At 73.5% G+C, this 57503-nt stretch carries 52 protein-coding genes, 3 pseudogenes and 1 riboswitch (1 of these 56 running past the window's edge); of the genes and pseudogenes, 33 read left to right on the top strand and 22 right to left on the bottom strand.

Going from position 1 to position 57503, the window contains the following annotated elements; translation table 11 throughout:
• On the top strand, positions 1-1541 hold the 3' portion of the coding sequence (locus tag RM572_RS26065; protein ID WP_394813708.1) for a flavin monoamine oxidase family protein. 178 nt of this gene lie to the left of the window's left edge; the window shows 1541 of its 1719 coding nt (coding positions 179-1719); its start codon lies beyond the left edge, outside the window; the stop codon is at positions 1539-1541.
• A gap of 265 nt (positions 1542-1806) precedes the next feature.
• Here the strand turns inward: RM572_RS26065 and RM572_RS26060 are convergent, their stop codons facing one another.
• Complete coding sequence (locus RM572_RS26060; RefSeq protein WP_311675829.1) at positions 1807-2850, bottom strand: LacI family DNA-binding transcriptional regulator; 1044 nt, start codon at positions 2848-2850, stop codon at positions 1807-1809.
• 157 nt (positions 2851-3007) lie between these two features.
• Here RM572_RS26060 and arfA point away from each other — a divergent pair, with 157 nt between their 5' ends.
• From arfA to RM572_RS26040, 4 genes are read left to right on the top strand one after another with little or no spacing between them, the layout of a single operon-like run.
• Complete coding sequence (gene arfA, locus RM572_RS26055) at positions 3008-4513, top strand: arabinosylfuranosidase ArfA (RefSeq protein WP_311675828.1); 1506 nt, start codon at positions 3008-3010, stop codon at positions 4511-4513.
• A gap of 19 nt (positions 4514-4532) precedes the next feature.
• Positions 4533-5888 (top strand): ABC transporter substrate-binding protein, encoded by a 1356-nt coding sequence (locus tag RM572_RS26050; protein WP_311675827.1) that lies wholly within the window; start codon positions 4533-4535, stop codon positions 5886-5888.
• 10 nt (positions 5889-5898) lie between these two features.
• Positions 5899-6873, top strand: coding sequence for a carbohydrate ABC transporter permease (locus RM572_RS26045; protein WP_311675826.1), 975 nt, complete (start codon positions 5899-5901; stop codon positions 6871-6873).
• The gene (locus RM572_RS26040; protein ID WP_311675825.1) at positions 6870-7721 is read left to right on the top strand and encodes a carbohydrate ABC transporter permease; all 852 of its coding nucleotides are present in this window, start codon (positions 6870-6872) and stop codon (positions 7719-7721) included. The genes RM572_RS26045 and RM572_RS26040 overlap by 4 nt, the downstream gene beginning before the upstream one ends.
• 48 nt (positions 7722-7769) lie before the next feature.
• Here RM572_RS26040 and RM572_RS26035 read toward each other — a convergent pair whose 3' ends face one another.
• Positions 7770-8486, bottom strand: coding sequence for a DUF5995 family protein (locus RM572_RS26035; RefSeq protein WP_311675824.1), 717 nt, complete (start codon positions 8484-8486; stop codon positions 7770-7772).
• Positions 8487-8558: 72 nt separating this feature from the next.
• Positions 8559-9848: an MFS transporter gene (locus RM572_RS26030; protein WP_311675823.1), complete on the bottom strand. Its 1290-nt coding sequence runs from the start codon at positions 9846-9848 to the stop codon at positions 8559-8561.
• A 194-nt stretch (positions 9849-10042) separates the two neighbouring features.
• A riboswitch (FMN riboswitch) is annotated at positions 10043-10173 on the top strand.
• Between the two features lie 188 nt (positions 10174-10361).
• Here RM572_RS26030 and ribD point away from each other — a divergent pair.
• From ribD to RM572_RS25990, 8 genes are all read left to right on the top strand, one after another.
• Positions 10362-11441, top strand: coding sequence for a bifunctional diaminohydroxyphosphoribosylaminopyrimidine deaminase/5-amino-6-(5-phosphoribosylamino)uracil reductase RibD (ribD, locus tag RM572_RS26025; protein WP_311675838.1), 1080 nt, complete (start codon positions 10362-10364; stop codon positions 11439-11441).
• A gap of 14 nt (positions 11442-11455) precedes the next feature.
• Entirely contained in the window at positions 11456-12085 is a 630-nt protein-coding gene (locus RM572_RS26020; RefSeq protein WP_027762600.1) for a riboflavin synthase, read from the top strand.
• Positions 12082-12741, top strand: coding sequence for a nicotinamide mononucleotide transporter family protein (locus RM572_RS26015; protein WP_311675822.1), 660 nt, complete (start codon positions 12082-12084; stop codon positions 12739-12741). Before RM572_RS26020 ends, RM572_RS26015 begins: the two co-directional genes overlap by 4 nt.
• Positions 12738-14045: a bifunctional 3,4-dihydroxy-2-butanone-4-phosphate synthase/GTP cyclohydrolase II gene (locus RM572_RS26010; RefSeq protein ID WP_311675821.1), complete on the top strand. Its 1308-nt coding sequence runs from the start codon at positions 12738-12740 to the stop codon at positions 14043-14045. The genes RM572_RS26015 and RM572_RS26010 overlap by 4 nt, the downstream gene beginning before the upstream one ends.
• 111 nt (positions 14046-14156) lie before the next feature.
• A complete protein-coding gene (gene ribH / locus RM572_RS26005) occupies positions 14157-14642 on the top strand; it encodes a 6,7-dimethyl-8-ribityllumazine synthase (RefSeq protein WP_311675820.1) in 486 nt (161 codons plus the stop codon).
• A 77-nt stretch (positions 14643-14719) separates the two neighbouring features.
• Positions 14720-14992 (top strand): phosphoribosyl-ATP diphosphatase, encoded by a 273-nt coding sequence (locus RM572_RS26000; protein WP_136185061.1) that lies wholly within the window; start codon positions 14720-14722, stop codon positions 14990-14992.
• A gap of 66 nt (positions 14993-15058) precedes the next feature.
• Positions 15059-15922, top strand: a complete 864-nt coding sequence (gene hisG, locus RM572_RS25995; protein ID WP_027764997.1) for an ATP phosphoribosyltransferase — start codon at positions 15059-15061, stop codon at positions 15920-15922.
• A gap of 86 nt (positions 15923-16008) precedes the next feature.
• Positions 16009-16470, top strand: coding sequence for a PH domain-containing protein (locus tag RM572_RS25990; RefSeq protein ID WP_311675819.1), 462 nt, complete (start codon positions 16009-16011; stop codon positions 16468-16470).
• 72 nt (positions 16471-16542) lie between these two features.
• On the opposite strand, the gene RM572_RS25985 is transcribed toward RM572_RS25990, so the two are convergent.
• Both RM572_RS25985 and RM572_RS25980 read right to left on the bottom strand, forming a co-directional pair.
• Positions 16543-18522 (bottom strand): AAA family ATPase, encoded by a 1980-nt coding sequence (locus tag RM572_RS25985; protein ID WP_311675818.1) that lies wholly within the window; start codon positions 18520-18522, stop codon positions 16543-16545.
• 372 nt (positions 18523-18894) lie between these two features.
• Positions 18895-19566, bottom strand: coding sequence for a uridine kinase family protein (locus RM572_RS25980; protein WP_311675817.1), 672 nt, complete (start codon positions 19564-19566; stop codon positions 18895-18897).
• Positions 19567-19929: 363 nt separating this feature from the next.
• Between RM572_RS25980 and RM572_RS25975 the strand changes: the two genes are divergently transcribed.
• A complete protein-coding gene (locus RM572_RS25975) occupies positions 19930-21321 on the top strand; it encodes a C39 family peptidase (protein ID WP_311675816.1) in 1392 nt (463 codons plus the stop codon).
• A 268-nt stretch (positions 21322-21589) separates the two neighbouring features.
• Here RM572_RS25975 and RM572_RS25970 read toward each other — a convergent pair whose 3' ends face one another.
• Complete coding sequence (locus RM572_RS25970) at positions 21590-23311, bottom strand: bifunctional 3'-5' exonuclease/DNA polymerase (protein WP_311675815.1); 1722 nt, start codon at positions 23309-23311, stop codon at positions 21590-21592.
• Between the two features lie 231 nt (positions 23312-23542).
• Between RM572_RS25970 and RM572_RS25965 the strand changes: the two genes are divergently transcribed.
• Positions 23543-24715, top strand: coding sequence for an acyl-CoA dehydrogenase family protein (locus tag RM572_RS25965; RefSeq protein WP_311675814.1), 1173 nt, complete (start codon positions 23543-23545; stop codon positions 24713-24715).
• A gap of 172 nt (positions 24716-24887) precedes the next feature.
• Here the strand turns inward: RM572_RS25965 and RM572_RS25960 are convergent, their stop codons facing one another.
• Positions 24888-25277 carry a hypothetical protein gene (locus RM572_RS25960; protein WP_311675813.1) on the bottom strand — a complete coding sequence of 130 codons (390 nt, stop codon included), beginning with the start codon at positions 25275-25277 and terminating at the stop codon, positions 24888-24890.
• A 201-nt stretch (positions 25278-25478) separates the two neighbouring features.
• Here RM572_RS25960 and RM572_RS25955 point away from each other — a divergent pair, with 201 nt between their 5' ends.
• The 5 genes from RM572_RS25955 to fxsA all read left to right on the top strand — a co-directional run bounded on the left by RM572_RS25955 (position 25479) and on the right by fxsA (position 31434).
• Positions 25479-25919, top strand: coding sequence for an Lrp/AsnC family transcriptional regulator (locus tag RM572_RS25955; protein ID WP_027765005.1), 441 nt, complete (start codon positions 25479-25481; stop codon positions 25917-25919).
• Between the two features lie 238 nt (positions 25920-26157).
• On the top strand, positions 26158-27708 hold the full coding sequence (locus RM572_RS25950; protein ID WP_311675837.1) for an amidohydrolase: 1551 nt from the start codon (positions 26158-26160) through the stop codon (positions 27706-27708).
• 499 nt (positions 27709-28207) lie between these two features.
• Positions 28208-30034, top strand: a complete 1827-nt coding sequence (gene lnt, locus RM572_RS25945) for an apolipoprotein N-acyltransferase (protein ID WP_311675812.1) — start codon at positions 28208-28210, stop codon at positions 30032-30034.
• Entirely contained in the window at positions 30031-30798 is a 768-nt protein-coding gene (locus RM572_RS25940; RefSeq protein ID WP_311675811.1) for a polyprenol monophosphomannose synthase, read from the top strand. The genes lnt and RM572_RS25940 overlap by 4 nt, the downstream gene beginning before the upstream one ends.
• A gap of 3 nt (positions 30799-30801) precedes the next feature.
• Positions 30802-31434 carry an FxsA family membrane protein gene (gene fxsA / locus RM572_RS25935; protein ID WP_311675810.1) on the top strand — a complete coding sequence of 211 codons (633 nt, stop codon included), beginning with the start codon at positions 30802-30804 and terminating at the stop codon, positions 31432-31434.
• A 150-nt stretch (positions 31435-31584) separates the two neighbouring features.
• Here the strand turns inward: fxsA and RM572_RS25930 are convergent, their stop codons facing one another.
• The 4 genes from RM572_RS25930 to yczE all read right to left on the bottom strand — a co-directional run bounded on the left by RM572_RS25930 (position 31585) and on the right by yczE (position 35137).
• Complete coding sequence (locus tag RM572_RS25930; RefSeq protein ID WP_027765009.1) at positions 31585-31962, bottom strand: RNA polymerase-binding protein RbpA; 378 nt, start codon at positions 31960-31962, stop codon at positions 31585-31587.
• A gap of 261 nt (positions 31963-32223) precedes the next feature.
• Entirely contained in the window at positions 32224-33582 is a 1359-nt protein-coding gene (locus RM572_RS25925; protein ID WP_311675809.1) for an MFS transporter, read from the bottom strand.
• Between the two features lie 74 nt (positions 33583-33656).
• The gene (locus tag RM572_RS25920) at positions 33657-34424 is read right to left on the bottom strand and encodes a glycerophosphodiester phosphodiesterase (protein WP_311675808.1); all 768 of its coding nucleotides are present in this window, start codon (positions 34422-34424) and stop codon (positions 33657-33659) included.
• Positions 34421-35137 carry a membrane protein YczE gene (yczE, locus tag RM572_RS25915; protein ID WP_311675807.1) on the bottom strand — a complete coding sequence of 239 codons (717 nt, stop codon included), beginning with the start codon at positions 35135-35137 and terminating at the stop codon, positions 34421-34423. Before yczE ends, RM572_RS25920 begins: the two co-directional genes overlap by 4 nt.
• A 77-nt stretch (positions 35138-35214) precedes the next feature.
• On the opposite strand from yczE, the gene yczR reads away from it, so the two are divergent.
• Positions 35215-36708, top strand: coding sequence for a MocR-like transcription factor YczR (yczR, locus tag RM572_RS25910; RefSeq protein ID WP_311675806.1), 1494 nt, complete (start codon positions 35215-35217; stop codon positions 36706-36708).
• Between the two features lie 22 nt (positions 36709-36730).
• On the opposite strand, the gene RM572_RS25905 is transcribed toward yczR, so the two are convergent.
• The gene (locus tag RM572_RS25905; protein ID WP_394813707.1) at positions 36731-38338 is read right to left on the bottom strand and encodes a P-loop NTPase family protein; all 1608 of its coding nucleotides are present in this window, start codon (positions 38336-38338) and stop codon (positions 36731-36733) included.
• Between the two features lie 54 nt (positions 38339-38392).
• On the bottom strand, positions 38393-38587 hold the full coding sequence (locus RM572_RS25900; RefSeq protein WP_023531621.1) for a hypothetical protein: 195 nt from the start codon (positions 38585-38587) through the stop codon (positions 38393-38395).
• A gap of 78 nt (positions 38588-38665) precedes the next feature.
• On the opposite strand from RM572_RS25900, the gene RM572_RS25895 reads away from it, so the two are divergent.
• The 5 genes and pseudogenes from RM572_RS25895 to RM572_RS25875 all read left to right on the top strand — a co-directional run bounded on the left by RM572_RS25895 (position 38666) and on the right by RM572_RS25875 (position 44346).
• Positions 38666-39127, top strand: a complete 462-nt coding sequence (locus RM572_RS25895; protein WP_311675804.1) for an HIT family protein — start codon at positions 38666-38668, stop codon at positions 39125-39127.
• Between the two features lie 87 nt (positions 39128-39214).
• A pseudogene (locus RM572_RS25890) lies at positions 39215-39838 on the top strand (phosphoribosyltransferase); the annotation flags it as partial.
• Between the two features lie 72 nt (positions 39839-39910).
• Positions 39911-41641, top strand: a complete 1731-nt coding sequence (gene polX, locus RM572_RS25885) for a DNA polymerase/3'-5' exonuclease PolX (RefSeq protein ID WP_311675802.1) — start codon at positions 39911-39913, stop codon at positions 41639-41641.
• 23 nt (positions 41642-41664) lie between these two features.
• On the top strand, positions 41665-42837 hold the full coding sequence (locus tag RM572_RS25880) for a baeRF2 domain-containing protein (protein WP_311675801.1): 1173 nt from the start codon (positions 41665-41667) through the stop codon (positions 42835-42837).
• A 111-nt stretch (positions 42838-42948) separates the two neighbouring features.
• Entirely contained in the window at positions 42949-44346 is a 1398-nt protein-coding gene (locus RM572_RS25875) for an NADP-dependent succinic semialdehyde dehydrogenase (protein ID WP_311675800.1), read from the top strand.
• A 40-nt stretch (positions 44347-44386) separates the two neighbouring features.
• Here RM572_RS25875 and RM572_RS25870 read toward each other — a convergent pair whose 3' ends face one another.
• From RM572_RS25870 to RM572_RS25860, 3 genes are all read right to left on the bottom strand, one after another.
• On the bottom strand, positions 44387-45121 hold the full coding sequence (locus tag RM572_RS25870; protein ID WP_311675799.1) for a VOC family protein: 735 nt from the start codon (positions 45119-45121) through the stop codon (positions 44387-44389).
• Positions 45122-45268: 147 nt separating this feature from the next.
• Complete coding sequence (locus RM572_RS25865) at positions 45269-45502, bottom strand: hypothetical protein (RefSeq protein WP_311675798.1); 234 nt, start codon at positions 45500-45502, stop codon at positions 45269-45271.
• Positions 45499-46776, bottom strand: coding sequence for a cytochrome P450 (locus RM572_RS25860; protein ID WP_311675797.1), 1278 nt, complete (start codon positions 46774-46776; stop codon positions 45499-45501). The genes RM572_RS25865 and RM572_RS25860 overlap by 4 nt, the downstream gene beginning before the upstream one ends.
• A gap of 118 nt (positions 46777-46894) precedes the next feature.
• On the opposite strand from RM572_RS25860, the pseudogene RM572_RS25855 reads away from it, so the two are divergent.
• A pseudogene (locus RM572_RS25855) lies at positions 46895-47498 on the top strand (AAA family ATPase).
• 16 nt (positions 47499-47514) lie between these two features.
• On the opposite strand, the gene RM572_RS25850 reads toward RM572_RS25855, so the two are convergent.
• The 4 genes from RM572_RS25850 to RM572_RS25835 form a co-directional block, all read right to left on the bottom strand.
• Positions 47515-48093, bottom strand: coding sequence for a GNAT family N-acetyltransferase (locus RM572_RS25850; protein WP_311675796.1), 579 nt, complete (start codon positions 48091-48093; stop codon positions 47515-47517).
• 445 nt (positions 48094-48538) lie between these two features.
• Positions 48539-48751, bottom strand: a complete 213-nt coding sequence (locus RM572_RS25845) for a ferredoxin (protein ID WP_394813706.1) — start codon at positions 48749-48751, stop codon at positions 48539-48541.
• Positions 48752-48771: 20 nt separating this feature from the next.
• Positions 48772-49965: a cytochrome P450 gene (locus RM572_RS25840; RefSeq protein ID WP_311675795.1), complete on the bottom strand. Its 1194-nt coding sequence runs from the start codon at positions 49963-49965 to the stop codon at positions 48772-48774.
• Positions 49966-50491: 526 nt separating this feature from the next.
• The gene (locus RM572_RS25835) at positions 50492-50722 is read right to left on the bottom strand and encodes a hypothetical protein (protein ID WP_311675794.1); all 231 of its coding nucleotides are present in this window, start codon (positions 50720-50722) and stop codon (positions 50492-50494) included.
• Between the two features lie 151 nt (positions 50723-50873).
• On the opposite strand from RM572_RS25835, the gene RM572_RS25830 reads away from it, so the two are divergent.
• The 5 genes and pseudogenes from RM572_RS25830 to RM572_RS25810 all read left to right on the top strand — a co-directional run bounded on the left by RM572_RS25830 (position 50874) and on the right by RM572_RS25810 (position 53989).
• Positions 50874-51758, top strand: a complete 885-nt coding sequence (locus tag RM572_RS25830) for an oxygenase MpaB family protein (protein WP_311675793.1) — start codon at positions 50874-50876, stop codon at positions 51756-51758.
• A gap of 591 nt (positions 51759-52349) precedes the next feature.
• A pseudogene (locus RM572_RS25825) lies at positions 52350-52585 on the top strand (NADPH-dependent oxidoreductase); the annotation flags it as partial.
• Between the two features lie 68 nt (positions 52586-52653).
• Positions 52654-53136, top strand: a complete 483-nt coding sequence (locus RM572_RS25820; RefSeq protein WP_311675792.1) for a hypothetical protein — start codon at positions 52654-52656, stop codon at positions 53134-53136.
• Between the two features lie 278 nt (positions 53137-53414).
• Positions 53415-53639 carry a hypervirulence associated TUDOR domain-containing protein gene (locus RM572_RS25815; protein WP_311675791.1) on the top strand — a complete coding sequence of 75 codons (225 nt, stop codon included), beginning with the start codon at positions 53415-53417 and terminating at the stop codon, positions 53637-53639.
• A gap of 2 nt (positions 53640-53641) precedes the next feature.
• Positions 53642-53989: a DUF3140 domain-containing protein gene (locus RM572_RS25810; RefSeq protein ID WP_311675790.1), complete on the top strand. Its 348-nt coding sequence runs from the start codon at positions 53642-53644 to the stop codon at positions 53987-53989.
• A gap of 434 nt (positions 53990-54423) precedes the next feature.
• On the opposite strand, the gene RM572_RS25805 is transcribed toward RM572_RS25810, so the two are convergent.
• Positions 54424-55236, bottom strand: a complete 813-nt coding sequence (locus tag RM572_RS25805) for an SDR family NAD(P)-dependent oxidoreductase (RefSeq protein ID WP_311675789.1) — start codon at positions 55234-55236, stop codon at positions 54424-54426.
• 186 nt (positions 55237-55422) lie between these two features.
• Here RM572_RS25805 and ku point away from each other — a divergent pair, with 186 nt between their 5' ends.
• Positions 55423-56466: a non-homologous end joining protein Ku gene (gene ku, locus RM572_RS25800; protein ID WP_311675788.1), complete on the top strand. Its 1044-nt coding sequence runs from the start codon at positions 55423-55425 to the stop codon at positions 56464-56466.
• Positions 56467-56969: 503 nt separating this feature from the next.
• On the opposite strand, the gene RM572_RS25795 is transcribed toward ku, so the two are convergent.
• Positions 56970-57374, bottom strand: a complete 405-nt coding sequence (locus RM572_RS25795; protein ID WP_311675787.1) for a DUF2795 domain-containing protein — start codon at positions 57372-57374, stop codon at positions 56970-56972.
• Between the last annotated feature and the right edge of the window lie 129 nt (positions 57375-57503).

The raw sequence follows: 57503 nt of genomic DNA, 5'->3' as shown, positions 1-57503 counted from the left end.
CTGTGGTCGGCGGCGGCCTGTCCGGCCTCGTCGCCGCCTACGAGCTGATGAAGATGGGCCTGCGGCCCGTCGTGTACGAGGCCGACCGGCTCGGCGGACGGCTGCGCACCGACCGCTTCGAGGGCTGCGAGGGCGACCTCACGGCGGAGATGGGCGCCATGCGCTTCCCGCCGTCCTCCACCGCCTTCCGCCACTACGTCGACCTGGCCGGCCTGGAGACCACGCCGTTCCCGAACCCCCTCGCGCCGGACACCCCGTCCACGGTCGTCGACCTCAAGGGCGAGTCCCACTACGCCCGCACCCTCGACGACCTGCCCGAGGTCTACCACCAGGTCATGGACGCCTGGAACGCCTGCCTGGAGGAGGGCGCCGACTTCTCCGACATGCAGCACGCCATCCGCGAGCGCGACGTTCCGCGCATCCGCGAGATCTGGGCGCGGCTGGTCGAGAAGCTCGACAATCAGACCTTCTACGGCTTCCTGTGCGACGCGAAGGCCTTCTCCTCCTTCCGGCACCGGGAGATCTTCGGCCAGGTCGGCTTCGGCACCGGCGGCTGGGACACCGACTTCCCGAACTCCATCCTGGAGATCCTCCGGGTCGTCTACACCGGCGCCGACGACGACCACCGCGGCATCGTCGGCGGCTCCCAGCAGCTCCCGGAGCGGCTGTGGGAGCGGGAGCCCGCGAAGATCGTGCACTGGCAGCACGGCACCTCGCTGGCCTCGCTGCACGACGGCGGCCGCCCGCGCCCCGCGGTTACCCGGATGCACCGCACGGCCGGCAACCGCGTCACGATCACCGACGCCGACGGCCGCATCCGCACCTACCGGGCGGCGGTCTTCACCGCGCAGTCCTGGATGATGCTCGCCAAGATCGACTGCGACGACGCGCTGCTGCCCATCGACCACTGGACCGCCGTCGAGCGCACCCACTACATGGAGTCCTCCAAGCTGTTCGTCCCCGTCGACCGGCCGTTCTGGCTCGACACCGACGAGGAGACCGGCCGGGACGTGATGTCGATGACGCTCACCGACCGCATGACCCGCGGCACCTACCTGCTCGACGACGGCCCGGACCGGCCCGCGGTCATCTGTCTCTCCTACACCTGGTGCGACGACAGCCTCAAGTGGCTGCCGCTCAGCCCCGAGGAGCGCCTCGAGGTGATGCTGAAGTCGCTGCGGGAGATCTATCCCAAGGTCGACATCCGCAGGCACATCATCGGCGACCCGGTGACCGTCTCCTGGGAGAACGAGCCCTATTTCATGGGGGCGTTCAAGGCCAACCTGCCCGGCCACTACCGCTACCAGCGCCGCCTTTTCACGCACTTCATGCAGGACCGGCTGCCCGAGGACAAGCGCGGCCTGTTCCTTGCCGGAGACGACATCTCCTGGACCGCCGGCTGGGCGGAGGGCGCCGTGCACACCGCGCTGAACGCCGTCTGGGGCGTGATGGACCAGTTCGGCGGCTCCACCGACCCGTCGAACCCGGGACCGGGCGACGTCTACGACGAGATCGCCCCGGTGGAACTGCCCGAAGACTGACCGCCCCGGAGGGGGCGCCCGCACCCGGCGCCCCCTCCGGGGCGCACCACGCTCGGGGCCTCCTGCCGCCTCCCGGCGCGGCGCTCCCGCCGTGCGCGACGGCCCGGCAACGTCGGTACCGCGTATGGACCATGCCGGCGGGCACCGACCCGCGAATCGGCCTGGTCGCGCACGGCGGGGCGGGCGCCACCGCGGAGTTCGACCACTACCGCGTGCACCGGCGCCGAGAGCGCCACGTGAGCGCCGGTGCGCGGCCGCCGGCGCGCTACCCGCCGGTGCTCTCCCGGACGATCAGCCGGTAGTCGGCCTCCACCTCCAGCACCGCGTCGTCCGCGTCCCGGTGCCCGCCCGCCCGCCGGGCGCCGCGACCGCCGCCCTCGATCAGCGACTCCAGCAACTCCACCGCCACCCGCGCGATGTACGCCTTGTCAGGGGAGACCGTGGTCAGCGACGGCGTGCTGTAGCGGCCGTCCTCGATGTCGTCGAAGCCGGCGATCGCCACGTCCTGCGGCACCCGCAGCCCGGAGGTCAGCGCGGTGCGCAGCGCGCCCAGCGCCAGCAGGTCGTTGAAGCAGAACACCGCCTGCGGCGGCTCGGGCAGCGCGAGCAGGTGCCGCATCACCTCCGCGCCGTCGGACCGGTGGTAGAAGGCCGTGGGCGGTGTCAGCTCCCCCTCGCACGGCAGCCCCGCCGCCCGCAGCGCCTGCCGGTAACCGGCCAGCCGCAGGTGGGCGGTGTTGGCGCTCGGGTGGCGCTGCGCGCCGATCGCGGCGATGCGGGTGTGGCCGAGGGACATCAGGTGCTCGGTCACCTCGCGCGCCGCCCGCAGGTTGTCGATCGCCACGTGGTGCGTCGGGCCGTCCTGCACCCGTTCGCCGAGCAGCACCATCGGCGTACGGTCGGTGCGCTGCGCCAGTTCCTCCCGCCCCACGGTGATCGGGCTGAAGACCAGCCCGTCGATCAGCTGCTCCCGGATGCCCTGGAGCACCTGGCGCTCGCGGTCCGCCCGGCCGTCGGTCTGGTCGATCAGCACCGTCCAGCCGCGCTCCGCGGCCGCGTCGATCACGAACCGCGACAGCTCGGCGAAGTAGGGGGCGTCCAGCTCCGGCAGCGCCAGGGCGATCACCCCGATGCGGCCGCGCCGCAGGTTCCGCGCGGAGAGGTTGGGCCGGTAGTCCAGCTCGGCGAGGGCCCGCTCGACCTTCTCCCGGGTGGGAGGCGAGACGTAGGTGGTGCCGCTGACCACGTTGGAGACCGTCTTGACCGACACCCCGGCACGGGCGGCCACGTCCTTCAGGCCGACACCCACACCATCACCTCCACCGGCACCTGCGGGCGCCCCCTCCCGAAGCGGTGCGGCCACCCTCGCACACCGCCGCCGGGAAGCGCCGCCGACCCTATTTACAACGCTGTTTCAACGATGTAATCGTAGCAGCCCCACCTTCACCACAGGGAGTTCCACGCCTATGGCCCCGGCCCGTCTCACTCTCGAACCCGGCTTCCGTATCGGCGCCGTGGACCGGCGCCTGTTCGGGTCCTTTGTCGAGCACATGGGCAGATCCGTCTACACCGGAGTGTTCGAGCCCGGCCACCCGCTCGCCGACGCCGACGGCTTCCGCACCGACGTCCTGGACCTGGTCCGCGAGATGGGCGTCACCATGGTCCGCTACCCCGGCGGAAACTTCGTCTCGAACTACCGCTGGGAGGACGGCGTCGGCCCGGCCGAGGACCGCCCCACCCGCCTGGACCTGGCCTGGCGCAGCATCGAGTCCAACGCCTTCGGGCTGGGCGAGTTCATGGCCTGGGCCCAGAAGGCCGGCGTCGAGCCCATGATGGCGCTCAACCTCGGCACCCGCGGCACCGCCGAGGCCCTCGACCTGCTGGAGTACGCCAACCACCCCGGCGGGACCGCCCGTTCCGAGCAGCGCCGCGCGCACGGGGCCGAGGACCCGTACGGCGTCCGCCTGTGGTGCCTGGGCAACGAACTCGACGGGCCCTGGCAGATGGGCCACAAGACCGCGCACGAGTACGGCCGCCTCGCCGCCGAGACCGCTCGCGCCATGAAGCGCTTCGACCCCGGCCTCCAACTCGTCGCCTGCGGCAGCTCCAACGCCTACATCGACACCTTCGCCTCCTGGGAGGCGACCGTTCTCGAACACACCTACCCGTTCGTCGACTACATCTCGCTGCACGCCTACTACGACCCGTCGGGCACCGACGAGGACTCCTTCCTCGCCAGCGCAACCGAGATGGACCGCATGATCGACGACGTGGTGGCCACCGCCGACCACGTCGGCGCCAGACTCCGCGACCGGCGCCGCATCAAGCTCTCGTTCGACGAGTGGAACGTGTGGTACCAGAGCCGCTTCGGCGGCGAGCACTCCCTGGACTGGGAGGCCGCGCCCCGGCTCATCGAGGACGTCTACGACGTCAAGGACGCCGTCGTCGTCGGCAGCCTGCTGATCACCCTGCTGCGCCACGCCGACCGGGTCGGCGCCGCCTGCCAGGCCCAGCTCGCCAACGTCATCGGTCCGATCCTGACCGAGCCCGGCGGCCGCGCCTGGCGCCAGACGACCTTCCACCCCTTCGCCCAGACCGCCCGGTACGCCCGTGGCACCGTCCTCCGCGTCGAACCTGACTCGCCCGTCCTCGAGACCGAGAAGTACGGCGAGGTGCCCGCCCTGTGGGCCACCGCCACCCACGACGAGGCCCGCGGCGAGATCGCCCTGTTCGCCGTCAACCGGGACCGCACCGCCCCGCTCACCCTGAGCGTGGACCTGGCGGCCTTCCCCGGCGCCCGCGTCGTCGAGCACCTGCTGCTCGCCGACGACGACCCCCGTGCGACCAACACCGCCGAGCAGCCCGACCGGGTACGCCCCCGGGCCGTCGACGGCACCAAGACCGACGACCGCCGGCTCACCGTCGAACTCCCGCCGGTGTCCTGGTCGATGATCCGCCTCACCACCGCCTGACCCCTCCGAGGAGAACGACATGAGCAGCAGAAACCCCCTGCCCGGCAGCTGGCACCGTCGGTCCTTCCTCGGCGCCGCGGGCGGCCTGGCCGGAGCCGGCCTGCTCACCGCCTGCGGCGGCGGCACCAAGGTCGGCGCCGACGGCGACACCCCCGACGACGCGCCGAGCTTCAAGGGCGGTGAGTACAAGGGCCCGAAGGTCACCCTGCAGTACTGGAACGGCTTCACCGGCGGCGACGGCCCGCACATGCGCTCCATGGTCGCCGCGTTCAACAAGGAGTACGACGGCAGGATCACGGTGGAGAACACCACCCGCCGGTGGCAGGACCTCTACCCCGCGCTCCCGACCGCCATCACCGCCGGCAAGGGCCCGGACGTCGCGGTCATCCACAACGACTGGGTGGGCACCTTCGCCGCCCGCAACACCATCGTCCCCCTCGACGACGTGGTCTCCGCGGTGGGCATGAGCGAGTCCGAGTTCATCCCCGCCGTCTGGCAGGCCGGCGTCTACGAGGGCAAGCGCTACAGCGTGCCGCTCGACGTGCACTGCCTCGCCGGCTACTCCAACACCAAGCACCTGCACAAGGCCGGCCTGGACGCCGCCCCACAGGACCGTTCCGCCTTCGAGGACTCCCTCGCCGAGCTGAAGAGCGCCGGCGTCAAGCACCCCTTCTGGATGCCCAACAAGTGGCCCGGACACCTGATGTTCATGTCCCTGCTCTGGCAGTTCGGCGGCGAGCTGTACAGCGAGGACGGCACCCGCACCCTGTGGGGCTCGGACGCCGGCGTCCAGGCGCTGACCTGGATGCGGGAACAGATCGACAGGGGCTACAGCCCCGAGCAGGTCGCCCAGGACTCCCAGTACACCGCCTTCAAGAACGGCGACGTCAGCTACACCTGGGACGGCATCTGGCAGATCAACGACCTGAAGAACAACACCAAGGACCTCCAGTGGGGCATGGACCCGGTGCCCGTCGTCGGCGACACCCCCGCCGTGTGGTCCGCCAGCCACAACTTCGTGCTCACCTCGCAGGCCACCAAGGACAAGAACAAGGCCGAGGCGGCGAAGTTCTTCATCGACTACATGAGCAAGCAGTCCACCGAATGGGCCAAGGCCGGCATGATCCCGGCCCGCAACTCGGTGCGCGAGGAGCCCGAGGTGGCGAAGCTGCCGCAGATCGCCCTCGCGAAGAACGTCGACGTCTTCCACTTCGTGCCCGCCGTCGCCGGCGTGGGCGACGTCCAGGTGCAGGCTCTCGAACTCGCCGTGCAGAAGGGCGTGCTCGGCCGCCAGTCGCCCGAGAAGGCACTGGCCGACGGCGTCCGCACCGCCGACAAGCTGCTGGCGGAGAACAAGCAGAAGTACGCGAAGTGAGGAACGCCCCGTGGCACTGCGGCTGACCGCACGGCCCGCCGCCGACGTGAGGAAGACGGGCCGCGGCCCGGGCGGCACCCCCGCCCGGGTCGCGACCCGCTCCTACCGGTGGTGGACGCCGTACCTCTTCATGGCGCCCTACCTGGTGCTGTTCACCGTCTTCGTGCTGGTCCCCATCGGCTACGGCTTCTGGATCAGCCTCCACCAGTGGGACATCAACGTCCTGTCCAAGCCCTTCGTCGGCCTGGACAACTACCGCGAGCTGTTCGACTCCGGGAGTGTCGACGGGCCGCGCTTCTGGAGCGCGATGCGCGCCACCGGCATCTTCACGGCGCTGTCGCTGCCGTTCCTGCTCGTGGTGCCGCTGTTCGTCGCCCTGCTGATGAACGGCAGGTTCCGCGGCCGCAACCTCTACCGCGCCGTCTACTTCGCGCCGTACGTCCTCGGCGTCGCCGTCGTCGGTCTGCTGTGGCGCTTCCTGCTCGACGGCAACATCGGCATGGTCAACCACTACCTCGGCGTCCTCGGCCTGCCCGACGACGTCCAGTGGACGACCTCCACCCCCGCGGCGTGGTGGGCACTGGTCCTGGTCACCGTGTGGTGGACCCTCGGCTTCAACTCCGTGATCTACCTGGCCGGGCTCCAGGACATCCCCGCCGAGCTGTACGAGTCGGCCCGCGTCGACGGCGCGAACGCCTGGCAGCGCTTCCGGCACGTCACCCTGCCCGGCCTCAGACCGGTGGCACTCTTCGTCGTCAACGCCACCCTGCTGGCCTGCGCCAACATGTTCGGACAGTCGTACCTGATCACCGCGGGCGCGCCCGCCGACGAGACGAAGACCGCCATCTACCTGATCGCCGAGACCGGCCTGGGCAGCTTCCAGATGGGCTCCGCCTCCGCGATGAGCTTCGTGCTCGCCCTCGCTCTGATGGCCACCAGCGCGGTGGTGTTCCGCGTGTTCCGCGAACGGCAGGAGAAGTCATGACCGCCGTCACCCCCGCGCCCGGCCGCCGCAGGCTGCGCCGTTCGCTGCTCCACCTGATCCTGGCCGTGGTCGCCGCGCTGTACCTCAGTCCGCTGCTGTACATGCTGGTCACCTCGTTCAAGACCAGCAGCGCGGCCGGCTCGACCGACCCGCAGTGGATACCCGGCCCGGCGACGTCGGAGGCCTACCAGCACATCCTCACCGCCACCGACAGCCCGGTGCTGCTGTGGCTGCTCAACAGCGTGCTCGCGGCCACCGCCCACGCGGTCCTGGTGCTGCTCACCGCCACCCCCGCGGCGTACGCCCTGGCACGCCTGGAGTTCCGCGGCCGGGGTGCCGTCTTCGCGGGCATCGTCGCCACCCTGTTCGTTCCGCCGGTGATCCTGCTGGTGCCCAACTTCCTCATCGTCAACGAACTCGCCTGGGTGGACTCGCTGCCGGCCGTCATCGTCCCCGCCGCCGCGAGCGCCTTCGGCGTCTTCTTCCTGAGGCAGTTCTTCCTCACCCTTCCGGCCGAGCTGGAGGAGGCCGCCGAGATCGACGGCTGCAACCGGTGGCAGATCTTCGTCCGCGTGGTGCTGCCCCTGTCCCGCCCCGCGCTCGCCACCCTCGGGCTGCTCGCCTTCCTCGCCAACTGGAACGACTTCCTGTGGCCGCTGTACGTGCTGCTCAGCCCCGAGCAGCTCACACTGCCCGCCGGACTGGCCAACTTCCAGGGCGCCAACAACGTGCGCTTCGACCTGCTGATGGCCGGCGCGGTCATCGCCAGCGTTCCCGTCCTGCTGCTCTACCTCGTCGCGCAGCGCTGGGTCATCGAGGGCGTCTCCCGGTCCGGCCTCAAGGGCTGACACCGCCGCCGGACCGACACCCGCCGCGGCCACCGGCCGCGGCGGGCGTCAGTCCTCCGCCCGGCCGCACCCCAGTGGTGTGAGCAGGCAACGGCCCACCAGCCCCACCCCGGCGTCCATCCGGTCGGTGAACTCCTCCGCCAGCTCCGGCACCGACCGCAGCCCCCACAGCGCGCGGAAGGCCGCCCACGCCGCCTCCCGTGCCCGCTCCAGACTCCACGACTCCACCAGGTGCGTCAGCGGGCCCGCGACGTCCAGCAGGTCCGGGCCGGGCATCAGGTCTTCCCGCACGCGCTCCTCCAGCGCGGTGAGCAGCTCGCCCACCCGGTCGAAGTCGGCCTCCAGCAGAGCCGGTTCCACCCCGCGCGCCCGGCAGGTGTCCACCAGCGCCAGCGGCAGGTCGTGCCCGACATGGGCGTTGACCCCGGCCAGGGCGAACTGCAGCGGGCTCACCCCGGGGTGACCGCGTGCGGCGAACAGCGGACGCCGGCAGGCCGGCGCCCGCCGCCCGTCCGCGACGCCCTCGACGGCGTCCAGGTACCGGCCGGCGAACCGCACCGTCAGCCCACGCGACGCCTCCGCCGCGGCGAACCCGCCGTCGCCGATCAGCCGGCCGTGCAGGGCCCGCGTCACCCGCAGGTACACCCGGTTGAAGACCGCCACGCCGTCCCGCGCGGGCACGCCCGCGCCGCCGGCACGCATCCGCCGTACGACGTCCGCGACCGCTCCCGCGTCCGGCAGCGGCGGCTCCTCGACCCGTGCCATGGGGCCGGCGTCGCAGGGGCTCCGTGCCGCGCCGGGTGTCCGGCCCGGCGTGCCCCCAACGAGGGACCGCCCCTACGCTCCCCGGGCTCCCGTACCGTCGTCCCCGGCGGACTTCCCCGTCCCCGCCCCGGCGGTCCCGGCCCCGCCGTGCGTACCGCCCGGCGGGACGGCGGCCGGTCCGGAGGTGCGCGGGGCCGGCCGCAGCACGCCCGCCCCCAGCACCAGGCCGGACGTCAGCACGGTGACCAGGCCGAAGGACACGGGCAGCGAAGTGGCTTCGGCCACCCAGCCCACCGCTGCCGGAGCGGCCAGGCCCGACGCGTAGGCCAGCGTCGCCACCCCGGCGACGGCCCGCCCCGCGGAGCCCTCCGAGGTCCGCCCGGCGGCCGAGAAGCACAGCGGTACCACCACCGCGATGCCCACCCCGATCAGCGCGTAACCGGCCACGGCGGACGCGGGTGTCTCCGCGGTCACCACCAGCACTCCGCCGAGCGTCGCCAGCACCCCGCCCGCACGCACCGTGCGCACCGCCCCGAACCGTTCCACCGTCGCGTCGCCCGCCAGCCGGGCGATCGCCATGGTGCAGGCGAACGCCGTGTAGGCGGTGGCCGCCAGGCCGGGCGACGCGCCGGTGACGTCCCGCAGGTAGATGCCCGACCAGTCCATCGACGCGCCCTCGGCGAACACCGCGCAGAACCCCACCAGCCCGACCGCCAGCGCGCCCCGGGTGGGCAGCGCGAACCGCGGCGGCTCCGGTTCCGCCGCCCCGGCGTCCGGCTGCACGTCCAGCACCCACCGGCAGGCCACCACCGCCACCCCGCACAGCCCGGGCGCCACGAGGGCCAGGTGCAGCGTCGCCGGCAGGCCGCCGTGCGCGGCCAGTACCCCCAGGGCGCCGCCCGCCAGACCGCCCACGCTCCACATGCCGTGCAGCGACGACAGCACCGATCGCCCGTAGCGCTCCTCCACGTACACGCCCTGCGCGTTCATCGCCACGTCCATCAGGCCCAGCCCGCAGCCGAACAGGAACAGCGCCCCGCACAGCCACCCCAGCCCCGGCATCAGCGGCGGCAGCGCCAGGCCCGCGCAGCACGCCAGTGAGGTGCCGCGCAACGTCGCCCGCGGCCCCAGCCGGTGCTCCAGGAACGCCGACAGCGGCATCGCCGCCGACGCCCCCAGCGTCACGCACACCAGCGCCACGCCCAGCCATCCGGGGCTCAGGCCGAGGTGCTCCCGCATCCACGGGATGCGGGTGGCGAACGTGCCGCTGGCCGTCCCGTGCACCGCGAACACCACCGCCACGGCCCGCCGCGCCGAGCGGGTCTCCCGCCCGCCGCTGATCCGTTCCTCGTCCCGGGTCATCGCTCCCCGTCCGCCGTCCCACCCGACCGGACCCACGCTACGAGCCGTCCCCGCGCCCGCCGCAAGCCCGGGGACCGCCCACGGGGCGTCGGGTCCTGTGAAGGCCCGGCCGCGGAGCGTTGTGAGTCACTCCACAGGGGTCACCCGCATGGACCGCGCCGTCGCGTGGCAGACTGAAGGCGTACCAGTGACGTCAGCGCACTCCGGGGTCGGTGAAAGTCCGAACCGGCGGTTACAGTCCGCGACCCGGCCGCAGCCAGCGGCCGGTTGACCAGGTGAAACTCCTGGACCGACGGTGAAAGTCCGGATGGGAGGCAGTGCGCGGCGGACGAGACCGGTACCCGCCGCCACGGCGCGCCGCGCTCCCGTTCGGGGAGAGTCGGCATCCCGTGCCCGGCGCGCTTCCACCGGTCACCCGTCCGTCCGTGGTCCTCACCCGCCCCGGAGTCCGTGCCCGATGAGGCAGGAGGACCGGTGGCCGGCCACCCCGCGGCATCCGCAGAGCAGTCCGCCATGCGCCGCGCCGTCGCGCTCGCCGCCCGCGGCCTGGGCTCCACCAGCCCCAACCCGGTCGTCGGCTGCGTCGTACTCGACCGCGACGGCCGCACCGTCGGCGAAGGTTGGCACCAGCGCGCCGGCGGTCCGCACGCCGAGATCCACGCCCTCGCCGAGGCCGGCGACGACGCGGCCGGCGGTACCGCCGTGGTCACCCTCGAGCCCTGCGACCACACCGGACGCACCGGCCCCTGCACCCGCGCCCTCCTCGACGCCCGTGTCGCCCGCGTGGTCTACGCCGTGCCCGACCCCACCGACGGCGCGGCGGGCGGAGCCGCGACCCTGCGCGCCGCCGGCGTCGACGTCGACTCCGGGCTGCTCGGCGACGAGGCCGCTGAGGTCAACGTCGCCTGGCTCACCGCCGTACGCCGCGGCACACCGCACGTGACCTGGAAGTACGCCGCCACCCTCGACGGCCGCAGCGCCGCCGCCGACGGCACCAGCCGCTGGATCACCTCCGCCGCCGCCCGCGCCGACGTGCACCGGCTGCGGGCCGAGTCCGACGCCGTGGTCGTCGGCTCCGGCACCCTGCGCGCCGACGACCCGCACCTCGCGGTCCGCGGCGTCGAAGGCGCCGTCCAGCCGCTGCGCGTCGTCCTCGACACCGAGGCCACCCTCACGGCCGGCGCCCGCGTCCTGGACGGCGCCGCGCCCACCCTCGTCGCCGTCGCCGAGGACGCCGGTACCGGCCACCTGCCCGGGGAGACCGACGTCCTGCGCCTCCCGCGCGGCGCGGACGGCCACGGGCTCGCCCTGCGGCCCCTGCTCACCGCCCTGCACGCGCGCGGCGTGCGGTCCGTGCTGCTGGAGGGCGGGCCCACGCTGGCCGGGGCGTTCCTCGCCGCAGGAGCCGTCGACCGGGTCGTCGGCTACCTCGCCCCCGTCCTCCTCGGCGACGGCCCGCCCGCCCTCGCCGGCGGCGGAATCACCACTCTCACCGAGGCGTTGCGGCTGCACGTGACCGGCACCGCGCACCTCGGCCCCGACCTCCGCATCACCGCCGTGCCCGTCCCCGCCGCCGCAGCCGGCCGACCCTGAAGGAGCCCGCCGCCATGTTCACCGGAATCGTCGAGGAACTCGGCGAAGTCGTCACGGTCGAGGAACGGCAGGACGCCGCCCGCTTCCGGCTGCGCGGGCCGCTCGTCACCGAGGGCGCCCGGCACGGCGACTCCATCGCCGTCAACGGCGTCTGCCTCACCGTCGTGGACACCGCCGACGGCGAGTTCACCGCCGACGTGATGGCCGAGACGCTGCAGCGCTCCAGCCTCGGCGCACTGACCGCCGGGTCCCGCGTCAACCTCGAGCGGCCCACGGCCCTCGGCGGCCGCCTCGGCGGGCACCTCGTCCAGGGCCACGTCGACGGCACCGGCACCCTCCTGGCGCGCACGCCCGCCGAGCACTGGGAGATCGTGCGGGTCGGCATCCCCGGCGGACTCGCCCGCTACGTCGTGGAGAAGGGCTCCATCACCGTCGACGGCGTCTCGCTGACCGTCGTCGAGGCAGGCGAGGACTTCCTCACCGTCAGCCTCATCCCGACCACGCTGGCCCTGACCACCCTGGGCCACAAGCAGCCCGGCGATCCCGTCAACCTCGAGGTCGACGTCCTCGCCAAGTACGTCGAGCGGCTCCTCGCCGCCGGCGTCACCCCCCTCGCAGGACCCACCGCGGAGGCCGCACGGTGAGCGGCCTGGACTGGCTCGGCGACGTGGCGTTCACCGCCCTCGGCCAGAAGGTGATCTGGTCCGACATGCTGGGCAACACGATCGGTCTGGCAGCGCTCGCCCTCGGCTGGCGCCGCAACGTCCTCACCTGGCCGGTGCAGCTGCTCTCCGGCCTGGTCCTCGTCGTCGCCTACCACAGCGCCGACCTCGCCGGGGGCGTGGGCAAGCAGCTGATCGTCATCTCCGTCGCGGTGTGGGGCTGGCGGCAGTGGACGCGCGGCAACCGTCAGGCCCAGGACGGTTCCGTGGCCGTCCGGTTCGCCACCTGGCGCGAACGCGGGGTCCTCGCCGCCGGCACCGCGGCCGGAACCCTGGCCGTCGGCGGGCTGTTCACCCTCGTCCCCCACCTCTCGTGGAACCCCTGGCCGGACGCCTACATCTTCGTCGGCACCCTCACCGCGATGGTCGCCCAGGCCCGCGGCCTGGTCGAGTTCTGGTTCGCCTGGCTGCTGGTCGACCTGGTCGGCGTGCCCCTGGCCTTCAGCAGCGGCCTGGCCTTCTCCGGCCTGGTCTACGTCCTCTACCTCGGCCTCGTCCTGTGGGGCCTGCGCGCCTGGTGGCTGCGTTCCCGCACCGCCACCGCCCGGCCGACCGCCCTCGAAGGAGCGCTGTCATGACCGCACTGCGGAACCTCTACGCCGACCTCCCCGACGGGCCGGACGACCGCCCGCTCGCCCTCGACCCCGTCGCGCAGGCCGTCGCCGACATCGCCGCGGGCCGCCCGGTGGTCGTCGTCGACGACGAGGACCGGGAGAACGAGGGCGACCTGATCGTCGCCGCCGAGACGATCACCCCCGAGATCGTCGCCTTCATGATGAGCGAGTGCCGCGGCCTCATCTGCACGCCCATGGAGGAAACCGATCTCGACCGGCTCGCCATGCCGCAGATGGTGGCCCACAACACCGAGTCCATGGGCACCGCCTTCACCGTGTCCGTGGACGCCGGCCCCGGCCACGGCGTCACCACCGGCATCTCCGCCGCCGACCGCGCCGCCACCATCCGGCTGCTCGCCGACCCCGGCGCCGCGGCCGGCGACTTCGTCCGGCCCGGGCACGTCTTCCCGCTGCGCGCCAAGCCCGGCGGCGTCCTCACCCGCGCCGGGCACACCGAGGCCGGCGTCGACCTGGCCCGCCTGGCCGGGCTGCGACCCGCCGCGGCGATCGTCGAGATCGCGGGCGAGGACGGTGCGATGCTCCGCCTCCCCGAGCTCGTGCCGTTCGCCCGCAAGCACGGACTGTCCATCATCTCCATCGAGGCCCTCATCGCCCACCGCCGGGCCCAGGAGCCCACCGTGCGGCGGGAGGCCACCACCCGCCTGCCCACCCGCTACGGGGACTTCCACGCATACGGCTACCGCTCCACCGCCGACGGCGTCGAGCACATCGCCCTGGTCGCGGGGGACCCGGCCACCCTCGGCGGCCAGGACGTGCTGGTGCGCGTCCACTCCGAATGCCTCACCGGCGACGTCTTCGGGTCGCAGCGCTGCGACTGCGGCCCGCAGCTCCAGGCGTCCCTGGACCGGGTCCAGGCGGAAGGGCGCGGCGTCGTGCTGTACCTGCGCGGCCACGAGGGCCGCGGCATCGGCCTGATGTCCAAGCTGCGCGCCTACGAACTGCAGGAGCGCGGCCGCGACACCCTGGACGCCAATCTGGAACTCGGCCTGCCCGCCGACGCACGCGACTACGGGGCGGCCGCGCAGATCCTGGCCGACCTCGGCGTACGCTCCCTGCGGCTGATGACCAACAACCCGGAGAAGACCGCCGCCATGGTCGAGCACGGCCTCCGCGTCACCGGACGCGAACCCATGGCCGTCACCGCCGGCGAGCACAACATCCGCTACCTGCGCACCAAGCGTGACCGGATGGGACACGAACTGCCCTGGCTGGACGCCGAGCCGGTCTCCGCCTGCGGCAACCAGTGACCCGGCCGTCCCCGTCCGCCGACCCCCTCGGGGCCGTCCCCACACCCGACGGTCCCCACACCCGACCGTCCCCACACCCCGACGAGACAGCAGCGAAGACCAGGAGAGAACGTGAGCGGCAAGGGCGCACCCGAACTGACCGTCAGGAACTGCGGCGATCTCCGCGTCGCCGTGATCGCGGCGCAGTGGCACGAGAAGATCATGGACGGCCTGGTCGACGGAGCCCTGCGGGCCCTGCGTGAACTCGGCATCGACGAACCCACCCTGCTGCGCGTCCCCGGCAGCTTCGAACTGCCCGTCGTCGCCAAGGTGCTGGCCGGCCGCGGCTACGACGCCGTCGTCGCCCTCGGCGTCGTCGTCCGCGGCGGCACCCCGCACTTCGACTACGTGTGCCAGGGCGTCACCCACGGCCTCACCCAGGTCTCCGTGGACACCGGCGTCCCCGTCGGCTTCGGCGTGCTCACCTGCGACACCGAGGAGCAGGCCCTGGACCGGGCCGGTCTGCCCGGCTCGAGCGAGGACAAGGGCCACGAGGCCGTCACCGCCGCCGTCGCCACCGCCACCACGCTGCGCACCGTCGCCGAACCCTGGCGCTGACCGCTGAGCCGGGACACCGCCCACATCGCGGAACCCGGCGCAGGCCACGCACCGCGACCACGTAGGGTGAGAGCACCATGGCGAACAAGACATTCGAGGAGCTCTTCACCGAGCTCCAGCAGAAGGCCGCCGACGGCGACCCGATCACCTCCCGCACCGCCGAACTGGTGAGCCAGGGCGTGCACGCGATCGGCAAGAAGGTCGTCGAGGAGGCCGCCGAGGTGTGGATGGCCGCCGAGTACGAGGGCGAGGACCGCACCGCCGAGGAGATCTCCCAGCTCCTCTACCACCTGCAGGTCATGATGATCGCCCGCGGCGTCACCCTCGACGACGTATACGCTCACCTGTGAGCGCGTCCCCGCACCACCGGTGAACGCCCGCACCACCTGCACACCACCACTGAAGGAAGCCCGTTCATGCTGCGCATCGCCGTCCCCAACAAGGGTTCACTCGCCGAGCCTGCGTCGGAGATGCTCCATGAGGCGGGCTACCGGCAGCGCAGGGACCGCCGGGAACTCGTGCTCGTCGACAACGACAACGAGGTCGAGTTCTTCTTCCTCCGCCCCCGCGACATCGCCGTCTACGTGGGCTCCGGGAAGCTCGACATCGGCATCACCGGCCGCGACCTGCTGCTGGACTCCGGCTCCGAGGCCGAGGAGATCATGCAGCTCGGCTTCGCCGGCTCCACCTTCCGCTACGCCACCCGGCCCGGTACCGCCAAGGACGTCCGCGACTTCGGCGGCATGACGGTGGCCACCTCCTTCGCCGGGCTGGTCACCCGCCACCTCGCCGACAACGACGTGGACGCGTCCGTCGTCCGTCTCGACGGCGCCGTGGAGACGGCCATCCAGCTCGGTGTCGCCGAGATCATCGCCGACGTCGTGGAGACCGGCACCACCCTCCGCAACGCCGGCCTGGAGATCATCAGCGAGCCCATCCTGCACTCGGAGGCCGTCGTCATCCGGCGCGCCGGGGAGACCGCCGAGGACCCGGCCCGCGAGGACCCCAAGGTCGCCCAGTTCCTGCGCCGCATGCAGGGCGTCCTCGTCGCCCGCCGCTACGTGATGATGGACTACGACATCCGCGCCGAACGGCTGGAGGAGGCCGTCGCCCTCACTCCCGGCCTGGAGTCGCCGACCGTCTCCCCGTTGCACGACCAGGGCTGGGTCGCGGTCCGCTCCATGGTGCGCACCGAGGAGGCCCAGCGGATCATGGACGACCTGTACGAGCTCGGCGCCCGCGCCATCCTGACCACCGGTATCCACGCCTGCCGCATCTGACTCGCCGTGCGCCCCGCGGGGCGCACGGCGAGGCCGGCACGCAGGACCAGTAGGAACTCCCGAGGGAACCAAGGAACGGACCGCACGTGACCCCGCCGCCCCCGCTCCCCGTCACCTTCCGCCCCACCCGGACCCGGATCGTCCTCCTCGGGTCCGGGGCGCTGGCGTTCACCGCCATCACCGTCATCGCGATGGTCCTCGACACCCTCGACACGGCCGAACGCCTCAGCTTCGTGTTCGTCGCCGCCCTCTTCCTCGGCGTCCTGGCGCTCCTCAGCCGCCCCCACGTCACCGCCGCCGAGGACGGCCTCACCGTCGTCAACCTCACCACCACCCGGCATCTGGAATGGGCCGAGGTGCTCCGCGTCAACCTCCGGCCCGGCGACCCGTGGGTACGCCTGGACCTCGCCGACGGCACCAGCCTTCCCGCCATGGGCATCCAGCCCGGCATCGCCCGCGACCAGGCGATCGCCGACGCCCGCGCCCTGCGCGCCCTCGTGGAGAGCCACGGCACCGGCGACGGCACGGGCGGCTCCGCAGCGCGCTGAACGACCGGCCGGGCACGACCGGCCCGGCCGAGCAACGTCCCGCCGGGCAACGACCGGCCGACCGGGGCGGGTTCACCCCTGACGGTCCCCCGGAAGCGGACCCTCCGGGCCCCGCCCCGACAGCACCTCGCCGTACGCCTGCATCAGATCCGGCAACCGGAGCGTCGCCAGGTCGTCCCGCGTGGGTGTGCCCGCGTAGCCGGACAGCCGCAGATCGCGGTACGCGCAGCTCTTCTCGTACAGCGTCCGCAGGAACCGCCCGTTGCCCAGCTCGTCGATCCAGCCCTGGTCCACCACGTGTCCGCCGATGCTGCGCAGCTCCTCCAGCGCCTCCGCGTCCCACGCGTCGCCGTTCTCGGCCGCCAGCACCTCCCCGATGGCCGTCAACTCCAGCGGCCGGTAGCTGGGGAAGTCCACCCGCGTGGTGAAACGGGAGCCCAGCCCCGGGTTGGCCGCCAGCAGCCGGTCCATGCCCTCCGGGTAGCCGGCCAGGATCACCACCAGCCGGTCCCGGTTGTCCTCGGCCCGCTTCAGCAGCACCTGCAGCGCCTCGTCGCCGTACGCGTCGCCCTTGCTGTAGCCGCTGCCGGCCAGCGCGTACGCCTCGTCGACGAACAGCACCCCGCCCAGCGCCGAATCGATCAGCTCGTTCGCCTTCACCGCCGTCTGCCCGAGGAACTCCCCGACCAGGTCGGAGCGCTGAGCCTCCACCAGATGGTCGCCGCCCAGCAGCCCCAGCGCGTAGAACGCCCGGCCGAGTATCCGCGCCACCGTCGTCTTCCCCGTCCCCGACGGACCCGAGAAGATGAAGTGCCGCTTCGGAGGCTGCACCGGCATACCCTGCCGCGCACGCAGCCGCGCCATCCGCAGCTGTGCCGACAGCGCCCGCACCTGCCGCTTGACGGGCTCCAGCCCGACCATCCTTTCCAGTTCCTCCAGCGCCTGCGCCAGCAGCACCGGGTCCGCCGGGCCCACCGGCCCCTGCCCACCCCCACCGGCGGTCCGCGCCGACGCCCGCTCCCGCACCCAGTCGCCGTCCACCCGCACCGGCTCGGCGGGATCACCCGAATCCTCCAGCCGCAGCGCGTCCGCACCGGGGTCGTACTCCTCGTACTCCGGATCCCCGTCCGGGACGTCCAGCCCGCCGGGGAACCCCGGCAGGCCGGTGACCCCGTCCGCTCCGAAACCGTCCGGACCGTCCAGGCCACCGCCCGGGCCGCCTCCGCTCAGGCTCACCGCCGTGGCCAGCCCCACGCCGTCCCCCAGCCCGTCTCCCTCCGCGATGGTCGTCAGCCGGGCCGCGGTGTCCATGAACGCCGGATCGACCCGGTGCACCGCCCGGTACAGCGGCAGCGCCGCCGCGGTCCGCCCGGTCCCCTCCCGCGCACGCGCCAGCCAGTACCGCAGCTCCTTGCGCTGCGGCTGCTCGCTGCGGCACCGCATCAGGGCGGCCGCCAGCAGCGGCTCGGCCTGCGCGTACATCTCCAGCCGCACCCGCGCCATCCCCGCGAACAACCCCGCCTCGATGCCCAGCAGCACGTCCTGCACCAGTGGTTCGGTGTGCCGCACCAGGCGGTCCCAGTCCTTCGCCAGGTACGCACGGCAGGCGTGCAGAAAGCGTGCCTGCGCGTCCGCCTCCACCGGAGGACAGTCCGCCAACGCCCGGTCGAGCTCCGCCACGTGCCGGCCGTCCAGCCAGTGAGAGGCGTGCGCCAGTAACAGATCGCGCCGCGTCTCCAGCACCGGCTGCACCCACCAGCCCAGCCAGTACCAGGAATTGAGCTGGCGGCGGTGCCGGGACCGCTGCTCCCCGAACCGCTCCCGGTGGTGGTACATGCGCAGCAGCGCCGTCGTGGTGTCGGCGCGCAGCGCGTGCAGGCCCAGCCACCCGTCCGCCATGCCCGGGTCCAGCCGCACCGCCGCCCGGAACTCCTCCTCGGCCTGCGCGTACGCCCCCATGGTGTAGGCGTCGACACCCCGCAGCCAGGCGAGGTCCGCCGGCGCCCCGGGCCCCGGGAGACCCCGGCCGCCGAAACCCGTCACATCCCCCACGAGAACCTCCACCCCCGTCCCTCGACGGCACACCGGCGGACTCCGGCGCCGTTCGTGCGAACGGCCGCCCCCGCACCGGGAGTTGCGGCCGTACCCGAGAGGATTACCCGCATTTCCACGCCGTTGCGCATCGTACCTGCGCGGATTTCCCCACACTCGAACAGCGCGAGCCGTCCCGCGGCGGACTCCAGGCGCCGCACACCGCCAGGGAGAGGTGACGGAAAGTGATCAGCGGGGAGGTGCGGGACACCCACGAGGTCCCGCTCCGGACAGGACGAAGCCCCCGGTCACGGGGGAACAACCGGGGGCTTCGCGTCGGGGGCGGCCGCATCGGCCGCGTACGGGAAACGTAATTCCTGCGCAGCGCCCCGGTCAAGCCCGCCCGGGACCGCCGCGCGGCCCGCGTACTGCGGCTTCGCTCGCGCCCTCACCCACCGTGACGCTCCGTCGCGCACGCGGCTGACCAGCCGGTCCCGGCAGCACCTGGTATCCCCCGGGACTCTCCCGCACCAGAACATGGGCAAAGGCGTGCGACGGGTCTCTCGCGAAATGGGCCCGCTCCGCAGCCGTCCAGTCGTCCCAGAATCCGGACAGCGCCTCCCCGTCGCGGTGGCGTCCCCGGGCCCAGGCCTCCCGTTCCGGCATGTCCGTCCACACCAGACACGCCAGCCGCGGCCGCAGCTCCCGCCGCCCGGCACCCACGCCCTCCAGCAGCACGACCTCCTCCGGCGCCGCCTCCGCCGTCCCCGCGAACTCCCGTCGCTCCCAGTCGTACACCTCCATGCGCGCGGTCTCCCCGCGCGAGAAGGGCGCCGTCACCTGCGTGGTGAGCCTGTCCACCCACCCGAACAGGGCCGCGTGACTGGCGAGGTCGTCCACGTGCACGACCGGTGCTCCGCCCAGCGCCGCAGCGAGCCGCCCGCTCAGCGTCGACTTTCCCGACCCGGCGTGGCCGTCCACCGCCACCAGCCGCACCGGACCGCACGACGGAGGCAGCGCCCGCAGCCGCCGGGCCAGCGCCCGCAGGTCTCCCTCGGCATCCATGCCGCCAGACTAGTGCTGTGGCCGGGAAGGTTCACCGGCTCGCGGCGCCCGGCACGGCACCTCGCTGCGTTGTCGCATCGCGCGAGTACGGACGAGTACGAGCTGCGATTCTCCGCCTTGCGATGCACCGCACCAGACGCCGCGAGCCGGCAAACCTTCCCGGCCACAGCACTAGACGTCCGCCCCGCCGCCGTGACGAGGTGCCGACGGAACGCCACCGCCACCGGTCGGCCCAATGATTCTTCCCCCGACCGGCGTGCGGCACAGGCGAATGCCTGGCAGGAACGGGCCGGGTCCGGCGATAGTTGGTCGCGCGTGCTCAACCGCCGCCCACCGCAGCGACCGAACTGGGGGTCCCCGCCCATGCACAGCAGACCAGCCACCCGCCGTACCGTGCTCACGGCGGCGGCCGTCGCCGCCGCGGCCGCGAGCGCTCCCGCCGCCTTCGCCACCGGCGCCCCGGCCCACACCCCCACCGCCACCGGCGCCCGTCCGCGCGCCCGCAGGGGAGACGACCTCATCGACTACCACGCCTGGACCTCCTACCGGGACTTCCGCTGCGGCGACTGCTCCGGCACCCGCCCGCTCCCCGGCGCCCGGCCCGGACTCGTCCTCGCCAACCCGGCCGGCACCGTGGACTACACCGACCCGCACACCGGCAGCACCACCGCCTGGGAGTACGCCACCTGGACCTCCCCCCTCCACACCCCGCGCGTTCCCGCCGGGGAGGTCATCGCCTCCTGGAACGCCGACACCCCCCGCGGCACGTGGGTGCGCACCGAACTCCAGGGCACCTACTCCGACGGCACCCGCACCCCCTGGTACACCATGGGGATCTGGACCGCCGGCGACGGCGACGACGTGCCCCGCCGCACCTCCGTCGACGACCAGAGCGACGGCAAGAGCGACATCTGGACCGACACCTTCTCCATCTCCGACCTCGGCAGCGGGCTGCGCCTCACCTCCTACCGGCTGCGCGCCACCCTCTACCGCGCCCCCGGCGGCGACACCACGCCCACGGTGTGGCGCCTCGGCGCCATGGCCTCCGACGTGCCCGAACGCTTCGAGGTCCCCGCCACCCGCCCGGGCGTCGCACGCGGCGTCGAACTCGAGGTCCCGCGCTACTCGCAGAACATCCACGAAGGCCAGTACCCCCAGTACGACGGCGGGGGAGAGGCGTGGTGCAGCCCCACCTCCTCCCAGATGATCATCGAGTACTGGGGACGGAAGCCCACCGAGGAAGACCTGGCGTGGGTCGACCCCGACTACCAGGACCCGCAGGTCTGTCACGCCGCCCGCATGACCTACGACTACGCCTACGAGGGCTGCGGCAACTGGCCCTTCAACGCCGCGTACGCCGCGACGTACCGCCGGATGCAGGCCGTCGTCACCCGCTGCACCTCCCTGCACGACGCCGAACGCCTGATCGCCGCGGGCATCCCCCTGATCACCTCGCAGTCCTTCATCGAGTCCGAACTCGACGGCGCCGGCTACGGCACCGCCGGCCACCTGATGACCATCGTCGGCTTCACCCAGAACGGCGACGTCATCGCGAACGACCCCGCCTCCTCCGACAACCCGTCGGTCCGCAACATCTACAAGCGACGCCAGTTCGAGAACATCTGGCTGCGCACCAAGCGCTACAACGAGGAGGGCGAGGTCCGCAGCGGCACCGGCGGCGTCTGCTACGTCTACTTCCCGACCCGCCTCACCGGCAGGCAGCGCCGCGTCCTGCGCGACCTCGGCATCCGCTGACCACGCCGCCGGCCGGGCGCAGCAGCTGCAACCGCCCTGTGACCGGCCGGCGGACGACGTGGCGCGGAGCGGCGCCGGGAAGGGGAGGCCGGAGGGCAACGGCAGCGTGTGTGTCCCGGCGTCTGCCTCCGGGGAGGAAACCGAGGGCGACCGCCGCCGCGGTGGCGAACGGGAAACGATCACGCACAGCATCACCCGGGTGCCCCGCCGGGGCGGCGATCCGGCCCTACCGTCGCCGACGCGTCACCGGCGGCCTCGGGGCGGTCGTCTACGCGGCGTCCGCGTAGCACTCGACCACCGCCACGCCGAAGGGGAAGCGCACCGGCGTCGCACCGAAGACGACCTCCCCGGCCCGCGCGCCCGCCCGCCGCACCGCCTCCGCCGCGGCGGGGGCCTCCTCGGCCGGGCAGTGCACGATCACCTCGTCGTGCTGGAAGAACACCAGCTCCGCCCGCATGCCGACCAGCTCCTGACGCAGCGTCGCCAGCATCACCACCGCCCAGTCCGCGGCGCTGCCCTGCACCACGAAGTTGCGGGTGAAGCGGCCCCGGGCGCGGGCGGCCGCGGTGCCGCCCCCGGTACCGTCCCCGCCGGCCTCCTCGTCGAGCGTGTGGCCGTCAGCCCCCGGCGGCGGGCACGTTCGCCCCAGCCAGGTGCGGACCAAGCGGCCCTCCTCACCCGCCCGCGCGGCCGCGTCCACGTACCCGACCGCGGCCGGGAACCGCCGGCGCAGCGCCGCCAGATGACGCAGCCCGTCACCGCTCGTCTGCCCGTAGACCGCGCCCAGCAGGGCCAGCTTGGCCTGCTCACGGTCGCCGGAGAATCCGTGCTCGGACAACACCGCGTACAGGTCGCGGCCGCTGGCCGCCACCTCCATCAGCCCCGGGTCGCGGGAGATCGCCGCCAGCACCCGGGGCTCCATCTGGCCGGCGTCCGCCACGACGAGCCGCCAGCCCGGCTCGGCCCGCACCGCGCGCCGCACCACCTTCGGGATCTGCAGCGCTCCGCCCCCGTTGGTCGTCCAGCGGCCGGTCGCGGTGCCGCCGGGCTGGTATTCGGCACGGAACCGGCCGTCCCGCACCCAGCTGCGCAACCACGTCCAGCCGCGCGCGGTGTAGAGGCGGTACAGCTTCTTGTACCGCAGCAGCGGCTCCACCGCCGGATGGTCCACGCGGCGCAGCTCCCAGGCGCGGGTGGAGGTGAGGCGTATCCCGGCCCGGCCGAAGGCCCGCACGACGTCCGCCGGCAGATCGGGCCGGACCCGTTCGCCCGGCCCGAACGCCCGCGAGACCTCCTCCGCGAGCTCCGCCAGCCGGCGGGGCTCGCCGCCGCCGGCGTACCTCTCTCCCAGCAGCTCCGTCAGCAGTGCCCGGTGCGCCTCGGCCGACCAGGGCACCCCCGCCCGTGACATCTCGGCGGCGACCAGACCCGCCGCCGACTCGCCCGCCAGCAGCAGCCGCATCCGGCCCGGATGCGCCGTCCGCCCGGCCCGCTCCGTCTGCGCCGCGTGCACCTCCAGCAGGGCCCGCAGCGGGTCCGCCTCGTCCGGGAGCGGCGTGGGGCCCGTCTCGAACAGCGACGGCTGCGGATCGCCGTCCCGTACCCGGGGCGGCGGATCGTCCGGCACCGGAAGCCCGTGCAGCCGCGCCCATGCCGCGGGCAGTGAACGCGGCTCCCCGCCGTGGCCCTCGTAGCCGTGCAGCAGCCCCTCGGCGGCCTCCACGTCGTACGCCCGCTCCACCCGCACGCCGGCCGCGAGCAGCCTCGGGTACACGCCGGCCGTGGCCCGCCACACCCACCGTCCGGCACCGGGCCGGGCCCGCACCGCGGCCACCGCGGAGCTCTCCTCGCACACCGGGCCCGCCGGGGCGCCCCCGGCGTCCAGCGGGCAGACCAGGGCGCGCCCCTCCCGGGTCTCGGCCAGCGCCCAGCGGACCGCGGAGGTCCCGCGGTCCTGCTCCGCCCCGTCACCACCCGTCACACCGGACATGAACGGCGAGTCTGGCACGCGGCACCGACAATCCCGTCACGACTGCGGAGCCGGGGCCGCCCACAAGTGACGCGCGCCCGCCGATCGGGCATACTCCTGAGCGCCACAGCCGCTGGTCAGCCGCCGTCGCGACCCGACGCGGCAGCATCGCGGCAGGGGCAGTGACGACCCCCGGCGACGCCGCACACCCCGGCGCCGTCGCCGCAGCGCGCGACAGAAGGAGCCGCCGCCATGCCCGAGTCCGGTCCCCAGCCGGTGGAACGCAACCTGCCCACCGAGGAGGCCAGGGACCTGATGTCCCTGGTGCGCGAGGTCGCGCAGCGGGAGATCGCCCCGACGGTGAACGAGGACGAACTCGCGGGCCGGTTCCCGCGCGAGGTCTTCACCCTTCTCTCCCGCTCCGGCCTGCTCGGCCTGCCCTACAGCGAGGAGTACGGCGGGGGCGACCAGCCCTACAAGGTCTACCTCCAGGCTGTCGAGGAACTCGCGGCGGCCGGCCTGACCGTCGGCGTGGGCACCAGTGTGCACACCCTCGCCTGCCACGCCGTCGCCACGTTCGGCACCAAGGAACAGCGCACCAGCCACCTGCCGGAGATGCTCGGCGGCGGCCTCCTCGGAGGCTACTGCCTCTCCGAGCCGGCCTCCGGCTCGGACGCGGCCGCCCTGCGCACCCGCGCGGTGCGGGACGGCGACGACTGGGTCATCGACGGCACCAAGGCGTGGATCACGCACGGCGGCGTGGCTGACTTCTACACCGTCCTCGCCCGCACCGGGGGAGAGGGCGCGAAGGGCATCACCGCGTTCCTGGTCCCCGGGGACGCGCCCGGGCTGACCGCGGCCGCCCCGGAGAAGAAGATGGGCATGACCGGCTCGCCCACCGCCCAGCTGCACTTCGACGGCGTACGGGTGCCGGACTCGCGCCGGATCGGAGAGGAGGGCCAGGGCTTCCGCATCGCGCTCGACGCCCTGGACTCCGGTCGCCTCGGCATCGCGGCCTGCGCCGTCGGCATCTCCCAGGCCGCCCTGGACGAGGCGACGGGCTACCTCCGGCAGCGGCAGCAGTTCGGGCGGCCCATCGCCGACTTCCAGGGCCTGCGGTTCATGCTCGCCGACATGGCCACCCAGATCGAGGCGGGCCGCGCCCTGTACCTGGCCGCCGCCCGGCTCCGCGACCAGGGCCGCCCGTTCTCCCGGCAGGCCGCCATGGCGAAGCTGTTCTGCAGCGACGCCGCGATGCGCGTCACCACGGACGCCGTGCAACTCCTCGGCGGCTACGGGTACACGGTGGACTTCCCCGTGGAGCGCTTCATGCGGGACGCCAAGGTCCTCCAGATCGTGGAGGGGACCAACCAGGTGCAGCGCGTGGTGATCGCCCGCGACCTGCTGGGTCCCGAGAGCCGCTGACACGCCGGGCCCGGGAGCCACGAGCCCCGGGCCCGCCCGCGGGCGACCTCAGCACCCGCGAGCAGGGAAACCGTGCGGGCCGGGATGCGTCGGTGGACGCGTCCCACCGTCGGTGGCGCGCCCGGCCCGGACGCCCGGCCCGGACGCCCGGCCCGGACGCTCGGCCCGCGCGTTACGCGCGGGCGGCGGGGACGGCGCGACCCACCGGTCGCGTGCCGGGCCCACCCACGTGCGAAAACGGCTGCCGCCGCCAGTCCAGACCCGCCGGCAGCGTCAGCAGCGCCGCCAGTTCCTCCTCCTGCGCCCCCTCCGCCCCCGCCGTCGGCGCCGCATCGGCGGCCGGCCGGGCCGACCCCGGACACACCGTCAGACCGAACGGGTTCCACCGCGTCGGGCACAGTGCGTGCTGGGGAAGGGCAGGCTCCTCCGCGAACAGCGCGATCGACTGCCCGCACTCCGGGCAGTCCACCCGGAAGATCTCGTATCTTTCGTCCCCCTCCTCGACGTCGCCGGCCTCGGCCTCGTCGAACCGCACCGGTTCGAGCGACTTCGCTGTGCGCATGCAATCCCCCTCGGGTGAGCAGGCCGGGCGTCTCCCCCCGGCCACCAGCGAAGCACTTCCCTCCGTGACCCCCACGTAATCTCCCCGTCCCCCAGGACGAGGGCGCACAGGTGTGGCATTGGTCACACTCGGCGTCCGGGTGTGCACCGGCGGCTGCGCCCACTGTGCCGGAGCGTGCCCGGCGCAGTAGGTTGACCTGCTGTGGAGGAGCTGGACAGGCAGATCGTGGAATTGCTCGTCACGGACGGGCGGATGAGCTACACCGACCTGGGCAGGGCCACGGGCCTGTCCACCTCGGCGGTGCACCAGCGGGTGCGCCGTCTGGAGCAGCGCGGCGTCATCCGCGGCTATGCCGCCCTCGTCGATCCGGAGGCGGTCGGCCTGCCGCTGACCGCGTTCATCTCGGTCAAGCCGTTCGACCCCAGCGCCCCCGACGACATCGCCGACCGGCTCGCCGACGTCCCCGAGATCGAGGCCTGCCACAGCGTCGCCGGCGAGGAGAACTACATCCTCAAGGTGCGTGTCGGCACCCCGATCGAGCTCGAGCACCTGCTGGCCCGCATCCGGTCCCGCTCCGGCGTCTCCACCCGCACCACGGTGGTCCTCTCCACGCCGTACGAGGCCCGCCCGCCGCGGGTCTGACCGGTCCCGCCGCGGCCGCCCCGGGCCCACGCCGGACCCCCGGGCGCAGGGCACTCCGCCGCACGGGCGAGACTGAGGCCGTACCGACCCCGAACGACGCGCCGCATCCCCGTACCGGGGGCGGGGATTGAGGAACGCCGTGAACCACTCCGCGCCCCCGCGGGACACAGACCGTCCCCGCACCGTCCTGCTGCGCGGCGGCCGCGTGCACAGCCCGGCCGACCCCTTCGCCACGGCCATGGTCGTCGAGGGGGACCGCATCGCCTGGGTCGGCTCCGAGGGGGCCGCCGACTCCTTCGCCGACGGCGTCGACGACGTCCTGCACCTCGAAGACGCGCTCGTCACCCCTGCGTTCACGGACGCACATGTGCACACGACGGCCACCGGGCTCGCCCTCACCGGCCTCGACCTGAGCACCGCCGCCACCCTCGCCGACGCCCTGGAGCGCGTGGCCGCCCACGCCGCGGCCCGCCGCGCCGACCGGGTCCTGCTCGGCACCGGCTGGGACGCCACCGCCTGGCCCGAACAGCGCCACCCCACCCGCGCCGAGCTCGACGCCGCGACCGGCGGGCGCCCCCTCTACCTCACCCGCGTCGACGTCCACTCCGCCCTGGTCACGACGGCCATGCTGGAGCTCGTGCCCGGCGTGACCGGCCTCGACGGCTACGGCCCCGACGCGCCCCTGACCGGCGCCGCCCACCACGCCGTCCGGGCCGCCGCACACGGCTCGCTGACCACGGCCCAGCGCACCGAGGCGCAGCGCGCCGCCCTGGACCGCGCCGCGTCCCTCGGCATCGGCTCCGTCCACGAGTGCGGCGGCCCCGACATCTCCAGCGAGGACGACTTCACCGGCCTGCTCCGCCTCACCGCCGGTAGCGACGGCCCGCGCGTCATCGGCTACTGGGCCGAACCCGTCACGTCCGCGAAGGACGCCGCGCGGATCCGGGATCTCGGCGCCGTCGGCGCCGCCGGCGACCTGTTCGCGGACGGCTCCCTCGGCTCGCACACCGCGCACCTGCACGCTCCCTACGACGACGCGCCGCACGGCCACGGCGCCGCCCACCTGGACGCGGACGCCGTCGCCGCCCATGTCGCCGCCTGCACCGAGGCCGGACTCCAGGCGGGGTTCCACGCCATCGGCGACGCCGCCCTGACCGCCGTCACGGGCGGCGTGCTGCGTGCCGCCGAACGACTCGGCGCCGACCGCGTGCGCGCCGCACGGCACCGCATCGAGCACGCCGAGATGCTGCACGAGGACCACATCGCCGCGTTTGCGGCCCACGCCCTGACCGCGTCCGTCCAGCCGGCCTTCGACGCCGCCTGGGGCGGCGAACACGGCATGTACGCCCGCCGCCTGGGCACCGCACGCGCCCGCACCCTCAACCCGTACGCCGCGCTGCTCCGCGCCGGCGTCCCCCTCGCCCTGGGATCCGACAGCCCCGTCACGCCGCTCGACCCCTGGGGAACCGTCCGCGCCGCGGCCTTCCACCGCACCGCCGAGCACCGCATCTCCGCCCGCGCCGCGTTCGCCGCCCACACCCGCGGCGGCTGGCGCGCCGCCGGACGCGACGACGCCGGCACCCTCGTGCCCGGTGCTCCCGCGGACTACGCCGTGTGGCGCACGGGCGAACTCGTCGTCCAGGCTCCCGACACCCGGGTCGCGAACTGGTCCACCGACCCGCGTTCCGGCACCCCCGGTCTCCCCGACCTCACCCCGGGCGTCCCGCTTCCCGTCTGCCTGCGCACCGCCGTGGCCGGCCGCACCGTGTACACGCGTCCGAACGAGTGAAGGGCGGGCGCCCGATACCGCCGAACGGCGCCCCCGAAGCCCCCGGCAGGCCCGTGGAGACCCGGCACCCACCTGGTGCGACGGCGAAACGCCGCAGGCCGGGGGGATGTTGACACACCGCGCATCCCGCCCGGTAGGTTCGGCCGAGTCCACCACAGGACGTCCGACCGGGGATCCTGCACGCGGTCCCCGAGCGCCGCTGGGCCATGGGGTGGTGCGTCGCACCGGCACACCACCACTGGGAGCCAGGTCCAGCGTCCGCAGCCCGGGGGCGGAAGGTTTCGCCTGGTCGGCAGGTGTGACCCGGGTGGGGCCCGGGCGCTCAGTAGACAACGGCTCTCGGTCGACCCGCAGCCAGCGGGCCCCAGGTCGGCCCGAAGGGCGCCGGGCCCCCATCCGCAGCCTCCTCACGTCCCCACCCGCGGCCCCGCGACGCGCCCCCTTCGATGTACCGTCGGGTCACATCGAGAACCCCACGACCACAAGGGAAGACGCGACCGTGCCATCGGGCCCCGACACCACCGAAGACACCGACCGGAGCGGGCCCGCCGAGCCGCCCCCCGGCCGCCGCCCCGGGGCCACGCACCCTCCCTCCGGCCCGGCGCCCTCCTCCACCGCGGAGAAGCCCGCCGGAACAGCCGCCCCCGGCCCCGCCGGACCTCCCGCGTCCGGCGCGCGCCCCGGGAGGCTGCGCCGCGCCGGCGCCCTCGTCCGGCGTGAGGCCCTCCGCACAGCGGCCGCGCTGCTCGCCGGCCTCGCCCTGGCCCTGGCCTTCCCGCCGTACGACCTGTGGCCGCTCTCGCTGGTCGCCGTCGGCGCCCTCGCCGTCCTCACCCACCGCCGTACGGCCCGCCAGGGCGCCTGGACCGGACTGGTCCTCGGCATGGCCTTCTTCGTCGGCCTGCTGAAGTGGCTGAACGTCATCGGCTGGGACGCCGTCCTCGGGCTGTCCTTCCTCCAGGCGCTCTTCCTCGCCGCGCTCGGCGCCGGCCTCGCCCTCACCTCGCGCCTCCCCGCCTGGCCCCTGTGGGCGGGCTGCCTGTGGGTGGCGGAGGAATGGGCCCGCGACCGGGTGCCCTTCGGCGGTTTCCCCTGGGGCCGTCTCGCCTTCGCCAACACCGGCTCGCCGTACACGCCGCTGGCCGCGCTCGGGGGAGCCCCGCTCGTCACGTTCGCCGTCGCCCTGACCGGCACCCTTCTCGCCGCGGCCGCCCTCGGCGCCTGGCGCCTGCGCCGCACCGACGCCCCCGTCCGCGCCACCGCACCGGCAGACCGGGCCCCTGCACCGGACGCCGCACCGGCCGGCTCCCGCCGCCGTGCCGCTCTCCGGCCCGCCGCCGCGTGCGCCCTCGCGGCGCTCCTCACCGCCGCCGGCTACGCCGTCCCGGTTCCCACCAAGGCCGCCGACACCGTCGACATCGCCGTGGTCCAGGGCGACGTCCAGCAGCCCGGCATGGACTTCCTCGGCCGCCCCATGCTCATCCTCGACAACCACGTCGAGGCCACCCTGAAGCTCGCCGACCGCATCGACAAGGGCGAGGTGGACCGTCCCGACCTGGTGATCTGGCCGGAGAACGCCTCCGACCTGGACCCTCACCAGCACCGCGCGGCCTACGACCGCATCGACGAGGCCGCCGACGCGGTCGGCGTCCCCATCCTCGTCGGCGCCCTGGTCGACCACCCGACGGAGGAGGGCTACGTCGAGAACCAGGGCATCGTCTGGGACCCGAAGACCGGCCCCGGAGCCTCCTACACCAAGCAGCATCCCGTGCCGTTCGGCGAGTACGTGCCCTTCCGCGATGTGCTGAGCACGGTCATCACCCGCCTCCAGCGCGTCCCCCGCGACTTCTGGCCCGGCGACCACACCGGCGTCCTCCAGGTGGGGCCCGCCCGCCTCGGCGACGTCATCTGCTTCGAGATCGCCTACGACGAGATCGTCCGCGACACCGTCGACGACGGTGCCCGCGCCCTGGTCGTGCAGACCAACAACGCCACCTACGGCCGCACCGGCCAGCCCGAGCAGCAGCTGGCCATGTCCAAGCTGCGTTCCGTCGAACACGGCCGGGCCATCGTGACCGCCGCCACCAGCGGCATCAGCGCGATCGTCGCCCCGGACGGCACCGTGGAGCAGCGCACCGAGGAGTTCACCCAGGACGTGCTGCTGGCCGAACTCCCCCTGCGCGACGACATCACGCTCGCGGACCGTGTGGGCGCGGCACCCGAATGGGCACTCGCTATCGTGGGCCTCCTGTCCTGCGCGTGGGCACTCGTCCTCCGCCGCCGGACACGCGGCACGGCACGCCTGGCGGAGGGACGGCAGCAGTGACACACGGCGGACAGCGGAGCTACGGCCCCCTGGGGGACGTCCTCGTGATCATTCCCACCTACAACGAGGCCGACAACATCGCGCCCGTGGTGGAACGCGCCCGTGCGGCCGTGCCCGCGGCGCACGTCCTGGTCGCCGACGACAACAGCCCCGACGGCACCGGCAAGCTCGCCGACGAACTCGCGGCCGCCGACGACCACGTGCACGTGCTGCACCGGCGCGGCAAGGAGGGGCTCGGAGCGGCCTACCTCGCCGGATTCCGCTGGGGTCTGGAACGCGGCTACGGCGTGCTGGTCGAGATGGACGCCGACGGCTCCCACCAGCCCGAGGAACTGCCGCGCCTGCTGCACGCCCTCAAGGGCGCCGACCTGGTCCTCGGCTCCCGCTGGGTGCCCGGCGGCCGCGTGGTCAACTGGCCCCGCTCCCGGGAGTTCCTCTCCCGCGGCGGCAGCCTCTACTCCCGCGCCCTGCTGGACGTCCCGATCCGGGACGTGACCGGCGGCTACCGTGCGTTCCGCGCCGAGACGCTGCGCGGCCTGACCATGGACGCCGTCGCCTCCCAGGGGTACTGCTTCCAGGTCGACCTCGCCCACCGCGCCGTCCGCGCCGGCTACCACGTCGTCGAGGTGCCCATCACCTTCGTCGAGCGCGAACGCGGCGACTCCAAGATGAGCCGCGACATCGTCGCCGAGGCGCTGTGGCGTGTCACCGCCTGGGGCGTCGAGGGCAGGGTGAAGCGCGCACTCGGCCGCAGGCACACTTGAGACATGAGCAACGGCGCACCGTACCCGTTTCAGCCACCGCCCCGTGACCGCCACGAGGCCCCACAGGAGGGCACCGGCCGTCCCGGCGGCCCGGACGGCGGGGGGCGGACGGCCCGGCGCCGCTCCCCGGCCCGCACCCTGGCCCCGCTGATCGTCGCGGCCTGGGCGGTGCTGGAGATCTGGCTGCTCACCGTCGTCGCCGACGCGGCCGGCGGCCTCACCGTCCTGCTGCTGCTCGCAGGCGGCTTCGTGGTCGGCGCCCTGGTGGTGCGCCGGGCGGGGCGGCGTGCCTGGCGGCAGCTGTCCGCGGCCTTCGCCACGCCCGGCGGGCCCGGGGAGGCCCGGGAGGGGGCGGGGCGCCGCGGCGGCAACACCTTCGCGATGCTCGGCGGCCTGCTGCTGATGGTGCCGGGCCTGGTCTCCGACGCCGCCGCCCTGCTGTGCCTCTTCCCGCCGACCGCGAAGCTGTTGCGCCGGGGCGCGGAGCGACGGCTGTCGGGCCTGGCCGGCGGCGATCTGGGCGACGCGATGCGGCAGGCGCGCAGCGCACAGGAACAGGTCCGCATCCACCGCCCGGACGGACGGATCGTGCAGGGCGAGGTCCTCCGCGACGACGACGGCCCCCCGGCGCGCTGACCCGCTCCCGCGTGCGGCGCTCAGGGGCGCGGCACCCGGTGCCCCCGGGACCGGTGGAGAGCGGACGCGGGAAAGCGGACATGACAACGGGCAGGGGCGGCCGCACCGTGAAGGTGCGGCCGCCCCTGCCCGTGCGCGTGCCGCCTGGGCTCAGGCGGACTTGCGCTTGCTGTCGCGCGGATGCACGGCGATGTTCATGGTGCCGGAGCGCAGGACGGCCAGCCGTTCGGCCAGCACCTCCTCCAGCTCCTCGCGCGTGCGGCGCTCCATGAGCATGTCCCAGTGCGTACGCGCCGGCTTGCCCTTCTTCTCCTCCGGCCCGTCACCGTCGACCAGGAGTGCCTGTGCTCCGCACACCTTGCACTCCCACTCCGGCGGAATCTCGGCCTCAACCGAGAACGGCATCTCGAAACGATGGCCGTTCTGGCATGCGTACTCCACGGCCTGGCGCGGTGCCAGGTCGATACCGCGGTCCGTCTCGTAGCTGGTCACCACGAGTCGCGTGCCGCGAAGAGCTCGCTCACTCATGAATCGTGCCTCCCGGGCTGGTCGCCCACAGGACAGGTGTCGCTGTCGTCGTCATCGAAGTCAACGTCTCGTCGGCGGTGAAGATTCCCGTAAGGGGACATGCGTCGCCCGTCGTGCCGCGTCGAATGTTGCGATACCCGCCGACGCCCGGTTTGTCACATGTGACAGAAGTTGTCACCCGGCGTTGCTCGCCTCGGTGCATGCGGTCACGGTCCATCCGGCGGGCCAAGGGCGTACACTACCGCCCCGCACCGCCCGGGGCTAAATCCGGTCCGGTTCCGGGTTGCCCACCGCGGCCGCCGCCCGCGCCACCGGCACCCGTGCCAGCAGGACGAAGCCCAGCACGAAGAAGACCACCAGCGAGATGATCGCGTCCCGGTAGCTGCCGGTCAGCTGGTACGTCAGCCCGAAGAGCAGCGGACCGAGCCAGCTGGTGCCCCGGTCGCTGATCTCGTACAGGGCGAAGTACTCCGCCTCCTTGCCCTTCGGGATCAGCTGGGCGAACAGCGAGCGCGACAGGGCCTGGCTGCCCCCGAGCACCAGGCCGATCGCCGCCGCCAGCGCGAAGAACCACACCGGCGCCCCGGCGGGCAGGAACCAGCCCGCCCCCACGGTGGCCGTCCACGCCACCAGCGACCCCAGGATCGTCCGCTTGGCGCCGTACCGCTGGGCCAGCCGGCCCATCAGCAGCGCCCCGGCCACGGCGAGCACCTGCACCAGCAGCACGGCGGTGATGAGCGTCGTCTGCTCCATGCCGAGCTCTTCCGCCCCGAACACCGACGCCTGGGTGATCACCGTCTGCACCCCGTCGTTGTAGAGCAGGTAGGCGCCCAGGAAGAGCAGCGTCAGCGGGTACCGCCGCAGGTCCCGCAGGGTCGCCAGCAGCTGCCGTCCGCCGCCGCCCAGCGAGATCCGGCGACCGCCCCCCGCACCCGCCACCGGCCGCTCCCGCAGCCGGCGCAGCGGCACCAGCGTGAACAGCCCCCACCACAGGCCGGCCGAGGCGAGGCAGATCCGCACCGCCGTCCCCTCGTCCACGCCCAGCGACTCGTGCCCCAGGAAGACGGCCAGGTTGGCCACCAGGACCAGTGCCCCGGCGGCGTAGCCGAACGCCCAGCCACGCGAGGACACCTTGTCCCGCTCGTGCGGCAGCGCGATCTGCGGCAGGAACGCGTGATAGACCACCACCGCCGCGCCGAACGCCACGTTCGCGAGGATCAACAGCGCCCCGCCCAGCAGGTACCTGTCGCCGGACAGGAAGAACATCCCCGTGGTCGCGCCCGCTCCCAGGTAGGCGAAGAAGCCCAGGATCGGCTTCTTCCTCCCCGTACGGTCCGCCAGTGCGGCGGCCACCGGCATCACCAGCACCGACAGCAGCACCGACGCCGACACCGAGTAGGCGAAGAAGGAGCCCGCGCGCACCGGAACGCCCAGCGGGTGCACGAAGCCCTCGGGGTCCGCCGCCGCCTTCGCCACCTCGGTCAGGTACGGGCCGAGGAAGACCGTGAGCACGCTGGTGGAGAAGACCGAGTTCGCCCAGTCGTAGAAGTACCAGCCCCGCTGCTCCCGGCGGCGCTCGGCCGCACCGCCCTCCGCCGCCCGCTCCGCGACCGCGTCCATCCGGATACCTCGTCCCCTCCACGCCGGCCCCCGCCGCCTCGACAGGGGGGACGTCCGGTCGCGCGGCGCCGCGGTCAGCCCTGCCAGGCCCCCCGCTCGGTCAGCACCTCACGCAACAGTTCGATGTGATCGGTCATGATGCCATCCACGCCCAGATCCAGCAGCGCCCGCATCGTGTCCGCGTCGTTCACGGTCCACACGTGCACCTGCATCCCCAGCCGGTGCGCCGCCCGCACGAACGCCGCGTCCACCACCCGGATCCGCCCGTGCCGGACCGGCACCTGCACGCACACCGCGCCGCGCCGCACCGGAAGCGGCAGTCCCCACGAGCGCAGCCGCAGCGCCCGCACTCCCCTCGTCCCCAGCGACGTCGCCAGCCGCGGCCCCGCCAGCTCCTGCGCCCGCGCCACCCGGCGTTCGTCGAACGCGCCGACGCACACCCGGTCCCAGGCGTGCGCCGCCTCCAGCTCCGCCAGCAGCGGAGCGAGCGCCGCGTCCGCCTTCACGTCGATGTTCCACCGTGCGGAGGGGAACGTCTCCAGCAGTTCGGAGAACAACGGCACCGGTTCCCTCCCCCCGACCCGCACCCGCCGCACCTGCTCCCACGTCAGGTCCGCGATCCGCCCCCGGCCGTCGGTGACCCGGTCCAGGGTGTCGTCGTGGAAGGCGACCAGGCGGCCGTCCGCGGTCGCGTGCACGTCCGTCTCCAGATGGCGGTACCCCAGGTCCACCGCCCGCCGGAACGCGGTCACGGTGTTCTCCAGGCCCTCGGCGGCCCCGCCGCGGTGGGCGAAGGCCAGGGGCAGCGGACGGTCCAGGAAGGGGTGTCGTATCGCGGTCACCGACGCAGTATCGCGCGCACCCCGCGCGGACCGTCCGCCGCCCCGCCCGGGTCCGCTGCCGCCACCCGGCTCCGCCCGCCGTCCGGGACCGGCATCGCGAAGACGCGCAGGAAGACCTGCGCGAGGGGCCCGATCGCCAGCGCGTAGAGCACCGTGCCCGCGCCCACCGCCCCGCCCAGCAGCCACCCGGTGACCAGCACCGCCACCTCGATGCCGGTACGCACCAGCCGCACCGACATCCCGGTCCGGGCGTGCAGGCCGGTCATCAGCCCGTCCCGCGGTCCCGGCCCGAACCGCGCCGAGATGTACAGCCCGGTCGCCACGCCGTTCAGCACCACCGCGCCCACCAGCAGCGGAATCCGCACCGCGAGCGCCGCCGGCTCCGGGCTCAGCCACAACGTCGCGTCCATCGCCAGCCCGACCACGAACACGTTCGACACCGTGCCGAGCCCGGGCCGCTGCCGCAGCGGCACCCACAGCAGCAGCACCACCGCGCCCACGATCACCGACACGATGCCGATGGACATCCCCGACAGCTCCGCGACGCCCTGGTGCAGCACGTCCCAGGGCCCCAGGCCCAGTTCGGCCCGCACCATCCACGCGGCGCTGGCCCCGTAGAGCACCAGGCCCACGTACAGCTGCACCAGCCGGCGCGTGAGACGACGACCCGACCCGTGGGAGACGGACACGGGGAACCCCTTTCTGGCGACCATGGACCGACCGTGGCAGCATGTGGCCTGGAAGACCGAGAAAAACACGGCCAATCAACGACGAGTGGACTGGAATGCGGATGGCTCCCTGGACATCGGCGGTGGGTGCGCCGCAGCTCGCCCGCCTCCTCACCTCCCAGCACACCGGCACCTCCGGCCGCACCGGCCCCGCCCGGCCCGCCTACCGGCGCCTGTGCGACGGCATCCGCATCCTCGTCCTCGAAGGCCGCGTGCCCGTCGGTGCACGTCTCCCCGCCGAACGCGAACTCGCCGCCGCGCTGAAGGTCTCCCGCACCACCGTCGCCACCGCCTACGAGGCCCTGCGCGCCGAGGGCTACCTCGCCTCCCGGCGCGGCGCCGGAAGCTGGACCGCCCTGCCCGAGGGCAGCCCGCTGCCCACCGGCGGCCTGGAACCCCTCCCACCCGAAGCCGCCGACACCATGATCGACCTCGGCTGCGCCGCCCTCCCCGCCCCCGAACCCCACCTCACCGCCGCCTTCGAACACGCCCTGACCGAACTCCCGCCCTACACCCACACCCACGGCGACTACCCGGCCGGCCTGCCGGTGCTCCGCGAGGCCGTCGCCCGCCACTACACGGCGCGCGGCGTCGCCACCATGCCCGAACAGATCATGATCACCACCGGTGCGATGGGCGCCCTCGCCGCCCTCACCCGCCTGTTCACCCCTCGCGGGGAACGCGTCGCGGTCGAACACCCCTCCTACGCCAACATCCTCCAGCTCCTCCGCGAATCGGGCGTGCGCCTGGTGCCCGTCGCGCTGTCCGACCGCCGCCCCGGCTGGGACCTGACCGCCTGGCGCCAGGTGCTCCGCGACTCCGCACCCCGCATGGCCTACGTCATCCCCGACTTCCAGAACCCCACCGGCGTCCTCGTCGACGACGAGCAGCGCCGGGACCTGGTCACCGCCGCGCGGGCCGCCGGCACCCTCCTGGTCGCCGACGAGACCATGGCCGAACTCACCCTCGACGACGTGCCGGCGCAGCGGCCGGTCGCCGCCTTCGACACCGGCGGCTCCACCGTCGTCACCGTCGGATCCGTCAGCAAGACCATCTGGGCCGGGCTGCGCATCGGCTGGATCCGCGCCGCACCGGAAACCGTACGGAGCCTGACCGCCGCCCGCGCCTACGCCGACCTGGGCAGCCCCGTCCTGGAACAGCTCGCGGTCGCCCACCTGCTGGACACCGACTGGGAACCTGCGATGCGGCTGCGCCGCGACCGCGCCCGGGAGAACCGCGACGCCGTCACCGGCGCGCTCCGGCAGCACCTGCCCGACTGGCAATTCGCCCTGCCCCACGGAGGCCTGACCCTCTGGGCGCGCACCGGCGGCCTCTCCGGCTCGCGCATCGCCGAGGCCGGCGAACGCCTCGGCGTGCGCGTCCCGGCCGGCACCCGGTTCGGCGTGGACGGCGCGTTCGAGGCGTACGTACGGCTGCCGTTCACCCTGGCCGACCCGCTGGCCACCGAAGCGGTCGCCCGGCTGGCCGCCGCCGCGGACCTGGTGCGCTCCGGAGCCGTCGGCGGCAGCCCCACTCCGCGCAGTTACGTCGCCTGACCCGGCCCCGGCCGGCCCGCGGTCACCGGCCCGCGGCCACCGGGCCCGCCGGAGGCGGCCCGGCGGCCTGTGCGGCGGCCCGCGCCGCACCCGCCGGCCGCCCCCGCTCGGGCAGCAGCGCCAGCACGGCCTGCCGCTGCGCCTCGTCGGTCTCCTCGTCGTGCGGGTCCGGCGTCGCCGGCACCTGCAGGCGCAGCACCGGACCACCGCCCAGCCGCGCGTACCCCCGTCCCCGCGGCGGCTGCGGCGCCGGCGCCGCAGCCGGGCCCTCGCCCAGCACCGCGCGCACCTGGTCCGCCGACTCCGGCCCCAGCACCACCCGCGCCCGCGTGTACGCCCGCACCGCCTGGGCCAGCGCCTGCGCCCCCTCGAACTGCTCCGCCACCACAACCGTCACGTGCGCGGCCCGCCCGTGCCGCAGCGGCACCTCCAGCAGCTCCTGCGGGTCGCGGCGGCCCTCCGCGCGAGCCAGATGGCTCAGCAGCGCCGGCCGGTCCACCACCACCCACAGCGGCCGCCGCACGTCCGCCGGGACCGGGTCACCCGCCTGCCGCGCCCGGTGCCCCGTCAGCAGCCGCCGCTCCGTCTCGTGCACCACCCACTCCAGCGCCGCCAGCGCTCCCACCACCGACGACTCCACCGCCGGCACCCCCGGCCGCCCGGTCAGGAACGCGAACTCGCCGGCCCCGCCGCCTTCCACCACCAGTACGTCCCCGTGCCGCAGCGCCTGCACCGCCACCGAACGCAGCAGCGTGCTCGCCCCCGACCCCGGATTGCCCAGCACCAGCAGGTGCGGCTCGGTCGAACGCGGCCCGGTGCGCCAGACCACCGGCGGCACGTCCCGCGAACCCCAGCCGTCGGTCACGGGCAGCGTCCGCGGAACCGCCCCCTCGTCGGTGAAGCCCAGCACCGTCTCGCCCGGCGAGGTGACGAACGGCTGCGCCACCACGTCCGCCGGCAGCGGCGGCAGCACCGACAGCTCCAGCCGGTTGCGCTCCTCGTCCCACCCGAAGCGGTACTCCCGGCCCCGCCCGGCCTTCGCGTCCAGCACCCGCTCCACCCGCTGCCGCTGCTCGGCGTCGCAGTCGGCGAAGTGTGCCGGATAGCGCAGCAGCAGCCGCTCGACGCGGCCCTCCCCGGTGAAGGAGAACTCCTCGAAGCTGCGCTCGTAGGTCCCGTCGTGGGCGTACAGCGGCTCCTCACCCGGCTCGTCCGCGCGCGCGAAGCACGGCACCAGCGCCTCGTACAGAGACTGCAGCCGGGCCAGTTCCTCCGGGCCCGGACCCGTCTCGGCCGGTGCCTCCGCGACGCCGCCGCCCCGGCCCTTCCACCCGGCGACGACGAGCAGCGCCCCGACCGCCAGCGCCGGCCCGTACGGCAGCAGGTACACGCCCAGGACACCCACGAAGACCAGCGCACCCACCGGGCCCCGCCGTTCCTGCGGCGCGGCCTCCCACCAGGCGCGGCCGTCGTACGCCAGCCTGCGCAGGCCGCGGCCGACCACCACCAGCGGCTGGAGGACGTCCGCGGCGCCGTCCGCGCCGGCCCGCGCCGCGCCCCGGCTCCTGCGAACCGCCTGCATCGCTCCGCTCCCGAGCCCCGTCAGACCGGGCAGTGGCCGCAGACCCACAACCTCTCCTCCCTCAAGCGCCGCCGGCACCTCACCGCGTCCACCGCCCCGGCCCTAGAGCTGGAGGCCGCCGATCAGGCCCGCGAGCGTCTCGCCACCCGCCTTGATGCCCGGCGCGATGGCCGTGCCCGCCAGGTAGAAGCCGAACAGCGCGCACACCGCGAAGTGCGACAGCTTCATCCCGTCCTTCTTGAAGAAGAGGAAGATGACGATGCCGAGCAGCACCACGCCGGAGATGGACAGAATCATGGAGACTCCTGGACTAGGGGACCTTCACCATGAGCTGTTCTACCATCACAGAAAGTATTATAGGGAGGAAAGCCGCAAATGGGTGATTCACCGGTCGTCCGCGGGAGCGTCGCCTCACCCGGCTGCGTCTTCTGCCGTGTCGTCGAGGTCCACGCGCCCGCCCACCGCGTCCTCCAGGACGCCACCGCCGTCGCGTTCCTCGACACCCGCCCCCTGTTCCACGGCCACGTCCTGGTGGTCCCGCGCCGGCACGCGGAGACCCTCACCGACCTCACCGAGGATGAACTCGGTCCGTTCTTCGCCCGTGTCCGCCGCACCACGGCCGCCGTCGAGGACGCGCTCGGCGCGGCCGGCACCTTCGTCGCCGCCAACAACCGCGTCAGCCAGTCCGTGCCCCACTTCCACGTCCACGTCGTCCCCCGGAACCGCAAGGACGGCCTGCGAGGTTTCTTCTGGCCCCGTACCCGGTACGCGGACGAGGCGGAGGCGGAGGACGTGGCGGCCCGGCTCCGCGCGGCGCTCGCCGCCGCAGCCGGCTGACCCCGCCCGGTCGTCCGGCCGCCCGCGCACACCGGACTCACCGCGCGCGCCGCACCCTCCGCGGAGGGAACGAGGAAGGAGCGGGGCATGCTGTTCACCGACCGCGCCGAAGCCGGCCGGCTGCTCGCCGAACGGCTGGGCCACCAGCGCGGCAACCGTCCCGTGGTGCTCGCCCTGCCGCGTGGCGGCGTGCCCGTCGCCCACCCCGTGGCGCACGCCCTCGACGCGCCCCTGGACGTCGTGCTCGTCCGCAAACTCGGCGTCCCCAGTCACCCCGAGGTGGCGTACGGCGCCCTCGGCGAGGACGGCGTCCGCGTCCTCAACACGGACGTCCTCGCGGCCGCCCACGCCGGCCCCGGTGAACTGGAGCACACCGAGCGGACCGCCGAGACGGAACTCGCACGCCAGGCCCTCCGCTTCCGCGGCGACCGCCCCCGCGTCCCTCTGGACGGCTGCACGGCGATCCTCGTCGACGACGGCATCGCCACCGGAGCCACCGCCTCCGCCGCGTGCCGCGTCGCGGCCGCCCACGGCGCCGCCCGCGTCGTCCTCGCCGTCCCCGTGGCGCCCCGCGACACCGCCGCCCGGCTGGAGAAGACCGTCGACGAACTCGTCTGCCTGTCCGTGCCGGAGGTGTTCTTCGCCGTGGGGGAGTGGTACCGCGACTTCTCCCAGACCACCGACGACGAGGTCGTCGGCATCCTCTCCCGCCCCACCACCCCCTGAGGCGCCACATCGGGCGCACGCCCGGCGAGACCCCGCGCCCCTCCCTACACTGGCCTCGTGGCCCGACCCAACGACGACGTCGCGGCACTGCTCCAGGAGTACGCCGACCTCGTCCAGATCAGCGGCGGAGACGCGTTCAAGGCACGCGCCTACGAGAAGGCCGCCCGCGCGATCGGCGGCCACCACACGGACGTCTCCACCCTCGACGCCCGGGCCCTGCGCGACATCCCGAACGTCGGCCGGTCCATCGCCGACAAGGTCGCCGCCTACCTGACCACCGGCACCATGCCCGAGGTCGAACAGGCCCGCGCGCGCATCCCCGACGGTGTCCGCCGCCTGATGGCCATCCCCACCCTCGGCCCCAAGAAGGCGCTCACCCTCTACGAGACGCTCGGCATCTCCTCCGTCCCCGCGCTCCGGGAAGCCATCGAGGCCGAACGGCTCCGGGACCTCAAGGGCTTCGGGCCCAAGACCGAGGAGAACATCCTCCACGGCATCGACGTCCTCCAGGCCTCCGGCGGCCGCGTCCGTCTCGCCCAGGCGGCCGAGACCGCCGAAGCAGTCGTCGCGGCACTCACCGCGATCGACGGCTGCGAACGGTGCACCTGGGCCGGTTCCCTGCGCCGCATGCGCGAGACCGTCGGCGACCTCGACATCCTCGTCGCCGCCCGCCGCTCCGCACCCTTCATGGACGCCCTCACCCGGCTGCCCCACGTCGCCGAGACCCTCGCCCACGGCACCAAGAAGACCTCCGTACGCACCACCGACGGCCTCCAGATCGACCTGCGCGTCGTCCCGCCCGGTTCCTGGGGCGCCGCCCTCATCTACTTCACCGGCTCCAAGGCGCACAACATCCGCATCCGCGAACGCGCCGTCCGGCACAAGCTGAAACTCTCCGAATACGGCCTCTTCCACACCGAGACCGGGCGGAAGATCGCCGCCCGCACCGAGGAGGACGTCTACCGGCGCCTCGGCCTGCCCTGGATCCCGCCCACGCTCCGCGAGGACCGCGGCGAGGTCGCCGCGGCCCTGCGCGGCGAACTGCCCGTCACCGTCACCGACGCCGACATCCGCGGCGACCTGCACACCCACACCGACCTCACCGACGGCCTGGCCTCCCTGGAGGACATGGTCGACGCCGCGGCCCGTCGCGGGCTGGAGTACTACGCCGTCACCGACCACGCCCCCGACCTGGTCATGCAGCGCATGACGGACGAAAAGGCGCTCGCACAGCGCGACGCCGTCCGCGCGCTGGACGGGCGCCACCGCGGCATGCGCCTGCTGCACGGCACCGAACTCAACATCGACCCCGACGGAGGCGTCGACTGGGACGCGGAGTTCCTCGCTGGCTTCGACGTGTGCGTCGCCTCCGTCCACTCCCACTTCCGCCAGAGCCGCGACGCCCTCACCCGCCGCCTCGTCCGCGCCTGCGAGAACCCCCACGTCCACATCATCGGCCACCCCACGACCCGCATCCTCGGCAAGCGCGAGCCCGTCGACGCCGACCTGGACGCCGTCTTCGCGGCCGCCGCCCGCACCGGCACCGCGCTGGAGATCAACTCCCACCCCAACCGCCTCGACCTCAACGACGAGAACATCCTCCGCGCCAAGCGCCACGGCGTGAAGTTCGCGATCGACACCGACGCCCACTCCGTCCGCGACCTGGAATACCACCGCTTCGGCGTGGGCACCGCGCAACGCGGCTGGCTCACCACCGACGACGTCATCAACACCTGGCCGCTGCCACGCCTCCTCCGTCACCTGGACGGCACGGGAACCACACGCTGACCTCCCACCTCCCGGAGGACACCATGGACACCCGCTTCCTCGCCCCGCTGCTGGACCGTCCCGGCCCGTGGGCCTCGGTCTACCTGGACACCTCCCGGGCCACCCAGGACGCCGCCGACCGGCTGCGCCTGCGCGCCCGCGCCGCCGCCGAACAGCTCACCGCCCAGGGCGCCGACGACTACACCCGCGACGCCGTCGCGCGGCACCTCGCAGCCGAACCCGCCGCCGGAGCACCCCCGGGACGTGCCCTGTTCGCCACCGGCGCCGAGGTCGTCCTCGACGTCCCCCTCGTCACGTCCCCCTCCGCCGTCCTCACCAGCTGGTCCGCCCTGCCGCGCCTCGCCCCGCTGCTGGACCACCTCGACCACGCGCCCGCCTGCCTCCTCGCCCGCGTCGACCACACCGGCGCCGACATCGAACTGTGCGACGCCGGAGGCCGCCGGGCCGTCGGCCGCGCCGACGGCGCCCAAGGGCCGGGCCGAGGACACCGCAGCCTTCCCGCGGACCGTCACGAATGGCACTACCGCCACCGCATCGAGAACGGCTGGGCCCGTACCGCCGACATGATCGCCCGTGCCCTCGTCCGCCACTGGGACCCCTCGGGCGCCGCCCTGCTGGTCCTCGCCGGCGATCCCCGCGAACGCCGGGCCGTGCGCGAACGCCTGCCCGAGCACCTCCGCCGACGGGCCGTCGAGGCCGACCGCGGCACCCGTCACCGCGGCGGCCCCCCGGACGCGGTGGACGCGGCCGTCGCCGAGGCACGCGACGCCCACGTCCACCGCCACCTGGAGGACACCCTCGACCTCTTCCGCGCGGGACGCGGGCGCCCCGGCACGCACCTCGCGCCGGGCAGGGAAGCCGGGCCCGGACAAGCCGCCGAAGGCCTTCCCGCCGTCGCCGACGCCGCACGCAGTCACCGGCTCGCCACCCTGCTCCTCGCCGCGTCCGGCCCCGACCCCGCCCACGAGGTGTGGGTCGGTCCCGCCCCCGACCAGGTCGCCGTCCGCCGCACCGAGGCCCAGGCCACCGGGGTGCGCCGCCCCCTGTCGGCCCGCGCCGACGACGCCCTGCTGCGCGCCGCGGCTGCGGCCGACGCCGACGTGCTCCGGGTGCCCGTCGGCGGCCCGGGCCCCGCGGGCGGCTGCGGCGCCGTACTGCGCTGGGCCACCCGCAGTCCGCAGGGCACCGCGGCCTGACCGCGGCGGCGGGTACCGGTATCCGCCCCACCCGCTCCGCCCGGAGAGGACTAGCCGCCGCCGCGCCGGGCACCCGGGCCCGAGAACCAGCCCCGGAGGAGGGACCCGGCAGTGCCCATCGCGACCGTCAACCCGGCAACGGGGGAGACCCTCAAGACGTTCGACGCCCTCGGCCCCCGCGAGATCGAGGACCGGCTGGCGGCGGCCCACGAAGCGTTCCAGCACCACCGCGTCACCACCATGGACCGCCGGCAGGAACTGCTGCGCGCCGCAGCGGACCTCCTCGAGGGCGAGCAGGACGACGTCGCCCGCACCATGACGCTGGAGATGGGAAAGCCCCTCGCCGCCGCCCGCGCCGAGGCGGCCAAGTGCGTGAAGGCCATGCGCTGGTACGCCCGGCACACGCCCGCCCTCCTCGCCGACGAACACCCGGCCGAGGACGACGTCGCCGACTCCGGAGCGGTCCGCGCCGTGGTCCGGTACCGCCCCCTCGGCCCGGTCCTCGCCGTCATGCCGTGGAACTTCCCCCTCTGGCAGGTCGTACGGTTCGCCGCCCCCGCCCTGATGGCCGGGAACGTCGGGCTCCTCAAGCACGCCTCCAACGTGCCGCAGACCGCCCTCTACCTGGAGGACCTGTTCCGCCGTGCCGGATACCGCGACGGCTGCTTCCAGACCCTGCTGATCGGCTCCGCGGAGGTCGCCACCCTGCTTCGCGACCCGCGTGTCGCCGCCGCCACCCTCACCGGCAGCGAAGGAGCCGGCCGCTCCGTCGCGTCCATCGCCGGTGACGTCGTCAAGAAGACGGTGCTCGAACTCGGAGGCAGCGACCCCTACCTCGTCCTGCCCTCCGCCGACATCGCCAAAGCCGCCGCCACGGCTGTCACCGCCCGCACCCAGAACAACGGCCAGTCCTGCATCGCCGCCAAGCGTTTCATCGTCCACGACGACGTCTACGACGACTTCACCCAGCGCTTCGTGAGGGCCATGGACGCCCTCACCGTCGGCGATCCGATGGCCGACGGCACCGACATCGGCCCCCTCGCCACCGAACAGGTCCGCCGCGACGTGGAGGAACTCGTCGAGGACGCCCGCCGCCAGGGTGCCACCGTGCTGGTCGGCGGCGCTCGGCCCGAGCCGGACGGAGCCGGCTGGTACTACCAGCCCACCGTGCTCGCCGACGTCACCGACCGCATGCGCATCCACCGTGAGGAGGCCTTCGGGCCGGTCGCCGTCCTCTACCGCGTCGGCAGCCTCGACGAGGCGCTGGAGACCGCCCACGACACCCCCTTCGGCCTCGGCTCCAACGTGTGGACCCGCGACCCTGCCGAACAGGAACGCTGTGCCCGCGACCTGCAGGCCGGCGGCGTCTTCGTCAACGGCATGACCGCGTCCCACCCCGGCCTGCCCTTCGGCGGCGTCAAGCGCTCGGGTTACGGACGGGAACTCGGCGGACACGGCATCCGGGAGTTCTGCAACATCACCACCGTCTGGTACGGCCCCGCGGACTGACCACCCCGCCCGGCGCCGTCCGGCGGTCTCGCTCGAGGCGCTACTTGCGGGCCTGCACGGTGAACAAGCCGCCCTGCCGGTCGCGGAGGATCGCGTTGCGGCCCCTGGGGGAGTCCTCCGGCGCGGCCGCCACCGTGCCGCCGGCCTCCACCGCCACCCGCACCACCTCGTCCACGTCCTCCACGTAGAACGACACGTGCCACCGCGGCCGCACGTGCGGGTCGGGGGCCGACTCCACGCCCCCGCCCCGGATCGTCGCCACCGTGTGCGGCCCGAACTCGACGGTGACCGCGTCGTCGCGGTAGTCCACCTCGCAGCGCTCAGGGCGTTCCGACGCCCACTCCAGGACCTCGCCGTAGAACATCGCCGCGGCGAACGCGTCCCGGGTGCGCAGCTCCAGTCTCGCGGGTGGGCTGCCGTGCGCGACGTGCCAGCTGGAGTGCACCGTCCCCTCCCACAGCCCGAAGATCGCACCGCCCGGATCCGCGGCCAGGGCAGCCCGCCCGTCGCCCAGCGCGATCGGGCCGATCGCCAGCGTCGCTCCCCGCTCCCGGATACGGGCTGCGGCGGTGTCGGCGTCGCCGACGCCGAAGAACGGCGTCCACGCCACCGCCACCCCGAGTCTGCGGCTCACGGCCCCGATACCCGCGACCGGAACCCCGTCGGTCATGGCGATGCAGAATTCCTCCCCCAGCCGTCCCGGCCGGAAGGTCCAGCCCAGCACCGGGCCGTAGAAATCCTGAGCCGCCTCCATGTCGCAGGTGGCCAGGCTCACCCAGCAGGGTGCGCCGGAAATCGGGCGCTTCGCAGCCGCCACTCCGCCTCGCCTCACTTCCGGATGCCGACAGAAATGGACAAATACCTCAGGGGCGGAGTCCACCCTAGCGGAATCGCCGTGACGCGCCGCTGCGCACCGCGCGGCTCAGTCCGTGGGCTCCTCCGGTTCCGGCGGCTCCCGGTCGCCGAGATCCCCGCCGCCCGAGGTGCCGGACCCGCGAGGGCCCGACCCGGCCTCGTCCGTGTCCGGGAGCCCTTCTGTGCTGCCGGTGCCCTCCTCCCGCTCCTCCTTGTCGCCGGCCGCCTCCTGGTCCGGCAGGTCGCGGGGGACGCCCGTACGCCGGGCCGCAGGGCCGTTCTCATGCGATTTGCCGCTCATACCCTCATCGTCCCTCGCGGCACCGACAGGCGGAACGGCAGACGGGCGACGCGGTGGTCGAAGCTCGTCGGCGGCACGGACGGCGGCGCCGTGGTGTGCACGTCCGGATACCGCGTGAGCAGGGCGTGCAGCACCGCCCGGATCTCCTGCCGCGCCAGATGCGCGCCCAGACAGTAGTGCGGCCCGCCCCCGCCGAAGCCCAGATGCGGATTCGGGCTGCGCGTGACGTCGAACGCCTCCGGGTCGGCGAACACCCGCTCGTCCCGGTTGGCGGAGCCGTAGCAGAGGATCACCCGGTCGCCGGGCCGGTAGCCGGCCGGGCCCCCGCCGTACTCCCCGGCGACGGTGCGCCGGAACTGGTGGATGGGCGTGCTGTGCCGGACGATCTCCTCCACCGCCGTGTCCAGATGAGCGTCGAGGCCGGAGCGCAGCACCTCCCGCTGCCCGGGATGCACGGTCAGCAGGTGCAGGCCGTGCGCCAGCGCGTTGCGCGTCGTCTCCACACCCGCCACCAGCAGCAGCGAGAAGAACGCGCCCAGCTCACGTGACGACAGGCTCTGGCCGTCCCGGTCCGGCGCCACCAGCCGGGAGATCAGATCGTCACCGGGGCGCTCCCGCCGCTCCCGCCCGACCCGGGCGACGATGCGGTGCATCCCCGCCAGCGCCCGCAGTCCCCGGCCGGGCGTCCGCAGCCGCTGCGCCAGGGTGCGGTCCAGGCCGACGTGCTCGGACGCCCGGTCGATCAGCACCTGGATGCGCTCCCGCTCGGCCTCCGGGATGCCCATCATCCGGCACAGCACGTGGAACGGCATCGGCGCCGCCACGGCCGCCACGAAGTCCCCGGTGCCGTCCCCGCCCACGGCGCCCGCGATCCCGTCGACCACACGGTCCGCGGTGCGCCGGATGTCGTCCTCGGCGCGCGCCAGGATGCGGGGGGTGAACGCCCGCGCCACGACCCCGCGCAACCGGGCGTGCTCCGGGCCGTCCAGGTTCACCATGGACGCCCCGAAGAGCGCCCGCACCCAGCGCGCCGGCGGGGGAGTCGTCGCCCCCGGCGCGCTGCGGAACACCTCCGGCCTCCTGCTCGCCTCCGTCACCTCGCAGTGGCGCACCAGGGCGAACGTCCGGCCGCGCTCGCCCTCCTCCACCAGCACGGGTTGCTCCCTCGCGCGCAGGCACGCGAACGCGGCCTCCCGCTGCGGCCCCGGCAGCCGCCAGAAGTCCGGCCGGAGGGGATTGACGTCGTCGGGCACGCAGGCACCGGGCTCGGGCAAGGACACCACCCCCACACCACGGAACAGGACCCGCCCAGTATGTTCTGCTTCGTTCCTTCCGGGCGGCATTGGTGCCCTCGGCGGGTGTGTTCCCCCACAGGCGGCGCAGGGTCCGGGCATGCTCGTACGGATCAACGGCCCGTTCGGCGGCGGCAAGACGCAGACCGCCCACGAACTGCGCCGCCGGCTCCCGGGAGCGTCGTCAGCGACCCCGAACACGCCGGGTTCGGCCTGCACCGCATGCTTCCGCCCGCTCTGCGGCGCGACTCCCAGGATTTCCTGGCCTGGCGGCAGGCCGTCTACGAGGTCCTCGACCGCCTCCTGGCCGAGCACCACGGCGCCGTCATCGTGCCCCTGACCGTCGTCGAGCCCGCCCACCTCGCCGAGACCGTCGGCCCCGGCTGCGCGAACGCGGCCACGCAGTGCACCACGTCGCGCCGCTCGCCCGGCGCGCCACCGTGCTGCGGCGGCTGCGCGAGCGCGGCCCGGTCCACCTCGCGCGTGCGCTCCTCTCCCGCACGGCCGCCGAGCCGGGAGAGCTTCGCCGTCTCCCGGCTCGACCACTGCCTCGAACGCCTCCGGGGACCGGAGCTCGCCACCACCTCACGCTCCCCCAGGTCGCCGCCCACGCGGGCCTCCACCCCGCACCCCGCACCGACGGCCGGCTGCGCGGCCACCTCCGCCGCCTCCACACCGGGCTGCGCCACATCCGGTTCGACTGACCCCGCCGCCGCCCGGCTACCGGGAGTGCCGGTCCGCTCCGTAGGTGCGGCCGGGCAGCGGACGGTCCAGGTCGCCCGTCCGCAGCCGGTACACCTGGAGCCGGAGGTCGTAGTACTTGTCGGTCTCGCCCACCCATTCCATGCCGATGCGCTCCGCGGTGGCCGCCGCCCGCGCGTTCGCCGGACGCACCACGGCGAACAGCTCGTCGACCCCCGCCTGCTGCAGCGCCCAGTGGGCCGTGGCGTGCCCCGCCTCCGCCGCGTACCCCCGTCCCCAGGCGCCCGGCTCGAGCTGCCATCCGATCTCGAGGTCCTCGCCGCCGGGTGGCAGGTACAGCAGGATCACGCCGCCGACCACCCGCCGCTCCGCCGTCAGCTCCACCGCCCAGCGCCCGGTGGGCGGTGACCCCCGGTGGTCCTCGGCGATCCACTGCTGCAGCACCAGCCGCATCGCGTCCCGGTCGCTGACCGTGTCCATCGCCGGACTCAGCCACCGCGCCACGTCCGGTCGCCCGTAGATCGCGAAGGCTGCATCCACGTCGTCCAGCCTCCACGGGCGCAGCGTCAACCGTTCCGAAACGATCGTGCTCGCCATGCGTCCTCCCGCGGCCGTACCGCGGGGCGGGTAACCCCTCACGCCGCCCGTAGACCACCCGGCTTCGTTCTCCCCGGGGACAGGGCACGTCGACGGGTTGCGGAGTGGGGTGGTGATCAACCGCCTCGGAACCTCGACGGGACGACGGCACGTGCCGGTCTCCATGACTGTCGGTCTCGCGGGGTGCACGACATCCCGGGAATGCGAGCAGGCCGAATCTCGCGGCCGGGGGTACCACCGCCCGCGACGGCAGCTCCTTGTACCGCTTCGCCACGGCATGCCGGCCTCCCGGCATCGGACATGCCGCCACGGGGTCACCCCGGACCGCCGCGCACAGCTCGCGCGCACGCCCTGCCGGCGGCGGACGAGACGCCCCGGTCGGGGGAGCACCCCTGCCGGGGTCCGCCGGCCCGCGGCCGACCAGGGGCGGCTCCGCCCCGGGACCTCAGCCGCGGCGCGGAGCCGTCGGCGAACCGGCGAAACCGATCGCTCCGGTGGGGCAGAGCCGGACCGCGTCCCGGACGGCCTGCTCCTCCTCCGCGCGAGGCACCGCGCGCAGCAGACGCACCGAGCCGTCCTCCTCCGACTGGTCGAAGACCCCCGGCGCGGTGAGCACGCACATGCCGGACGCGCAGCAGCGCTCCGGGTCGACGCGCACCCGCACCCTTCCCGCCCCCGTCACCACGCCACCGGCAGCGAGCGGGGGCCGACCACCACGGAGAACTCGCGGAACGCCAGATCCTCAGGAGCGACGGTGCCGCGCAGCCGCGGGAAGCGCCGGAGCAGGGCGGTCAGGGCGATCTGGAGCTGTACGCGGGCCAGGGCCTGGCCGATGCACTGGTGGACCCCGTACCCGAACGCGACGTGCCCGCGGGCATCACGGCCCAGGTCGAGCTCCGCGGCGTCCGGGAAGGCGGCGGCGTCGTGGTTCGCGCTCTGCAACGACACCACCACGCCCTCTCCGGCCTCGATCACCTGCCCGCCCAGCCGGACGCGTTCGGTGGCGACACGGGCGATGCCGTCCCGCACGACGGCCAGGTAGCGCAGCAGTTCCTCCACGGCCGGACGCAGCAGCTCCGGGGCGCCACGCAGGGCCGCGGCACGCTCGGGGTGCCGCACCAGTGTCAGCACGGACATGCTGATCATGTTCGCGGTGGTCTCGTGCCCGGCGATCAGCATCAGGCGCGCCAGGGCGACGACGTCCTCGTCGGTGAGTGCGGCGGACTCCTGCTGCGCCAGCGCCGCGCCGATGAGATCGTCCGTCGGACGGGCCCGCTTCTCCTCGACCAGTTCCGCCAGGTACTCCTCCAGCACCGTGAACGACGCGGTCGCCGTGTCCGGGTCGGTGTCCGTGGCGACCACGTTCGTGCTGTGCTCCTGGAACATCGCGTGATCCCGGTACGGGACGCCCAGCAACTCGCACAACGTCCGCGAGGCCAACGGCAGCGCGAACGCCTGCACGAGGTCCGCGGGCGGCCCGCCCCGCTCCATGCCGTCCAGCAGCTCCTCCGCGGTGCGCTCGACGGCCGGCCGTAACGCCTCGATGCGGCGCACGGTGAACCGCGGGGTCAGGACCCGCCGCAGCACGTCGTGCCGGGGCGGGTCCATCCGCAGGAAGGACAGACCGCCGGGCAACGGCGGAAGCGGAATCAGGCGGGGGAATCCCGGATGCTGGTCGTCCGCGGAGAACCGGCTGTCGGACAGCACGGTGCGCACGTCCGCGTAGCGGCTGACCAGCCAGTGCATGCTGCCGTCGGACAGGGTGACGCGGACCGGTGGTGCGGCGTCCGGGATCACCGGCGACTCGGCGCCCGGCGGCACGGGCGGCCAAACGGAGACCGGCCTGGTGTGAGCGGGATCGGCGTGCTGCATGGAGCTCCTTCTGCTGGACCGGCGACGGGCACGTGCCCATGGCACGGCGAGCAGCGAACCAGCCGAGGCACCCCGCAGACAGCGGAGCTCACACGGCGCACGGAAGCACCGGTCAGAAGCTCATGACCGCCAGCGTCGCCACGAGACCGATACCCAGGGCGGTCAACGCCAGCAGCAGCACAGCGTTGCGTACGTCGGCATCGTGCTTCGCCATAGCCACACCTTCTTCTCGGTTCACACACCGACCGCCCGCGGTGTGCGTGCGGTCGCACCCCGCGGACCCGGTGAGGCTCCCGGCGCGGTGCCGGGTCAAGCATCGTGCGAATCGGCGCGACACGAAAGCGGAACGGCGAAAGTCATGACTGTTTACGCAGGTCACACCTGTTGTCTACGGAGGGGTGCAGGAGCCGGTGCGGCCCCGCTCCGGCGACCGGCCGCCTGCTGCGGTGCGCATACCCGTGGCCGGAGCGCAGACCCACACATGTGAAGGGACGGTGTCGCCGATCCCGTCGCCGGCGAACCGAGGTCAGGCAGCACCCTCGTTCTGTTCGTGGACCGCCAGCGCGACACCGAGCCCGAAGAACGTCGGCGCCCACTCGCCGACGAAGATCCCCCACCGGTCCGCCCGGTCCAGTCCCGCGTTCTCCTCCTTGGTCGACACCATCCAGGCCAGGAACGAGGCGCCGATCGACGCGAACGCCGCCGTGTAGGCGTGCTCGCTCCGCACCCCGGCGTCGTACAGCTTGCTGATCAGCATGAGAAACCTCCGCCGTCGAGGACGCCCGCCGGATGCGGGCGCCGCCTGTACCGGCTCTTCCCGGAAACCTCGCACACCGGATGCAACCGTGCGCCGCGGGCCTCACGCGCAGGACTCCGCATCCCGGGCCGGACCTCCTACTGTGGTTGACGTGACGGCTTCCCGGACCGGCATATCCGCCGCACCCGGCCTCGAGGTGCTCCGCGCACGACTGCGCAGGGCGATCTTCGCGCGCGTGGCCGGACCCGACGGGCCCGCCGTGCGTACCCGCATTCATGACACTCCAGGACCGCGCTGGTTCGCCGAGGGGAGTCCGATTCGTCTCGTGCACGGTGACGCTTCGATGTTCGTGGGTGGATTGCGCGCGTTGTTGCTCCAGTCGTTGCACCCCCTGGCCATGGCGGCGGTTGCGGGGCACTCGGGATTTCGCGGCGATCCCTGGGGGCGTCTTCAGCGGACAAGCACTTTCCTGGCTGTCACGACGTTCGGTACCGCCGGTGACGCGTGCCGGGCGGTCGACGCAGTCCGGGCCGTGCACGGGCGTGTGCGGGGCAGGACGGCCGAGGGCCGGGGCTATGCGGCCTCCGATCCTCGTCTGCTGGCCTGGGTGCATGCCGCCGAGGTCGACAGTTTCCTTTGCGCGTACCGTCGATTCGGTGCTCGTCGTCTCAGCGACGCCGGGTGTGACGGGTACATCGCGGACACCGCCCGTGTCGCCGCTGCGCTGGGTGTCCGGGATCCTCCTCGCAGCCGGACCGAGCTCCGCGCCGTGCTGGATGGATTCGTGCCCGAACTGCGTGCTACGGCTGAGGCGTTGGACGCGGCGCGTTTCCTGCTCCTGCACCCGCCGCTGCCTGTGGCGGCACGGCCTCCGTACGGTCTCCTGGCCGCGAGTGCCGTCGCGCTGCTCCCGCCGTGGGCGCGCCGGGAGCTGCGTCTTCCGGGCGTGCCCGCCGTGGAGAGGGCCCTGGTGCTTCCGGCGGGCGCGGCGGTGACGCGTGGCATTCGCTGGGCCATGGCGCCTCCCGCCCCCTGACGGGGCCTCCCACCGCAGCAGCCGCCGCCCCTCGCGTGAGCGGTACGTGGCTGCCCGGCGTGATGGTCGCGCCGGTCAGAGGGTGGGTTCGGGCGCTCGCTTGTTCTGCCGGGGCGCCGGATTCTGGGGGATGGGGTTGGTCGCTGTCGCGGCGAGTTCCCAGCCCTGTGCCCGGCACGGCTGGGGCAGGGGCGGGAATCGGTCGTAGGGCCCGGCCGAGTGCCACAGGTGTCTGCATGCCGCGGTGCATGCGTAGGCAGCGGCCATCGGGGCGCGTTCGCCGGGAGGGAAGATGTGCACCTTCTCCATCGTCGTTCACCCCGGATCGTCTCGCTCTTTGCGCACGGGCTTCGCCACCACAGACGCCTCCGCCTCCTGCGCGGGTTCCCGGCGCCCTGTCTCGTGTCTGTATGTGAGCTTGATTCGCTTTGACGGACATCCGAAATCAGGGGTCACAGCCCCGGAAGGATGTCCACCATGGGGAGCATGGGGACGGCGTGCTCCCGCAATCGGAGTGGGGCTACCGGCGCCTGCAGGAGACCCTCGGACTGGCCGCCGCCGCGCCGCCCCCCATCCGGTGCGAGGCGATCCGGCAACGAGGACGGCGCGCACAAGGTCGTCGCCGGCGTGGTGCAAGGCTGAACGACTGCGGGTTCTCCTTCGCGCCGCAGGCCGCGACCTACTGGGTCGGTGAGGCCATGAGCGGCACCGACTACAAGGACCTCGAGAACACCCCTGACAACGTCGCCTCGACCACCCCGGCGCTTGCGGTGAGCACCGCCCACCTCGCCCGCGTCCTCCGCGAACGGCCCTACCCCGCCCTCTGAGCCTGTAGAACGCGGGCCGGCACCGTGGCGGCGGTACGGGCCGCACCTGCACGGGTACCGTTGCTTCTATGAGCAGCGGCCCGTCCTTCGACCGCCCTGCGCCGGCCCCCCGGCGCCCGGCAGAAGCCGACGACAGTACGGTGGCCGCGGTCGGCAAGCTGACGGAGGCACTGGAGACCACGGAACGCGCCAGGGGCCATCTCTACGCCTTCCACCAGCTCACCGGAGGCGCGGACGCCCAGCTCGACGCAGTCGTGGACCTGCTGCGTGAGGCCGGCCGGCACGCGCTGGCGGAACAGGTTGCCGTCGAGCTGATCGGCCGCAACGTGCTGCCCGGCAGATGGACGTACCAGATCGTCGAAGAGTACGACGACGACTACTACCGCACTTTCCGCTCCCTGGAGGCACGCGTACGCGAACAGCTCCTGGCAGGGCGCAGGCACGTCGCCGAGGCGGAGATGAAAGAACGCCGCCGCACCCACGGCCACGAGGCCCACCGCGCCACACCCCGCACCGCACCACCCGAAGGCCCCGACGGTGAGGGCTACTGAACTTCACTCTGGGCCGGAGCGCCGGCGGACTCCCATGGGCGCGATGCTCGACCAAGTAGGAGGCCCTCGGGTACGGAAAGCCCGACCTGTACGTCCACCCCGTGCACCCCGGCTGGGCCGCCACCAGGGGGTGTGCGGAACTGGATGCCGGTCTTCCGAGCGCTGACCCGCCCGATCGTCCGTACGCCCGAGCACGGCGCCGACACCGTGCTCTGGACGAGCCAACCGGTTTCCCGCAGGACGCAGTGGTCACCCGGCGGCCACGGAAGGGAGGCCCCATGGCCGGACATCAGGAGTTCCGCAAGGGGGACCGCGTCACTTGGCGCAGCCACGGCGGCGAGGCCGAGGGCGTGGTGGAAAAGAAGATCACGAAGCGGACGGAGGCGGGTGGCCGCACCGTCGACGCTTCCCCCGAGGAACCGCAGTACAAGGTGCGCAGCGAGAAGTCCGGGCGGTCAGCCGTCCACAAGGCCGCCGCGCTCCACCGCAAGCAGGGCGGCTAACCATGGCCCACAAGCTCAGTGACGAGGAGCGGCAGGAGGCGTGGCGGGGATTCCGGGACAAGGTCAACCTCACGCCCACCGAGCTGGAGAGGTGGCTGGAGGAACCGGAGTCGAAGTCCTCTGGCCAAAGCGAGGAGGGCGGTGAGTCGACGGGACACAGGTCCGGGCGCCGCATCGCGGAGATACAGCGGATGCGAAAGGATGACCTGGGCGAGGACGACTACGCACACATGCGCAAGGTCGTCGGCTACATCGACCGGCATCTCGCGCAACGGCCGGCCGGGGACGTGCGGGAGACCACCTGGCGCTACTCGCTGATGAACTGGGGCCACGACCCGCTCAAGAACTGAGGGGTCGGCACGGCCGGCACGTTCGAGGTTGTGAATGGGTACTGCATTGCACACCCTCCACCAGACCGGACAGCTACTCCGCACTCGTCGTTGAGAGCCCGAGGAATCACCCCTGCTCTCCCTGGCAACTGCCCAGCACGGTGGTGAAGGTGACCTGGGCGGTGCCCATCGTGCGCGGGGGCAGGTAGGCCCACGCGAAGCCCCGGCACCGTCCTCGTCGGCGGCACCCCGACGTCCTTCCCCAGCGACCAGCCCGCCTTCGACAAGGCCACCATGGCCGTCTTTTCTCGGACCCCGCCGCCGCACCCGTTCCTGCTTCACGTGAGCCCGCATCGAGCTGTAGCCGGGCCGCGTCGACTGGCTCTGGTGACGGCGAGTGTTTCAGCAGCAGGCCTGGACCGTCGGTTGCGGCTGTGGCCCCCCGCTGGCCGGCGTCAGCGCCGCGGCTGTGCCATCCGGCGGTGGACGACGGCCTTGACACGGTCGGGCAGAACCTTGTTGGCCACGCCTTGGGCGCGGGTTGCGGGGGAACCGGCGACGACCTTGCGCCGACCCGCCAGCATCGCCTCGTAGCCCTGCCGGGCCACTTGGCCGGGGTCGTCCTTCTTCCCGCTTCCGACAGGGGTGTCCAGCATGCCCGCGCGCCGGAAGAAGTGGGTCTCCGTCGGGCCGGGCATCAGCGAGGTGACGGTCACCCGGGAGCCGGAGGCCCGCAGCTCGTCCGACAGCGCCTGCGTGAACGACTGCAGGAACGATTTTGAGGCGTTGTAGACGGCCTGGTAGGAGCCCGGCATGGTCGCGGCGATGGAGGAGGTGACCAGCAGCCGGCCCTGGTTCCGCTCGACCATGCCCGGCAGCAGGCGCTTGGCCAGATGCACCGAGGAGGTGATGTTCAGGTCGATCACCCGGGCTTCGTCGGCGAGCTCGGTATCGAGGAACCGCCCGCCCTGCCCGACGCCGGCGTTCAGTGCCAGCACGTCGACCGGGCGGCCGGTATCGCGCACGGCCGCGTACAGCACCTCGGTCCCGTCGTAGGTCGCCAGGTCGGCCCGCATGGGCGTGACCTGCGCACCCAGGGCGCGCAGTTCGCTCGTGGCCCGCTCCAGTTCGGGTCCTTCGGCGTTGACCAGCAGTTCGTAGCCGTCCGAGGCCAACAGGTGGGCCAGCTCCCGGCCGATGCCGGTGGAAGCTCCGGTCACGACGGCGAACGGACGGGTGTTTCCGGGGTGTGCGGCGGGGTCGGACATGACTCCTCCTTCTGCCTCCTGGGACGGCGTGGAACACCTGTATGCCGGGCGCTGTGGACCTGGCGCCGACCGTGTGACACCCGGGTTTCCCCGCGGGGCGGCGTCATGCAGCGGGCGGTGTCAGGCGGCAGCGCCGGGGGAACCCGGCGCGGTGGTGGCAGCGGCCGGACCGGAGGAGGTGGCGGCATGGCGCGCGCGGTGTGGTCGGGGTCCCTGACGTTCGGGCTGGTCACCCTGCCCGTTCAGCTCGCGACAGCGACCGACTCGCACACGATCCGCTTCCGCCAGCTGGAGCGGGGCACGTCCGACCGGGTCCGCAACCGGCGGGTCAACGAGCGGACGGGCAAGGAGGTACCGTACGACCGGATCGTCAAGGGGTACGAGACCGGTGACGGGGAGTACGTGATCGTGGAGCCGGAGGAGCTGGACGAGATCACACCGGGTCGTTCCCAGTCCATCGAGATCAGCGGTTTCGTCGATGTGGACGCCATCGAGCCGGTCTACTTCGATGCCACGTACTTCCTTCAGCCCCGGGAGGAGGCGCACAGCCGGACGTACGGGCTGCTGCGGGACACCTTGGCCGAGACCAGCCGGGCGGGCATCGCGATCATGAGCATGCGCCAGAAGGACTACCTCGTCGCGGTGCACGAGGAGGGCGGGGTGCTGGTGATGCACACCCTGCACTGGGCGGACGAGGTCCGCGACCCGCACGAGACGCTGGACAACCTGCCGTCCCGGTCCCGGGCACCCGAGAAGGAGCGCAGGATGGCGGCCCGCCTCATCGAGGCCATGGCCACCGACTGGGACCCCGAGGACTACCGGGACGTCACGCACGAGCGGGTGCTGGAGCTGGTGAAGGCCAAACAGCAGGGGGAGACGGTGGAGAGGGCCGAACGGGCGCCGGATTCCACCAACGTGGTCGACCTGATGTCCGTGTTCGAGGAGTCCGTGGACCGTGCCCGGACCGGGCGGAAAGCGGGCGGTGTGAAACGTTCGCCGCAGACGCGTACGAAGGCCGGGAAATCCACCAGGAGCAGCACGAAGACCGCCCGGACGAACACCGGGAGGAGCGCCGGAGGCCGGAAGAAGGCCCGTGGTGAGGACCTGAGCGGCCTGTCCAAGAGCGACCTGTACGAACGTGCCGCCGAGGCCGGGATCTCCGGCCGTTCCCGGATGAACCGCGCCGAGCTGGAGAAGGCGGTCGCCCAGACCGCACGCAAGGCGGCTTGAGCCGCCAGCGCGCGTGCGTACGGATGTGTGAACACGGAAGCACTCCACGACTGGTGGGACGGTCCGGGGAGGGCTCCAGAGCTCAAGCCGCGATCGTCAGCCCTTCACGGGCCGGCGCTTTCGCGCCGTCACAAGCAGACCGGCGGCGGTGATGACGGCCGCAGCGATGCCCTCGACCGGCGGGGTGGAACGCGAGGAACCGGCCTCGGCGAGGTCGGTGTCCGCCTTGGGATTCTGGCTCTCCTCGACCCTGTGCTCGGCGGCCGACTGTGCTTCGGCAGCAGCAGGTTTTTCTTGTGGAAGTCGATGCCCAACTTCTGACTCACCAGCTCTTCGCCGACCACCGTGAGGGCCGTGTTGCCGCCCTCGGCTGGTAACAGGTCAGGTCGACGACGACCGAGCCATAGTCGGCCTCCCAGGTCGGCGTGGGGGCGGCGGTCGGCACGGCCATCATGACCGCGCCGGCCAGGGCGATACCCGCCGTACGGAGCGGTCGTCATGGGTCAGGTGCGGTGGTCCTCGACGCCGAGGCCGAGGGCCCGGGCGACGTCCTGGACGTTCCGGAATTCCTCACCCTCGGGCAGCCGTCCGGCGAGGTCCAGCAGCCGGTCCGGCGCATTGTTCTCGCGCAGCGTGTCCAGCACCCCGTCCCGGTCCGTCGGGTACAGGCCGGGGCCGAGATGCCGGGCGAGGTCGGAGCGCAGCTCGACGTCGTCGTCACTCATACCGGGAGGCGTGCCGCCGTGCATCGCCTCGTCCGGCGCACGGCTGGCCTCCGGCTGGTCCTCACCGGAGGGCTCCAGTTCGAACTCCTCCTCCGCTCGTGTGGAGCGGTCGGCCTTGAGCTCGCCCTGCATCTCGGCCTTCAGCTCGTCGTCGTGCAGCGGGCCGGTCTTGTCGCTGGTCATGCGGGTCCTCCATGTTCGAAGACGGGCCCTGACCGGGTTGCCTCGCCCGCCCCGCCCTCAAACGTCCCGCCTACGTGGTCCCGCGGCCGAGGCCGAGTGCCGCGGGAAGGTCACGCAGGTCGTCGACGA

The sequence above is a fragment of the Streptomyces hazeniae genome (assembly GCF_031845485.1).
Taxonomy (GTDB): domain Bacteria; phylum Actinomycetota; class Actinomycetes; order Streptomycetales; family Streptomycetaceae; genus Streptomyces; species Streptomyces hazeniae.
Note: the sequence above shows the minus strand (reverse complement) of the source record. Positions and strands in the feature narration are given on the sequence as shown.

Coding starts and splice junctions, on each gene's coding strand:
- RM572_RS25965 (WP_311675814.1), top strand. CDS start 23,543: ATGCCCGAGTCCGGTCCCCAGCCGGTGGAACGCAACCTGCCCACCGAG.
- ku (WP_311675788.1), top strand. CDS start 55,423: ATGGCGCGCGCGGTGTGGTCGGGGTCCCTGACGTTCGGGCTGGTCACC.
- RM572_RS25840 (WP_311675795.1), bottom strand. CDS start 49,965: ATGCAGCACGCCGATCCCGCTCACACCAGGCCGGTCTCCGTTTGGCCG.
- RM572_RS25975 (WP_311675816.1), top strand. CDS start 19,930: ATGCACAGCAGACCAGCCACCCGCCGTACCGTGCTCACGGCGGCGGCC.
- fxsA (WP_311675810.1), top strand. CDS start 30,802: ATGAGCAACGGCGCACCGTACCCGTTTCAGCCACCGCCCCGTGACCGC.
- RM572_RS26050 (WP_311675827.1), top strand. CDS start 4,533: ATGAGCAGCAGAAACCCCCTGCCCGGCAGCTGGCACCGTCGGTCCTTC.
- RM572_RS26030 (WP_311675823.1), bottom strand. CDS start 9,848: ATGACCCGGGACGAGGAACGGATCAGCGGCGGGCGGGAGACCCGCTCG.
- RM572_RS26020 (WP_027762600.1), top strand. CDS start 11,456: ATGTTCACCGGAATCGTCGAGGAACTCGGCGAAGTCGTCACGGTCGAG.
- RM572_RS25865 (WP_311675798.1), bottom strand. CDS start 45,502: ATGAGCGGCAAATCGCATGAGAACGGCCCTGCGGCCCGGCGTACGGGC.
- RM572_RS25835 (WP_311675794.1), bottom strand. CDS start 50,722: ATGCTGATCAGCAAGCTGTACGACGCCGGGGTGCGGAGCGAGCACGCC.
- RM572_RS25980 (WP_311675817.1), bottom strand. CDS start 19,566: ATGGATGCCGAGGGAGACCTGCGGGCGCTGGCCCGGCGGCTGCGGGCG.
- RM572_RS25820 (WP_311675792.1), top strand. CDS start 52,654: ATGAGCAGCGGCCCGTCCTTCGACCGCCCTGCGCCGGCCCCCCGGCGC.
- RM572_RS25880 (WP_311675801.1), top strand. CDS start 41,665: ATGGACACCCGCTTCCTCGCCCCGCTGCTGGACCGTCCCGGCCCGTGG.
- hisG (WP_027764997.1), top strand. CDS start 15,059: ATGCTGCGCATCGCCGTCCCCAACAAGGGTTCACTCGCCGAGCCTGCG.
- RM572_RS26035 (WP_311675824.1), bottom strand. CDS start 8,486: ATGGCACGGGTCGAGGAGCCGCCGCTGCCGGACGCGGGAGCGGTCGCG.
- RM572_RS26000 (WP_136185061.1), top strand. CDS start 14,720: ATGGCGAACAAGACATTCGAGGAGCTCTTCACCGAGCTCCAGCAGAAG.
- RM572_RS25960 (WP_311675813.1), bottom strand. CDS start 25,277: ATGCGCACAGCGAAGTCGCTCGAACCGGTGCGGTTCGACGAGGCCGAG.
- RM572_RS26040 (WP_311675825.1), top strand. CDS start 6,870: ATGACCGCCGTCACCCCCGCGCCCGGCCGCCGCAGGCTGCGCCGTTCG.
- RM572_RS25850 (WP_311675796.1), bottom strand. CDS start 48,093: ATGGCGAGCACGATCGTTTCGGAACGGTTGACGCTGCGCCCGTGGAGG.
- arfA (WP_311675828.1), top strand. CDS start 3,008: ATGGCCCCGGCCCGTCTCACTCTCGAACCCGGCTTCCGTATCGGCGCC.
- RM572_RS25925 (WP_311675809.1), bottom strand. CDS start 33,582: ATGGACGCGGTCGCGGAGCGGGCGGCGGAGGGCGGTGCGGCCGAGCGC.
- RM572_RS25930 (WP_027765009.1), bottom strand. CDS start 31,962: ATGAGTGAGCGAGCTCTTCGCGGCACGCGACTCGTGGTGACCAGCTAC.
- RM572_RS25950 (WP_311675837.1), top strand. CDS start 26,158: ATGGTCGTCGAGGGGGACCGCATCGCCTGGGTCGGCTCCGAGGGGGCC.
- RM572_RS26010 (WP_311675821.1), top strand. CDS start 12,738: ATGACCGCACTGCGGAACCTCTACGCCGACCTCCCCGACGGGCCGGAC.
- RM572_RS25895 (WP_311675804.1), top strand. CDS start 38,666: ATGGGTGATTCACCGGTCGTCCGCGGGAGCGTCGCCTCACCCGGCTGC.
- yczE (WP_311675807.1), bottom strand. CDS start 35,137: ATGGTCGCCAGAAAGGGGTTCCCCGTGTCCGTCTCCCACGGGTCGGGT.
- ribD (WP_311675838.1), top strand. CDS start 10,362: ATGCGCCGCGCCGTCGCGCTCGCCGCCCGCGGCCTGGGCTCCACCAGC.
- RM572_RS25815 (WP_311675791.1), top strand. CDS start 53,415: ATGGCCGGACATCAGGAGTTCCGCAAGGGGGACCGCGTCACTTGGCGC.
- RM572_RS25900 (WP_023531621.1), bottom strand. CDS start 38,587: ATGATTCTGTCCATCTCCGGCGTGGTGCTGCTCGGCATCGTCATCTTC.
- RM572_RS25810 (WP_311675790.1), top strand. CDS start 53,642: ATGGCCCACAAGCTCAGTGACGAGGAGCGGCAGGAGGCGTGGCGGGGA.
- RM572_RS25805 (WP_311675789.1), bottom strand. CDS start 55,236: ATGTCCGACCCCGCCGCACACCCCGGAAACACCCGTCCGTTCGCCGTC.
- yczR (WP_311675806.1), top strand. CDS start 35,215: ATGGCTCCCTGGACATCGGCGGTGGGTGCGCCGCAGCTCGCCCGCCTC.
- RM572_RS25795 (WP_311675787.1), bottom strand. CDS start 57,374: ATGACCAGCGACAAGACCGGCCCGCTGCACGACGACGAGCTGAAGGCC.
- RM572_RS25970 (WP_311675815.1), bottom strand. CDS start 23,311: ATGTCCGGTGTGACGGGTGGTGACGGGGCGGAGCAGGACCGCGGGACC.